The following is a 57,494-nucleotide window of genomic DNA, read 5'->3' as shown; positions in this document are numbered from 1 at the left end:
CGCTGGCAGGGATCCGGGGCGGTGGCCGCCTTGGCAACGGTGCTTGGCCCCTGCCCGGCGGGACGGGCTTACGTACACTACGCGCCATGGCCAAGCTGTACTTCTACTACTCGGCGATGAACGCCGGGAAGACGACCACGCTGCTGCAGTCGGCGCACAACTACCGCGAGCGCGGCATGCGCGTGCTGATCCTGACGCCGCGCCTCGACCACCGTGCCGGTAGCGGCACGGTGGCATCGCGCATCGGCCTGCGGGCGGAAGGGCTGGCGTTCGATCGCGGGCACGACCTGCAGGCACTGGTGGCGGGGGATATCGCCGCGCACGGCGCATTGCACTGCGTGCTGGTGGACGAGGCGCAATTCCTGACGCGTGCGCAGGCGTGGCAGTTGTCGGACGTGGTGGATGCGCTGCGCATCCCTGTGCTCTGCTACGGGCTGCGCACCGACTTCCGCGGCGAGCTGTTCGAGGGCAGCCAGTACCTGCTGGCCTGGGCGGACGAGATGCAGGAGATCAAGACCATCTGCCACACCGGCAAGAAAGCGACGATGACCGTGCGCGTGGACGATGCCGGGCGTGCGGTCAGCGACGGGCCGCAGGTGGAGATCGGCGGCAACGAGCGCTACGTGTCGGTCAGCCGCGCCGAGTTCAAGCGCATCGCGCGCGGCGAGGGGACCATCGAACCCGTGCAGCCGCCACTGCCGATCTGACGCCCGGTGTGCGACCTGGTGCGCCCGGCCACGGTCCTCGCTTTGCGTGCGCGGTCTCCGCGCGCGCCCGGGGTGACACACCTAGGGTCGCGTGGTGGCGCCGGCGACGCAGCCGGCGCGTAGCGCGCGGATCTGTCGGGCAACCGAGCCGCCTTCGGGCATTTCCGCCAGCAGGGTGGCGTCGAGCGCCTGCAGCGTGGCCAGCGCCACCTGTCGTTCATTCCCGTCGCAGCGCGCTTGCGCGGCGTAGGCGCGCGCCAGCCAGATGGTCTTGCGCAGTTCCTGGTCGTCCTCGGGAAGGGCGCCGATGCGGTCGAGCTGGGAGCGGGCGACGATGTCGCCACGCGAGGCGGAGAACGCGGCCAGCGATACCTGCGCGCGGTAGGCGTGCGAGTGGCGTGCGCCGTAGCCCTCCCTGGTGATGGCCACGGCCTCCTGCAGGGCGTTGCGCGCGCCATCGGTGTCGCCGAGCGCTGCATCCACTTCGCCCCGCAGGCGCAAGGTATCGCCCACCAGTCCATGGCGTGGGCCGAAGGCCTCGCGGCGTATGCGCAGTACTTCCTCCAGCATCAGTCGCGCTTCCCGCGCGCGCCCGGCGTCGTGCAACACCATCGCCTGGTTGAACAGCACGGAAGCGAACATCGTCGGCCGGTTCGCATCGCGCCAGCTGGCGACGGCCTGCGACAAGTAGCCCAGGGCGGCATCCAGCTCGCCACGCTCCCAGGCCACGATGCCGAGGCTGTTGTAGTTGCGGGCGACGTCGGGGTTGTTCGTGCCGAGTCGCGCCACCAGCCAGGCCAGCGTGTCCCGGAATTCGGCCTCGGCTTCGGCATAGCGTCCCTGGTCGACATGGATCGCGGCCAGTTGCCGGCGCGCATCGATGGTGGCGTGGTGCTGCGGGCCGTGGACGTCCATCGCCAGTGCCAGCGCCTGCGCGCAGTCGCGCTCCGCGCCACGGATGTCGCTTTGCTCGCGCTGCAGCGCGCACAGGTTGCGAAGCAGCTCGATGCCCAGCGGATGGCGTTCGCCGACGCTGCTGCGCAGCAGTGACAGGGCCGCGCGCGTCTCGTCGAGCGCGCGCACGCTGTCGCCCGTCGCGCTGTGCAGGCCGGCCAGGTCGGCGAGGTTCTCGACGATGCCGACGTCGCTGCGCAGCGGGTCGCGGCGCAGGGCAAGCGAGCGCAGGAACAGCACGCGTGCCGCCTCGATGTCGCCTGCATCGCGTTGGCAACGGCCGAGTTGCGAGTAGAAATCCGACGACAGCACGGGCAGCCGGCGATCGGTGCGCATGGCCAGCGGCAACAGCGGCGCCATCGTCGTGACGCAGTCGGATTGCCCGCCCATCAGTCGCATCGTCCGGCCCATGTCCGCGGCCGCCTGCAGCCGCAGGCTGTCGGGTGCGCCATCGACGGTCTCCATGATCAGGGCCTGTTGCTGCAGCAACTCCAGTGCTTCTTCGTAGTCGCCCAGCCCGAGGCGCAGCCGTGCGATCAAGCCGAACAGCTCCGCGCGCACGAGCGGTTGCTGCGACAACTCGCGCTCGCCGCGCTGCACGCCTGCGGCCAGCAGTTGGCGGACGTCCAGCGGTGCCGTCCCCGGCGCATTGCCTGCGTTCTCGAACAGCGCCACCACGAAGCTCTGCATCGCCTGCGCGCGTGCGTTTTCGCCGATCGCCTGGCGCGCCTGCCAGGCGACGACGCCGATCGCCGCCAGCAGCACCGCGGTGACGATGCCTCCGGTCGCCAGCGCCCAGCGGTGCCGTCGCACGTACTTGCGCAGGCGGTACGCAACGCTTTGCGGACGCGCATGCACGGGCTTGCCGTCGAGGTGGCGCTGGAGGTCCAGTGCCAGGGCCTCCACCGAGGGGTAGCGCTGCTCGGGGGTCTTCGACAGCGCCTTGAGCACGATGTTGTCGAGGTCGCCGGACACGTCGTGCATCCGGCGGCGCAATGCCGGCGGGTTGTCGGCCACTTCCAGTCCGCGCTGCAGCATCTGCGAGGGGCGCAAGGGATCGACGTTGACGATCGCCTCTTCCCACTGCGCATCGCTGGGGTGCTTGAGCTGGTAGGGCTTCTGGTCGGCCAGCAGTTCGTACAGCACCACGCCCAGCGAGTACACGTCGGTCATGGTGGTGACCGGTTCGCCGCGGATCTGTTCCGGCGCGGCATAGTGCAGGGTGAAGGTGCGCAGGCCGGTGCGCGTATTGTCCGGCGACTCGGCCGTGTCGAGCAGCTTGGCGATGCCGAAATCCAGCAGTCTTACTTCGTCCAGTGGCGTGACCAGGATGTTCGACGGCTTCAGGTCGCGATGGACGATGAGGTTGGTGTGGGCGTGGCTCACCGCGTCGCAGACCTGCAGGAACAGGCGCACGCGGGTTTCGGTGTCGGGCTGCCGCGCGCGGCACCAGTCGGTGATCGGCTCGCCTTCGACGAATTCCAGCGCGAGGTACGGCTGCTGGTCGCTGCTGATGCCCGCGTCCAGCAGGCGCGCGATATGCGGATGCTCCAGCCGCGCCAGGATCTGCCGTTCGCGGGTGAAACGCAGGCGCAGGCTGGGGTCGGCGATGCCGGGCCGCAGCAGCTTCAGTGCGACCCGGCGCTGGTAGAGGCCGTCGGCGCGACGCGCCAGCCAGACCTGCCCCATGCCGCCTTCGCCGAGCAGCCGGTCCAGCTCATAGGGACCAATGGTGGTGCCGTGCACGATGCCGGCATTGGGCGGCATCAGCGGCTCGGACAGCATGTCGTCGCCCATCGCCTCCAGCGCCAGCAGCTCCTCCAGGTCCTCGGCCAGCCGCGGGTCTTCCTCCCGCATCGACGCCAGGCTGCGCGCGCGCTCGGCATCGTCCAGCTCGAGCAGGGCGTCGATCAGCGGGGACAATCGTTGCCAGCGTTCCGTGTCCATAAAACTAGAGTGTCGCGCACAGCGCGATGATCACTCCCCCTCTCCCGCCCGCGGGAGAGGGCAGGGGGGGAGGGCACGCAGGTCGCGGCCGCATCAGGCGTCGTCCCGGACCACCGCCACTCCCGCTTCCACAAGCATTCACAGGGGAAGCCTGGATCCAAGGAAGCGTGGCCGGGCAATGCGTGCGACGCGTCATCCGTTGCCGCCCGTTGCCCGCAGGCTCAGGAATCCTTCAACGCCGCCAGCAGGAACATGCGCGCCTTCTGCCAGTCGCGGCGGATGCTGCGCTCGGAGCGGTCCATCAGGGTGGCGATCTCGGCTTCCGACAGGCCGGCGAAATAGCGCAGTTCCACCACATGGGCGAGGCGCTCGTCCACGCCGGCCAGCCGCGTCAGGGCGGTATCGAGCGCCAGCATGTCTTCGTCCAGGCGCAGCCCGCCTTCGAGGTCCTGCGGCAGGTCGGTGACGCGGTGCAGGTCGCCGCCGCGCTTCTGCGCCAGGCGCTGCCGGGCGTAGTCCACCACCACGCTGCGCATCGCCGAGGCGGCATAGGCGAAGAAGTGGGCGCGGTCGTCGAACTTGATCTCGCGGCGGCCGACCAGTTTCAGGTAAGCCTCGTGCACCAGGGCGGTGGCATCCAGCGTGTGGCCCAGCTGTCCGGACAGCTGCCGGCGGGCCATCGAATGCAGTTCCTGGTACAGCGTGGCCAGCACCTGGTCGAGCGCGCCCCGGTCGCCGCCGCGCGCGGCATCCAGCCAGAGTGTGATGTCGGCGGAATCAGCCATCCAGGTCCCCTCGATGCAGCAGCGACTATACCGTGAAGCACGGTTCTTCACGCGCACCCATCCGCCTTACCGCTGGCAGTGGCCGCACCACACGGTGGCCCGCTGGGCCAGCCAGGCTTCCTTCAACGGCCTTGCGCAGCGTGGGCAGGGTTCGCCGCCGCGGCCATAGGCGGCCAGCTCCTGCTCGAAGTAGCCCGGTGCGCCATCGGGCGCCAGGAAGTCGCGCAGGGTGGTGCCGCCGCGCTGGATGGCGTGGGCCAGGATGCGCTTGACCTCGCGGGCCAGCCGCGCATAGCGCTCGCGCGAAACCTTGCCTGCCGCGCGCAGCGGGGAGATGCCGGCGGCGAACAGCGCCTCGGCGGCATAGATGTTGCCCACGCCCACCACGATCCGCTGGTCCATCAGGAACGCCTTGACCGGCGTGCTGCGACCGCGGCTGCGGGAGAACAACTGGTCGCCGTCGAAATCCTCCGACAGCGGTTCCGGGCCAAGGCCGCGCAGCAACGCATGCACCTCGCCCGGTGCTTGCCACAGCAGGCAGCCGAAGCGGCGCGGATCGTTGAAGCGCAGCGCCTGGCCCGGGCCGGGCCCGTTGCCTTCGAGCACGATGTCGACGTGGTCGTGGCCGCGCACTGGCGTGGCGGCGGGCACGACCCGCAGGCTGCCGGACATGCCCAGGTGCAGCAGGGCGCTGCCGGCGGCGGTGTCCAGCAGCAGGTACTTCGCGCGCCGGCGCACGCCGTCGATGCGCTGGCCCGGCAGCAGCCGCGTCACCTCGTCCGGGATCGGCCAGCGCAGGTTTGCGCGGCGCAGGGTGACGGCCATCACGCGGCGGCCCGCCACGTGGGGGGCGATCCCGCGACGGGTGGTCTCGACTTCGGGGAGCTCCGGCATGGTGCCAGCGTGGGGCCGGGCCGTGCCACGTGCAAGATGTTGATTGCACACATGAACAGGAATCGCCATACGCCCGCGAAGGGATGGCATTCGGTCGGACAGGGCCCCATCATGGATGGGTTCACACCGCATTGACATGCCCATGCCCGCTTCCCTGCTCGATTTCCTCTCCGGTGGCCTGCTGCAGTTCGGCTTCTGGTCGCTGGTCCTTTATTTCCTGGTCGCGACCCAGCTGACGATCTTCTCGGTCACGCTGTACCTGCATCGCAGCCAGGCGCACCGTGGCGTCGATTTCCATCCGGTGCTCGCACACTTCTTCCGGTTCTGGACGTGGCTGACCACGTCGATGATCACCAAGGAGTGGGTGGCGATCCACCGCAAGCACCACGCCAAGTGCGAGACCGAGGAAGATCCGCACAGCCCGATGCACAAGGGCATCAAGACCGTGTTCTGGCAGGGCGTGGAGTTGTACCGCGAGGCGCGCGGCATGCGCGGCGACATCGAGCAGTACGGCAAGGGTGCGCCGGACGACTGGATCGAGCGCAAGCTCTACACCCCGCATGCCACGCTGGGTCCGACCCTGCTGCTGTTCATCAGCTTCGCCCTGTTCGGCTTCGCCGGCATCGCGATCTGGGCGATCCAGATGGCGTGGATCCCGTTCTGGGCCGCCGGCGTGGTCAATGGCCTGGGCCACTGGTGGGGCTACCGCAATTTCGAGACCACCGATACCGCCACCAACCTGACGCCGTGGGGCGTCTGGATCGGCGGCGAGGAACTGCACAACAACCACCATGCCTTCCCGTCCTCGGCCAAGTTCGCCCTGCGCAAGTGGGAGTTCGACATCGGCTGGGCCACGATCAAGGGCCTGCAGGCCGTGGGCCTGGCCAAGGTGCTGCGGGTGGCGCCGTCGCTGGACGTGCGTCCGAACATCCACGTGCCTGACGCCGATACGCTGAAGGCATTGCTGGCGCACCGCTTCCATGCCATGACCGACTACCAGCGCAACGTGCTCAAGCCGGCGTTGCGCGAGGAAGCGCGAGCGGCGGGCGCCAAGCTGCGTTCCCTGCTGCCCCGCCAGCATCGGAAGGGACTGGTGGACGATGGCCGCTGGCTCAAGCCCGAGGCGCGTGAGCAGCTGCAGGACTGGGTGGCGCAGCGTCCGCGCATCCAGACCCTGGTCGAGCATCGCCGCCGGCTGGCCGCCGTGCTGGAGGCGCGCACCCACAATGCGTCCGAAACCCTGCAGAACCTGCAGGCCTGGTGTCGTGAAGCCGAAGCGAGCGGAAATCGAGCGCTGCAGGAGTACGCGGCAAGGCTGAAGGGTTACCGGCTGCAGTCGGTCCGCGCGTAAGCCGCGCGGGGGTCGAGGTCGTGCCCGTCGCGCCCCGCCGTGTGGTGCCAGCAGGTGCGGCACCACGCTTCTCGCCCCTGGAACGCAACGGTGCCGATCGACGCGGGCCTGGCCAGCGCATGTGCGCATGCGTTGCCGCCCTCTTGGTCCTGCCCTTCGCCACCTCGGCGCAGGTCGAACAGACCAGCGAGTACCTGGCGAAGATGGACACCGACGGCGATGGTCGTGTATCGCTGCCGGAATACCTCGACTGGATGAGCTACGCCTTCGACCAGATGGATCGCAACGGCGATGGCGTGCTGACGGCCGACGAACTACCGGGCGGCAAGGGCGCGGCGATTACCCGTGAAGTGCATCGCGCGCGGCTGGCCGAACGCTTCCGCAAGCAGGATGCCAACGGCGACGGCTATCTCGATGCCCGGGAGTTGGCGGCGCCGCCACGCTGAGTGGACTTTTCACGAACGCGTCGCCGCGGTACCAACGGGCCCTGCCGCGATCACCCGCTTCGCAACAGTCGAGGCATCGGCGGTGAATGCGACCAGGCGCTGGACGGGGGCAAGCGAAGGTCAGTCGCGGCACGCCGCCTGCAACACGCGATCGTCCGGCTGTAACGGCTGCCAGCGCGCATTGCGCAGGCTGCCGTCGTCTTCGAACTCCACCTGGTCCATGAAGTCCGCACGGCGATGGCCCGCGCAGTCGAACACCGCGGCGAACTGCCGCGTCGGCTCCCAGCGACCGACCAGCAGCACGCGCACCAGTACCTGCCGTGGCATCGCCGGGTTGCGGCGTTCGAAACGATGGTCGATCGCGATCAGGCGATTGCTCAGCGGCACTACGTAGGTCCACGGGCGGTACCAGCTGCGCACCTCGTTGGTCGAGGCCACTTCCACTTCGGGCGGGAAGGCGCCGCGCGCGCGCTCCAGCCACGAATACTCCAGCCAGATCGCCATCGCCAGCATGCCGGCGCCCGCGGCCGCAGGTATCAGCCATCCCGGGAGCCGCTTGCGCAGCGCGACGTTGAGGGCCAGCACCACGCCGCCCAGTCCGAACCCCGCGGCGATGATGGCGATGAACTCGAGCAGCATGAAGGTGTCCCTGGGTTGGAGGAGGGCGTGGACCACCGCCGGGCACGACGGCGGACATCATCGCATCGACATGCGCCAGCGGGAAAAGAAACGGCCCGCCACCGGCATGGCGGAGGCGGGCCGAAGGTGCTGCGGCGACCGTGGTCAGTGATCCACGGCGACACCCGCACCGCGGGGGACGCGGATGCTTTCGACCAGGTGCTGGATGCGTTCCGGCGTCGGCTTGGTGACGCGCATCGTGATGTAGGCGGCGATGAAGTTGAGCAGCGCGCCGACCGCACCGAACGACAGCGGAGAGATGCCGAACAGCCAGTTGTCGGGCGTGTTGGGCAGCATGTTGGTCTCGGGGATGAAGAACCAGCCCAGGTACGTGAAGATGTACAGGCAGGTCGAGACCAGGCCTACCAGCATGCCGACGATGGCACCGGTGGAGTTCATCCGCTTGTAGAAGATGCCCATCATGATCGCCGGGAACAGCGACGAGGCCGCCAACCCGAATGCGAGCGCCACGGTTTGCGCCGCGAATCCTGGTGGATTGAGCCCCAGCCAGGTCGCCACCACGATCGCACCTGCCATCGAGATGCGGGCCGCCAGCAGCTCCCCCTTCTCGCTGATGTTCGGTTTGAAGGTGGATTTGATCAGGTCATGGCTGATCGCCGACGAGATGGCCAGCAACAGGCCTGCCGCGGTGGACAGCGCGGCCGCCAGGCCGCCCGCTGCGATCAGGCCGATCACCCAGCCGGGCAACTGCGCGATCTCCGGATTGGCCAGCACCAGGATGTCCTGGTTGAACGTCACCATCTCGTTGCCCGCCCAGCCGCGCGATTCGGCGACCGCGGCGAACTCCTCGTTGGCGGCGTTGTAGTACTGGATGCGGCCATCGCCGTTGAGGTCCTCGAACTTCAGCAGGCCGGTCTGCTCCCAGTTGTGCATCCAGTCGGGGCGCGCCTCGTAGCTGATCGACGTGGCCTCGGTGCCTTCCGGGTAGATCGTGGTGATGATGTTCAGTCGCGCCATCGCACCCACGGCCGGGGCCACGGTGTACAGCAGCGCGATGAACACCAGCGCCCAGCCCGCGGACTTGCGCGCGTCGGACACCTTGGGCACGGTGAAGAAACGGATGATCACGTGCGGCAGGCCCGCGGTGCCGATCATCAGCGACATGGTGAAGAGCACCATGTTGAGCGTCGAACCGTGGTGGCCGGTGTAGTCCTGGAAGCCGAGTTCCTGCAGCACCTGGTCCAGCTTGGCCAGCAGCGGCAGGCCCGATTCGGTATGGGTGGAGAACAGGCCCAGCTGCGGGATGGCGTTACCCGTGAGCTGCATCGAGATGAACACCGCCGGGATGGTGTAGGCGATGATCAGCACGACGTACTGCGCCAGCTGGGTGTAGGTGATGCCCTTCATGCCGCCGAGCACCGCGTACACGAACACCACGCCCGACGCGATCATCAGGCCGGTGGTCGCGTCCACTTCGAGGAAGCGCGAGAACGCCACGCCGGCGCCGGTCATCTGCCCGATCACGTAGGTGATCGACATGATCAGCAGCGATGCCACCGCCACCAGTCGCGCGGTGCGGCTGTAGAAGCGGTCACCGATGAAGTCCGGCACGGTGAAGCGACCGAACTTTCGCAGGTACGGTGCCAGCAACAACGCCAGCAGCACGTAGCCGCCGGTCCAGCCCATCAGGTAGGTGGAGTTGCCGTAGCCGACGAAGGCGATCAGGCCGGCCATCGAGATGAAGGACGCCGCTGACATCCAGTCGGCCGCGGTGGCGGCGCCGTTGACGATCGGGTTGACGCCGCGTCCGGCGGCGTAGAACTCGGAGGTGGAACCGGCGCGCGCCCAGATCGCGATCCCGATGTACAACAGGAACGAGCCGACGACGAAGATGAGGTTGGTGGTGAACTGGTCCATGGTCGCGGGTCCTTATTGCTCGTCCACGCCGTACTCGCGATCGAGCCGGTTCATGTACCAGGTGTAGAAGAAGATCAGGGCGATGAACACGAGGATCGAACCCTGCTGCGCGAACCAGAACCCGAGATCGGTGCCGCCGACCGGGATCCCGGCCAGCATCGGCCGCAGCAGGATGCCGAAGCCGAACGACACCAGCGCCCAGATCCCCATGCAGATGAAGATGATCCTGAGGTTGGCTTTCCAGTAATTGCTTGCGGATTTCTCTGACATGCGTGTGTCCCCGGTCAGACGGATGGAGTGGCGAAGGGCAGTGCGGGCGCACGGCCGGGTTGGGCAGCGTTGCGGAACCGCGGCGACAGGGCTCTCCTGCCGCCGCCAAGTCGATCAGAAGCTGTAGCGCGCCATGGTGTGGATGCGCATCAGCTCGCCGTCGGCGCCGGACTCGAGCGTGCGTTCGCCCCAGATCGCCTCCACGCCGAAATCGAGCTTCGGTGCCGGCGACCAGATCAGGTTGGCATGCAGCGACTGCACCTTGCGGGTGACGGCCAGGCCGGTAAGTGCGGTGTCGTTGTCCCAGCGCGAGGTCGCGTAGTAGAGGTTGCCGCGCAGCGCAGGCGAGAACACCTGGCGCAGGCCGGCATAGGCCGCCCAGCCGCCCAGCGCGTCGATGTCGCCGGCGGCGTCGGCAATCGCGTCCTGCTGCACCGTGGCCAGTCCGATGTAGCGCCCGATGCCTTCGCCGGCGGTGGCCTGGTAGCGGAAGTCGGTGCTGCTGCCCAGCTTGACCAGGCCGCTGACGGTGGCGCCGAAGCCGGTGTCGGAACTGCGGTTGCCGGGAACCGGCTCATGCTTGAGCTGGCGCACCAGGCCGGCGACGCTGAAGTGGCCCCAGTCACCCCGGTGGGTGTAGCGCGCGGTGACGTCGGGCACGCTGTTGTCGCCGGTGACCACGCGGGCGCCGCCGCCGAAGGGCTGCACCGTGGTCTCCGGGCTTTCGATCGATACGGTCCACGGCCCGCTGGTGTAGCGGACCTGCGGCTGGCGCACGAACACCACCGCGTCCGTGGGGCCGACGAAGTCGACCGAGTCCAGCAGTGCCGCGGTATCCATGAAGTTGGACCAGGTCTGGCCGACCAGCCAGTTGTTGTACGTCAGGTACACGTGGCGCAGCGTGGCACCGTAGGTATTGGTGGCCGCGGTGTTGCCCAGCGCGCCGCCGAAGAAGTCCAGTTCCACGCGCGCGCCCAGCTTGTCGCCGGACTCGAGCGTGGTGCTGGCATCGAACCACAGGCGCGAGAACTTGCCGTGTCCGTCGAGGTAGGTATCGGGGCCATCGCCGCCGACCGGAATCGCGCCGGGCACGTAGAAGTCTCGGCCCGCGGTACCCTTGGCGATGTCGCCATCGGTGGTCTTGGTGGCCATGCCGTCGATGCGGATCATGCCGCCGAGGGTGAAGGCCGTTCCGGGGTTCGCGCCGGGCGTGATGGTGGTGGCCTGGATCGGCTGGCTGCCGGCAGGCAGGGCGGGTGGCTGCGCCACGGCCACTTCGTCCAGACGCGTCTGTGTCTGTTCCAGCGTGACCTGTTGCTGCTGTTGCGATTGCAGCAGGGCTTGCACCTGTGCCTCGAGTTGCGCGATGCGCGCCTCCAGCTCGCGTTCCTTCGCGGTCTGCGCGAAGGCGAGGCCGGGTGCAGCCAGTGCGAGGGACAAGGCCAGCACCAGTGGCCGTCGGCAATTGCGTAGCGTCATCTTTCCCCTCCCAGAGAAATCGGCGGTCATCGGAACACCGTCGAGGCTGCGCGCGATGCGGCGATGCGCCTATTCGTCTTTGGTCGGAGACGGGCCGGTTTTCGACCATCGTCTAAGGCGTGTGATGCGATGCAACATGCCGGGATGTTGCACACTCGAGGCATCGCCGGAAACATTCGGCACGACACTGCGCTTCGGGAGGGCGACATGACAGACGTGTACAAGGTGGATGCCGCGTTCGCGGCCAGGGCAGGCATCGACAAGGCCGAGTACCAGCGCCAGTACCAGGCCTCCGTGGACGATCCGGATGCGTTCTGGGGCGAGGTGGCCAACCGCATCGACTGGTATCGCAAGCCCACGCAGATCCGCGACGTCAGCTACGCGCTGGAGGATTTCCGCATCCGCTGGTACGGCGACGGCGAACTCAATGCCAGCGTGAACTGCCTCGACCGCCACCTCGCCACGCGCGCCGACAAGACCGCGCTGGTCTGGGAGGCGGACGATCCGGCCACGCCGGCGAAGCACGTCAGCTACCGCGAACTGCACCAGCGCGTGTGCAAGCTGGCCAACGCCCTGCGCGCACTGGGCGTGCAGAAGGGCGATCGCGTGACCATCTACCTGCCGATGATCGTCGAGGCGGCGGTGGCGATGCTGGCCTGCGCACGCATCGGCGCGATCCATTCGGTGGTGTTCGGCGGCTTCTCGCCCACCTCCATCGCCGACCGCGTGTCCGACTGCGCCTCGAAGCTCATCATCACCGCCGACGAAGGCGTGCGCGGCGGCAGGAAGGTGCCGCTGAAGGCGAACGTGGACGCGGCGCTGAAGCTGCCGGGCACCACCACCGTGGAGACCGTGCTGGTGGTGCGCCATACCGGCGGCGCGGTGGACATGCAGATGCCGCGCGACCGCTGGTACGACGCCGTGGTCGATGCGCAGCCGGAGACGTGCGAACCCGAGCGCATGAATGCCGAGGACCCGCTGTTCATCCTCTACACCTCGGGCAGCACCGGCAAGCCGAAGGGCGTGTTGCATACCACCGGTGGTTACCTGGTCTACGCCAGCTACACCCACGAAGTGGTGTTCGACCTGAAGGACAGCGACATCTACTGGTGCACGGCCGACGTCGGCTGGGTCACCGGGCATACCTACATCGTGTACGGCCCGCTGGCCAACGGTGCCACCGCGGTGATGTTCGAGGGCGTGCCGAACTATCCCGACGTCTCGCGCTTCTGGGACGTGGTGGACAAGCACAAGGTCACCATCTTCTACACCGCCCCCACCGCGATCCGCGCGCTGATGCGCGAAGGCGACGCCCCGGTGAAGAAGGCCTCGCGTGCCTCGCTGCGCCTGCTGGGTACGGTGGGCGAGCCGATCAATCCCGAGGCCTGGCGCTGGTACCACGACGTGGTCGGCGATTCGCGGTTGCCGATCGTCGATACCTGGTGGCAGACCGAAACGGGCGGCGCATTGATCTCGCCGCTGCCCGGCGCCACCGACCTCAAGCCCGGTTCGGCGACATTGCCGCTGCCGGGCGTGCAGCCGGCGCTGGTCGACGCCAACGGCACGCGGCTGGAAGGCGCGGTCGATGGCAACCTGGTGCTGCTCGATTCCTGGCCGGGGCAGATGCGCACGGTCTACGGCGACCACCAGCGTTTCATCGATACGTACTTCAAGACCTATCCGGGCACCTACTTCACCGGCGATGGCTGTCGTCGCGACGCCGACGGCTACTACTGGATCACCGGCCGCGTCGACGACGTGATCAACGTCTCCGGCCACCGCATCGGCACCGCCGAGGTGGAAAGCGCACTGGTCTCGCACCCCAAGGTGGCCGAGGCGGCGGTGGTGGGGTTCCCGCACGACATCAAGGGCCAGGGCATCTACGCCTATGTCACGCTGATCGCCGGCGAACAGGAAAGCGACGAACTGCTGAAGGAGCTTGTGCAGCACGTGCGCAAGGAGATCGGGCCGATCGCCTCGCCCGATTTCCTGCAGTGGGCTCCGGGCCTGCCGAAGACGCGTTCGGGCAAGATCATGCGCCGCATCCTGCGCAAGATCGCCGAAAACGCGCCCGACCAGCTGGGCGACACCAGCACGCTGGCGGACCCGTCGGTGGTCGATTCGCTGGTCAAGCATCGGCGGATCGGGTGATCATCGCGCTGCATGGCCACCCTGCTCATCGCCGACGACCATCCGCTGTTCCGTGAAGCGCTTCGCGGCGTGGTCGCGCGGGTGGTCCCCGGCGCCACGCTGCACGAGGCCGACAACGCCACCGCGCTGTACGCAATGGTGGACGCGCACGCCGACGCCGACCTGTTGCTGCTCGACCTCAACATGCCCGGCGCGCAAGGCTTCAGCGCGCTGGTGCACCTGCGCGCCCAGCATCCACAGCTGCCGGTGGTGATGGTGTCGGCGCAGGAGGAGCCGTCGGTGATGCGTCGCGCGCTCGACCACGGCGCGATGGGTTTCATCCCGAAGTCGTCCGATGCCGAGACCCTCGCGCGCGCGCTGCGGCAGGTGATGGACGGCGAGCGCTGGGTGCCCGAGGGCGTCTCGACGGCCCCGCCCGCGAGTGCCGACGAGCACGACGTGGCCGCTCGCATCCGTGGACTCACCCCGCAGCAGTTCCGCGTGCTGCAGATGCTCGGGTCCGGCTTGCTCAACAAGCAGATCGGCTACGAGCTCGGCGTGTCCGAAGCGACCATCAAGGCGCACATGAGCGCCATCCTGCGCAAGCTGGGCGCATCCAACCGCACCCAGGCCGTGCTGATGGCAGGCAGGTTGGCGGTCGATCCCGATACCGTGGTGCCACCCGAAGACGACAACGGCGTGGAGACCTCAGCCTGACGGCGGCGTGTGTGGCCGCTGCGCCTGCAGGAACGCGCGCAGCGACGCCGGCTTGACCGGCTTTGTCAGAACGCGATAGCCGCGATCGCGCGCGGCCTGCTTCAAGGTATCGCTGCCGTCGGCGGTCAGCAGCGCGCCGGGCACGCCCGGTGCGGCACTGCGCAGTGCGTCGAGCGTATCGAGGCCATCGAGCCGGTCGTGCAGGTGGTAATCGACCAGCAGCACGTCGGGACGCTGGCGCCTCGTGTGTTGCAGGGCCTCGTCGACCGTGGTCGCGCAGGACACGTCCACTCGCCAGCGGCCGAGCAGGGTCTCCATGCCGGCGAGAATGTCGGGATCGTTGTCCACGCACAGCACGCGCAACCCCGCCAGCGAGTCGTCGAGGCCGGATGCCTGTGTCGTCGTGGGCCGTGCGACGGGCACGCGCGCGGCGTCGCCCCGTGGCACCACGATCGAGAACATGCTGCCGCTGCCCACGCGGCTGCGCGCATCCAGTTTGTGGTCCAGCAGCCGCGAGATGCGCTGGCAGATCGACAGGCCCAGGCCCAGGCCGCGCCCGTCCCAGTCGAAGGGTTGCTCGTAACGGTGGAACTCGTCGTAGATCTGGCGCATGTGGTGTTCGGGGATGCCCGGGCCGGTGTCCCAGACCTGCAGCGCGACCGAACCGCCGCGCCGTCGCGCGGCCAGCACGATGCGACCGCTGGGGGTGTAGCGCAGGGCATTGGCCAGGAAGTTCTGCAGCACCCGGCGCAGCAGGCGGCGGTCGCTGCGCACCACCAGCGACGGCGCATGCACGCGCACGCGGATGTTGCGCGCGGCGGCCATCGGCGCCGACTGCGCCGCCAGCTGTCGCAGCAGTTCGCCGGCATCGAAGTCGGTGATCTCCGGGCGCAGCGCGCCGGCATCCAGCCGCGACACGTCCAGCAGCCCATCCAGCAATTCCTCGGCGGCACGCAGCGACGCATCGACGCGTTCAGCCAGCCTGCGCTGCTCCTCGCCTTCCGGCGACTCGCGCATCGCCGAGGCGAACAGCCGCGCCGCGTTGAGCGGCTGCAGCACGTCGTGGCTGACCGCGGTCAGGAAGCGCGAGCGCGATTCCTGCGCCACTTCCGCTTCGCGCGTGCGCTCGGCGACGCGCTGCTCCAGGGTCTCGTTGACCTCGCGCAGCTCGCCTTCGACGCGCTTGTAGTCGGTGACGTCGCTGTAGCTGGTGACGTAGCCGCCGCCGGGCAGCGGCTGTCCGCGCAGTTCCAGCACGCGGCCGTTGCCGAGCATGCGCTGCGAGACGTGTGGCGAACCGGCGCGCATGTAGGCGATGCGGCGTTCCACCTGCGCGGCGATGTCGGCTTCGCCCAGTTCGCCCAGTTCGCCGCGTTCGGCGTTGTGGCGGATCAGGTCGGCGACGGGGCGGCCGACGTAGAGCATGCCGTCGGGAAAGCCGAACAATTGCTGGTAGCGACGGTTCCACGCGACCAGGCGCATGTCGCCATCGACCACGCTCACGCCCTGGTCGATGTTGTCGAGCGTGGACGACAGGATCTCGCGGTTGAAGCGCAGGTTCTGCCCGGCCTCGTCCAGCATCGCGACCACTTCGGCCACGCTCATGCCGGAGCCTTTCAACACGCTGGTCAGTACCAGTCGCGCCGATGCGGCGCCGACGGCCGACGCCAGGAGGCGCTCGGTGAACTGGATCCATACCCGGTCCGCCGGCGTGGCGGGCAGCAGTTCCCGGCCCTGCGCCGCCGCGTGCTCGCGGAACGCGCGCAGGGTGGCGCGCTCGCCCAGGATGCGCGTCGCCAGCACCACCAGGTCGCCGACCTGCACATTGCCGGCCCAGTCGCCGCCTGCCAGTGGATTGCGCCGCGCGTAGGGGTCGAGGAAGGGTTCGGCGCGCAGATGGTCGTCGAGTGTCGGCCGCCAGCGCGCCGACACCAGCAGGAATGCCCCGATGTTCAGCAGCAGCGACCAGAACGTGCCGTGCGTCAGCGGGTCCCAGCCGCCCAGGCCGAACAGTTGCCGCGGCCGCAGCCAGCCGATGCCGAACGGCCCGTCCACCAGCCAGCGACTGTCGAGCCAGCCGGCATCGGTGATGGTGGGCAGCAGCAGCGTGTACACCCAGACCGCGAACCCGATCAGCAGGCCCGCTTCAGCGCCTTGCCTGCTGGCGCCGCGCCAGTACAGGCCGCCGATCAGCGCCGGGGCGAATTGCGCGACCGCGGCGAACGCCATCAGCCCGTAGGCGGCAAGCGCAGTGTCGCTGCCGCTGGCGCGGTAGTACCCGTAGGCCAGCGCCGCCAGCACGACGATCGCGGCGCGCCGCACCCACAGCACCAGCGAGGCGACGTTGCCGCCATGGCGCTGCGCCCAGCCACGCCGCAGCAATGGCGGCATCACCAGATCGTTGCTGACCATCGTCGCCAGCGCAACGCTGGCCACGATCACCATGCCGGTCGCGGCGGAAAAGCCGCCGATATAGGCGAACAGCGCCAGCATGTCGCGGTTCTCGGCCAGCGGCAGCGCCAGCACGAAGCTGTCGGCGCTCACCGTGCCTTCGCGGCCGAACAGGGCAACGCCCGCGCCGGCGATCGGCAGCACCATCAGCGTCACCACCACCAGGTAGGCGCCGAACATCCAGCGCGCCTTGCGGATGTCGGCCACGTCGCCGCATTCCACCACCGCCACGTGGAACTGGCGCGGCAGGCAGACGATCGCCGCGAACGCCAGCAGCGTCTGCCCCACGAAGCCCACAGGCGGCGCGTGCTGCACCAGTGCGCGCGTGGCATCGACCAGCGGCAGTTCGCGCGCGCCCAGCCAACCCATCGCGAACACGCCCACCGCCACCAGCGCCACCAGTTTCACCAGTGATTCCAGCGCGACCGCCAGCATCATGCCCGGCCGGTGCTCGGTGGCATCCACTTCGCGCGTGCCGAACAGGATCGCGAACAGTGCCATCAGCGCCGCGACGTATAGCGCGGGATCGCCCAGCAACGTCGTTTCGCCCTGCCCGCCGAGCACGCCGAGGCTGATCGCCACCGCCTTGAATTGCAGCGCGAGGTAGGGCACCGCGGCGATGATCGCGATCGCCGCCACCAGCGCGGCCAGGCGCTGCGAGCGGCCGAAGCGCGAGGCGATGAAGTCGGCGATCGAGACCGTGTTCTGCGTCTGCGCGATCAGCGCCAGCCGTTCGAGGATGCGCCAGCCGAACAGCAGCAACAGCAGCGGACCGAGATAGATGGGCAGGTAGCCGAGGCCAGAGCGCACCGCGGTGCCGACTGCGCCGTAGAACGTCCACGACGAGCAGTACACCGCCAACGCCAGGCTGTAGACCACCGGACGCAGCCATGGCCGCTGTGGGTAGAGCGGATAGCGGTCGCCCAGCCACGCCACCGCGAACAGCAGTGCGGCGTAGCCCACCGACACCAGCAGCAGTACCCAACCTGGCAGCATCTCCCCCCGTCCTGCATCATGCGACCCCGCAGTCTACGGCGTGCGCGGCGGCATCGCTTCTCGCCGCAAGAGAGGCGTGGCGACATGGCGGTTGTCGATGCAGCGCGTTTGCGGGATAGTTGACAGCGTTGTCAAAGTCAGCGCGCTGCCATCCGCGATGGCGGCCCGCACGTCCGGTGATGGCATGGGGAGGAGGCATGCAGGTTCCACATCCCGCCGGTGACGGTCCGCGCTCACGCCTGCGCCTGCGCGAGAAGGCCGGCTACGGCATTGGCGATTTCGGCTTCAACCTCTACTGGGCCAACATCTCCGCTTTCCTGCTGCTGTTCTACACCGACGTGATGGGGCTGGCGGCAGCGGCGGTGGGCACGATGATCCTGCTCACACGGCTGCTGGATGCGGTGACCGATCCGCTGATGGCGGCGGTTGCCGACCGCACCCGTACGCGATTCGGCCGTTTCCGACCGTACCTCCTGTGGGGCGCGCTGCCGCTGGCCTGCGCCGGCGTGCTGACCTGGACCGTGCCCGACCTGGGCGAAGGCGGCAAGCTGGTCTGGGCCTATGTCACCTTCAGCCTGATGATGCTGTGCTACACCGTGCTCAGCACGCCTTACTCGGCGCTGTCGGCGGTGATGACCAGCGACGGCCAGCAGCGCACCACCCTGATCAGCTTCCGCTTCATCGCCGCGTTCGCCGGCACCACGGTGGTCAATGCCTTCACCCTCGACCTGGTGCGCTGGTTCGGCGCAGGCGACGAGGCGCTGGGCTGGCAATTGACCCTGGGCCTGTACGGCCTGGTCGCGGCCCTGCTGTTCGCCACGGTGTTCTTCAGCACGCGCGAGCGCATCGCGCCACCGCCGCAGCAGCGCAGCGACGTGCGCCAGGACCTGCGCGACCTGCTGGGCAACAAGCCGTGGATGGTGCTGTTCGTGCTGGCGCTGGTGATCATGGTGACCATCGTGATGCGCAGCGGCGCCACCGTGTACTACCTCAAGTACTACCTGGAGCGGCCGGAGCTGACCGGGCTATTCCTGGGCGCGTATTCGGTGGCGCTGGCGACGGGCGCGGCATTGACCCCGTTGCTCACCCGCTACTTCGACAAGAAGGCGCTGATGGTCGGCTCGATGCTGGCGGTGGGCGGCCTGAGCTGCGCGATGTTCCTGGTGCCGCGCGACGCGATCTGGCTGCTGTTCGCGCTCAACACGCTGGTGGGGCTGGCGCTGGGGCCGAAGTCGCCGCTGGCGTTCTCGATGTACGCCGACTGCGCCGACTACACCGAATGGAAGACCGGCCGTCGCGCCACCGCAATGACCTTCTCCGCCGCCACGTTCTCGCAGAAGCTCGGTGGCGCGCTGGCGGCAGCGGTGATCGCGTGGATGCTTGCGGCGATGGGCTACGTCGCCAACGAGGCGCAGTCCGATGCCTCGCAGCTCGGCATCGCGCTGCTGCTCACCGTGATCCCCGGCTGCGTGGCGTTCGCCGCCGCGCTGGTGATGCGCGCCTACCCCCTGGATGGTGCGGCGATGGCCGAGGTGCAGGACGCACTGGACGCGCGACGGGCCGCCAGCGCATGAGCAACGCCTCGGGCCACGGTTTCGAACGCGAGGGTCGCCGTTTCCGCATCGACGATCCCCGCGCCATGCCGCATGCCTCCAGCTTCCTCTGGAACCGGCGGATGATGGTGCAGGTGACCTGCCGTGGCTTCGCCACCGCGCAGTTCATGCAGCCGGAGCCGGCGAAGTACGCCCGCGCGCCGGTGCTGGAGGCGCGCAGCTTCATGCAGCCGGAACAGCCGACTTATGCGCACCATCCCGGGCGCTTCTGCTACGTCCGCGACGACGAGGACGGTACGCTGTTCTCGCTGCCGTACGAGCCGGTGCGCGCGTTGCCGGAATCCTTCGCGTTCCGTGCCGATGTCGATGCCGTGTCCTGGCGCATCGGCCACCTCGGCCTGGTGTTCGAATGGCGGCTGGGCCTGCCGGCCGACGACATCGCGGAACTGTGGACGCTGCGCGTGCGCAACCGTTGCGGGCGCACGCGACGCCTCAGCCTGTATCCGTATTTCCCGGTCGGCTACCTGTCGTGGATGCACCAGTCCGCCTGCCATCGCGCCGATCTTGGAGGCATCGTCTGCAGCAGCGTCACGCCGTACCAGAAGGTCGAAGACTACTTCGTGCAGCGCGACTTCATGGATCGGACGGTGCTGCTGCACGCCAACGCGCCGGATGCGTGGGACGCGAACCAGGCGGCGTTCGAAGGCGAAGGCGGGCTGCATGCGCCCTCCGCGATCTGCGATGCAGAGTTGCTGGGCGGACGGGTCGCCGACTACGAACTGCCCGCGGCGGTCCTGCAGTACCGGATCGTGCTGGATGCGGGCGCGTCGCACGAGGAACGTTTCGTGTTCGCGCCCGCCCGCGACGATGCGCAGGTGCTGGCGCTGCGCAAGAAATACCTGGACGACGGCGAAGGCTTCGACAAGGCGGCCACCGACTACGGCACCTACCTCTCACATGGACGTGGCTGCATCGACATCCGTACGCCCGACGGCTGGTTCGATGCCTTCGCCAACCAGTGGCTCCCGCGCCAGGTGTACTACCACGGCGATGCCAATCGCCTGACCACCGATCCGCAGACGCGCAACTACCTGCAGGACCACATGGGCATGGCCTACCTGCAGCCGGCCACCGCGCGTGCGGCATTGCTGCGCGCGCTGTCGCAACAGGGCGCGGACGGTGCGATGCCCGATGGCATCCTGTTGGCCGAAGGCGCGCAACTGAAGTACATCAACCAGGTGCCGCATACCGATCACTGCGTCTGGTTGCCGGTGTTCCTGCAGGCCTACCTCGACGAAACCGGCGATGTCGCGCTGCTCGACGTGCCTGTCGTCGATGGCGATGGCCATGCCGCCAGCGTCGCCGAGCGTGTGGATGCCGCGATGCATTGGTTGCTCTCGGCGCGCGACGCGCGTGGCCTGGGCTACATCGCGCAGGGCGACTGGTGCGACCCGATGAACATGGTCGGTTACAAGGGGCGTGGCGTCTCCGGCTGGTTGACCCTGGCGACTGCGCACGCGCTGCGCCTGTGGGCGGGGATCCGCGCGCGCCATGGCGGCGAAGCGGTCGCCGCGCCGTTCGCGGAGGGTGCCCGCGCCTGCAACGCCGCGGTCAACGCGCATCTGTGGGATGGCGACTGGTACGGGCGCGGCATCACCGACGATGGCGTGGCGTTTGGCGTGCACACCGATGCCGAGGGTGCGATCTACCTCAATCCGCAAAGCTGGGCGATGCTCAGTGGTGCCGCCGACGAAGCAAAGCGCGCGCGGATGCTGGCCGCGATCGAGGCGCGGCTGGTCGGTCCGCACGGCGTGGCGATGCTGGACCCGCCCTACACCGCGATGCGCGAGGACGTGGGACGGCTGACGCAGAAGTTCCCCGGTTCCGCCGAGAACGGCTCGATCTACAACCATGCCGCCGCGTTCTACCTGCATGCGCTGTACGCATCCGGCGATGCCGACCGCGCGTGGCGCGTACTGCGCGCGATGCTGCCGGGTCCGGACGCGGACGACCTGCTGCGGCGCGGCCAGCTGCCGGTGTTCGTGCCCAACTACTATCGCGGCGACTGGCGCGGGCATCCGCGCACCGCGGGCCGTTCCAGCCAGCTGTTCAATACCGGTACCGCGGCATGGCTCTATCGCTGCCTGATCGAAGGCCTGTTCGGCCTGCGGGGCGAAGCGGAGGGCCTGCGCATCGCGCCATGCCTGCCATCGCACTGGCACGAGGCGTCGGTGTTGCGACGGTTCAGGGGCGCGAGCATCGAGGTGCACATGCGCCGTATCGCCGGTACGGATGGCATGTCCGTGCGCGTCGACGGTGCCGTGCTGGAGACGCCGCTGCTGCGCGATATCGTGGCCGGCGGCCATTACCGCGTCGACGTGGCGCTGCCCGGATGAGCGCGCCGCGCGTTGCGGTGGTGATGGGCGTGTCGGGCAGCGGCAAGACCACGCTGGCACGGAACCTGTCGGACGCATGGCCTGCCGTGTTCCTCGATGCCGACGACTTCCATGACGACGCCGCAAAGGCGCGCATGGCCAGCGGCCGGCCGCTTACCGACGCCATGCGCGTGCCCTGGGTGGTACGCGTCGCGGACGCGATCGTGGCCCATGCGGGCGTGGGCGATCGCGTGGTGCTGGCCTTCTCGGGCCTGCGCCGGGCGCATCGCGATGTCCTGCGCGGCAGCGGCTTGCCTTTGCGCTTCCTGCACCTGCATGGCGACAGGGCGCTGATCGCGGCGCGCATGCAGGCGCGCCGCGGCCACTACATGCCGGCCGCCCTGCTCGACAGCCAGTTCGATGCGCTGGAACGCACGGACGCGGAGGCCGATGTGGTGATGCTGGCCATCGACATGTCCCCCGGGCAGCAGCTGCAGCAGGCGCTGTCGATCCTGCGTGGCGCTACATGAAGGAGTCGGCCAGCCGCGCCAGGCCTTCCAGGCTGCGCCGCCACGCGGGCCGGCGGCGCCAGGCGTCCAGCGTCGGGAACTCGGCGTCGGCGAGGTAGCTGTCTTCGATGGTGCGCATCCGCGCCAGCGTGTCGCGGTCGTAGCAGAGCAGGCCGACCTCGGCGTTGAGCGCGAACGAGCGGATGTCGAGGTTGATCGATCCGACCAGGGCGATGCCATCGTCGATCCGCATGTGCTTGGCGTGCAGGAAGTGCGGCCGGTAGAGCGCGATGCGCACGCCCGCCGCCAGCAGCTCGTCGTAATAGGAATGCTGCGCCAGCGCGGTCAGTGGCTGGTTGTTGCTGGCCGAAACGATCAGCGTGACCTGGACGCCCGACAGTGCAGCGATGCGCAAAGCGGCCAGGGTGGCCTCGTCGGGCACGAAGTACGGCGTGACCAGCACCAGCTCGCGCCTGGCGAGGTGGATGAGTGCGTTGACCGTGTCGCGTGCATTCTCGAAGGGATAGGCGGGGCCGCTGGGCAGCACCTGCGTCGCGGCCTCATGGTCGCAGGCCGGCAGGGTGGCCACCACCTCCAGCCGCTCGCCGGTCTCGATGAACCAGTCGCTCGCGAACACGGCCTCGAGGTGCGCGACCACCGGCCCCTCCACGCGCGCGACCAGTTCCCGGTTCGGGGATCCCGGCACGAACATGGCATCGGCGAGGTTCTGCGAGCCGATGTAGCCCGCGGTGTTGTCGATCACCGCGACCTTGCGGTGGTTGCGCAGGTCCATGCGCCCGCTGCGACGCCAGCGCAGGCCTCCGGGCAACAGCGCCTGCACGTCCACGCCGCCATCGCGCAGTCGCCCTGCGTAGCGGCGCAGGCCGCGCTTCGCACCCACCGCATCGAGCAGCAGCCGGCATTCCACGCCGCGCCGCGCCGCGCGCAGCAGGGCCTCGGTGACGCGGTCACCCACGGCATCGTCGAACATCAGGTAGTAGAGCAGGTGCACGCGCCGGGCGGCGCCGTCGATGTCGTCGATGAGCCGCTGCAGCGAGCCGTCGTAGTCGTCCAGCAACTCCACGCGGTTGCCGTGGGTGGCCATGAAGTCGCCCAGCCGCTCGACCAGCGGCACGATCTCGGTATCGGCCCCGTCGCCCTTGGGCGTCCAGCGCAGGTGCGCCAGCGGCGCCTGCTCGTCGCGGATCACCTGCGAGGCAAGCCGTTGCCGCGCCACCCGCTCACGCGACAGCCAGGGATGGCCGAACAACAGGTACAGCGGCAGCCCGAGCAGCGGCACGAAGAACACCAGCAGCAGCCAGCTGCGCGCAGCCGCGGACGAGGTGCGCGACGGGATCCACAGCAGCGCGCCGATCCGCACGCTCCAGTCGGCGAGCAGCAGCCAGAAGCCGAAATTCAGATCGGGCAGGGACATGGCCCGATTGTGCCGGACGCGGTGGGGATTGCCAGTGGATCGCCATGGGGCGTCGTCTGCGTATGGATTCCAGACGGCGCGGGAACGCGATGGTTGTCGGGGCGTAGCAGCCACTGCGATGCCGTCATCCCCGCGCAGGTGGTGAGCCACGGACGTTGCTCCCGTGTTGTCGGCAAGAAGGCATGTGGAACGAACCCTCGAAAGCAGTAGCCGCCGCGCTGTGGGGCGGAACCTGGAAAGTAGAAGCCAGCCTTGCGGCGGGTGATTGCGTGACCGGAGATTCGTCCGTTATGAAGCGCGTCCCGCTCGACCGGCGGCGCCGTTCGCTGCGCAGTCGCGGGGATGCCTTCCAACAGCCACGCGCTGCGCGCGCGGGTCATGAAAAGCAAAGGCCCGCCTTTCGGCGGGCCTCTGGATGACCGGACATGCGTCCGTTGCAAAGCACTTCCCGCCTTCGCGGGGATGACTTCCGACAGCCATGCGCCTCGCGCATGGGTCGTCAATCACTTGATCTTGCCTTCCTTGTAGATCACGTGCTTGCGGACGACGGGATCGTACTTCTTGATCTCCATCTTGCCGGGGGTGTTCTTCTTGTTCTTGTCCGTGGTGTAGAAGTGGCCGGTGTTGGCCGACGAAATCAGACGGATCTTGTCGCGCTTGCTGGGCATGGTGTCCTACTCCTCAGACTTTCTCGCCGCGTGCACGCAGTTCGGCGAGCACGGCGTCGATACCGTTCTTGTCGATGGTGCGCAGGGCCTTGGTGGAAACACGCAGCTTCACCCAGCGGTTCTCGGAAGCGACCCAGAAGCGGCGCTCGTGGAGGTTGGGCATGAAGCGGCGGCGGGTCTTGTTCATGGCGTGCGACACGTTGTTGCCGGTCGTCGTACGCTTGCCGGTGACTTGGCATACTCGGGACATTACGCACCTCGAAGTGTGTTGTGCTTCCCTTGGCCAGGGAGGCGGCGGCCCCGGCGGCCGCGTCGTCGACGGGGCCGCCACGCAATGCGGGCGAGGCGCTGCAGGGCGGGCGGAATCGCGTTTCCGTCCCGGTCGCCGGCCCATTGCACATGGGGCGGCCGCAGCTAGCCGCGCATTATGCCGTCGATTCCCTGCCCGGACAAGCACTTGGCCGCACCGGCGGGCGCGGGGCGGACGGCCTCAGGCCGGGTCGCGATCGGTCCAGACCGCCAGTTCGTTGCCGCCGGGCTCGATGAAATGGAAGCGCCGGCCGCCGGGGAAGGCGAAGATCGGACGTACGATGCGGCCGCCGGCGGCCTCCACCCGGCGCTGCGTCTCCTCCAGCCGTTCGCTGAACAGCACCACCAGGGCGCCGCCGCTGGCCGTCGACGAGGCGGAATCGGCCCGGAAGAAGCCGCCGTCCAGCCCCGCGCTGGCCGCATCGAAGGCCAGGTAGTCCGGGCCGTAGGCGGTGAAGGACCAGCCGAATACGGTTTCGAAGAAGGCCTGGCTGGCGGCCGGGTCGCGGGAGCCGAACTCGGCGTAGTCGATGCGGGCGTGGGTGGGCATGGGCGCTCCGGTGGGCGTCATTCGTACAGGGAGGTGCCGTCGGGCTGGCGCTTGAAGCGGCGGTGGATCCACAGGTACTGCGCCGGCGCGGCGCGGGCCATGGCTTCGATGCCGGCCATGACCCGGGCGGTATCGGCAGTGGCATCGGCGGACGGGAAGCCGTCGAGCGCCGGCAGGAAGCGCAGGGTGTAACCGCCATCGTCGCGGCGCAGGTGCTGGAACAGCACCACCGCGGCGCCGGACATCCGCGCCAGCTGGTGGGTGGAGGTGAGGCTGTGCGCGGGCAGGCCGAAGAACGGCACGTACACTGCGTCGCCGCGGCTGGGATCCTGGTCCGGTGCGTACCAGAGCAGGCCGCCCTGCTTGAGGTGGCGCAGGGTGCCTCGCACGTCCTGCTTGGGGAACATCGCCGCCGCGTAGCGGGCGCGCCCGCGCTTGACCGCCCATTCCATCGCCGGCTGCGCGTGCGGGCGATACATGCCGGCCAGCGGCACGTGGTCGCACATCAGCCGGCCGCAGATTTCCAGCGTGCTGAAGTGGCCGGACACCACGATCACGCCGCGGCCATCGGCGCGCGTCGCGGCCATGTATTCGAGGCCTTCGACCACCAGCCCCTTGCGCATCGGCGCGATCGAGCCCCACCAGGCGCGTGCGAACTCGAACAGGCCGATGCCGAGCGCGGCGAAGTGCTCGCGCAGCAGCTTCGCGCGCAAGGTATCGGACAGGTCGGGAAAACACAGCGCGAGATTGCGCGCCGCCACCTCGCGGCGGTCACGCAGGGCGACGCGCAGCAATACGCCAATGGCACGTCCCAGCGCGCGCTGCAGCGGCCACGGCACGCGGGCGGCCAAGGCCATCGCACCGATGCCGATCCACGTCGGCCAGTGGCGTGGCGACAGCGGGGGGCGGTGATTGGCAGGGGGCGTGCGCGACATGCGGCAAGTCTAGCGGGTGGCCGGCGTCGGGCGGGCACCTGTCGGCGAAGTGACGGGGATTCCCGCTATCCTGTGCGGATGCGGGCCGACACCACCGAACGATTGCTGCGCGGCCTGTACTCGGCGGTGCTGTACGTTCTCGCACCGGTGACCGTGTACCACCTGATCTGGCGCGGCTTCCGCCAGCCGGCCTATTTCGAGCGCTGGAGCGAGCGCTACGCACGCTATCCCGGCGCACCGGTGGACGCGCCGGTGTGGGTGCACGCGGTGTCGATGGGTGAAGTCAATGCCGCGGCGCCGCTGGTCGATGCCCTGCTGGCGCAGGATCCTGGTCGTCGCATCCTGGTGACTACCATCACCCCCACCGGCTCGGCGCGCGTGCGTGCGCTGTGGGGCGATCGCGTCGAGCACGTCTACATGGCCTACGACCTGTCGGGCGCGGTGCATCGGTTCCTCGCGCACTTCCGGCCGCGGGTGGCGTTGATCGTCGAAACCGAGCTGTGGCCCAACCTGCTGTTCTGCTGCCGCGATGCAGGCATTCCCGCCTACATCGTCAATGCCCGCCTGTCGGAACGTTCGTTGCGCGGCTACCGAGCCTTGCACGCGCTGCTGTCGCGCGCGCTGCGCACGCTGCGTCGCGTGGCGGCGCAATCGATGGGCGATGCCGAACGCTTCCAGCGACTGGGTGCCCCGTCCGATGCCGTGGTGGTGACCGGCAACCTCAAGTACGACATCGCGATCGACGCCGCGGCGCTGTCCGCCCAGGGCAACGCGTTCCGCGCGCGCATCGGCGAGCGGCCGGTGTGGATCGCGGCCAGCACGCATCCCGAGGAAGAAGCCCCGGTGGTCGCGATCCACCAGCGATTGCGCGCGCGCTGGCCGGAGCTGCTGCTGGTGTGGGCGCCGCGCCATCCCGAACGCTTCAAGCCGGTGGTGCAGCAGTGCGTGGACGGCGGCTGGCGCGTGGCCACGCGCACGCTGACGCAGTGGCCGGATGCCGACGACGCGGTGTTCGTGGTCGATACGCTGGGCGAACTGCAGGCGTTCTATGCCTGCGCCGACGTCGCCTTCGTCGGCGGCAGCCTGCAGGCCATCGGCGGCCACAACTTGCTGGAGCCGGCAGCGGTGGGCACGGCCACCGTGACCGGGCCGCACCTGCACAACTTCACCGACATCGCGCGCCAGCTGCGCGAGGCGGGTGCACTGCGCGTCGGCGACGATGCCGACGCCGTGGCAATGCAGCTCGAAGCGCTGCTGGCCGATCCCGCCGCGCGCCGGCAGATGGCCGAGGCCGGGATGCAACTGGTGGACGCCGGTCGCGGCGCGGTGCAGCGCACGCTGGGCGTCATCGCCGCGGACCTGCCCTGATCCCCGAACGAAGAAGCCGGCGATGGACGCCGGCTTCTCGTGACATCGCGCTGCGCGTCGGGCCGCGCCCTATTGCCGGACGGGCGCCACCACGTCGGTGGTCAGCAGGCGGTTGATGTCCTGCACGGTCGCGCCATCCAACGTGCCCGCGGCCTGCTCCAGGCCGAGGCGGCTGCGCAGGTAGTTGTAGCGGGCATTGGCGTAGTTCTGGCGCGCGACGAACAGGTTCTGCTGGTTGATCAGCACGTCGATGACGGTACGCGTACCGACTTCCAGGCCGACCTGCGAGGCATCGTAGGCGCTCTGCGCGGACACCAGCGCCAGTCGGCGCGCCTCGATCTCGCTCACGCCGGCCACCAGCGACTGGTAGGCGTTGCGCGTGTTGCGGATGATGGCGCGGCGGATCTGCTCGTCGCGGTCCTGCGCCTGGTCGCGGCGGGCGATGGCTTCGCGCACGCCGGACTGGGTGGCGCCACCGGCGAAGATTGGCACCGACAGGGTCAGGCCGATGCTGTGGCCCTCGCCACGTCCGGCCAGGCCGGGCTGGTTGTCCCAGACGGTGTTGTTGTTGTAACCGGCGCCGGCCGTCAGCGTCGGCAGGTGGCCGCCACGCGCAGTCTGCACGCCGTGCTCGGACGCACGCACCGCATGGCCGGAGGCCTGCAGGGTCGGATTGCGTTCCAGCGCCGTGGCCACCCAGGCATCGGCATCGCCGCCGGCGGGAAGTTCGGGGCTGAAGTCCTCGGGCAGGCCCTTGAAGTTGTAGATTGGCTGGCCGGTGATTTCCGCCAGCGCTTCCACCGCGTCCTGCAGGGCATTGCGGACCAGGATCGTGTTGGCGCGCGCACTGTCGTACTGGGCGCGGGCCTCGTGCACGTCGGTGATCGGCGCCAGGCCTACTTCAAGGCGCTTGTCGGCAAAGTCGAACTGCTTCTGGAACGCCTCTTCGGCAGCTTCCGCGGCGGCCAGGGTTTCGGTGGCTTCCAGCACGCGGAAATACGCGTCGGAGGTGCGCACCACCAGCTCGTCGTTCGCCGCTTCCAGATCGTAACCGCCCGCGGCATCGAACTCGCGCGCGCTGCGGTACTGGTTGATCGCGCTCCAGTTGAACACCGTCTGGCTGGCGCGCGCGCCGTAGGTGCGACTGCTTTCGCGCACGCTGGAGCCCGCGTTGTACCCACGGCCGAAATCGACGGTGCCACTGACCTGTGGCAACAGGCTGGCGCGTGCCTGGACTGCGCCCTCGCGGTCGATCAGACGTTGCGATTCGGCCACCGAGAGCACGGGGTCGCTCTGGCGCGCCAGTTCGTAGGTCTGCATCAGGTCTTCGGCGAACACCGGCGCGGAACACAGGGCGGAAGCCAGGGCGAGCGGGAGGAGGCGGCGGATCATGCGGAATCCTTCGGTCAGAACTTGAATGCGGGCGCGGGTTCGGCGCCGGCGAGATAGGGCAATTCGGTTTCGAACAACGATTCGGCACGCGCGCCGTTGACGGCGTCGCCATCCATGCGCACCAGCACCGCTTCCATCGCCGGGGCGCGGCCGCGGACCACGAACAGGCGTCCACCGGGACGCAGCCAGCCGAGGAAACGTGACGGCACCACGTCCACCGCGCCGGACACGCAGATCGCATCGAAGCGACGCCCGGTGTCCCACGCGAAGGCATCGGCGGCCTCGACGCGGACGTTGCGGATGGCCTGCGCGCGCAGGCGTGCCTGCGCGGCCTCGGCCAGGTCGGCATGGCGCTCCAGCGTGACCACGTCGCGGGCCAGGTGGCCCAGGCACGCGGCGAGGTAGCCGCTGCCGGTGCCGATCTCCAGCACTTCCTCGTGTTCGCGCGGCAGCAAGGCCTGCAGGGCGCGCCCCTCCACCACCGGCTTCATCATCCGCTCGCCATGGCCGAGCGGCAGCTCGACGTCGGCATAGGCCAGTGCGCGATGCGACTCGGCCACGTAGGCCTCGCGCGGCAGCTTGGACAGGGCATCGAGCACGTGGGCGTCCAGCACGTCCCAGGGACGCACCTGCTGCTCCACCATCAGTTCCCGTGCCTTCGCGTAATCGAACGTCATCTCGAGTCTGTCCAGTTGCCATCCAGGGAGGCCAATTCTACGGCCTGGACGGCTGTCCACGCGGGCATGATGGCTTCCGGCGCCTGCCCGACTGAGTGCCGGAAGTCACCGGGACGCATGGCCCGCGGCCGCATAGGCGCGCAGGAACATGTCCACGGCCGCCTGCAGGTGTTCATCGATGCGCTGGGGCGATGGAGCGTCGCATTCGCCCAGCACCAGTCGCGCGTGCAGGTCGCCCTTGAGCAGCACGAAGAACTGCGAGGCCGCGCGCGGGACGTCCGGGATATCGAGCTCGCCCGCGGCGATGCGCCGTTCCAGCAGGGTGGAGAACATCGCCTGCACACGCAGCGGGCCGGCCTCCCAGAACAGCTGCGGCAGCGGCGAATCACTCAGCTTGGGCGTGCACAGCACGCGATGCCCGGCCACGGCCTCGGGCGAGCTGCACATGGCGAAGAACGCGCGCGCGATCTCCATCAGTCGTTCGCGTAGCGGGGTGCCGGATGTCGGCTCGAACAGCGCATTGGGCAGCGACTGCTCGCAATAAGTGCGGACCACGGTGCCGAACAGCGTGGATTTGTCGCCGAAATGGCTGTAGACGGTGAGCTTGGACACGCCGGCCTCGGCTGCGATCTGGTCCATGCTGGCGCCATCGAAACCGTGCAGGCGGAACATCTCGCGCGCGGCATCGAGGATCGCGGCGCGCTTGGCGAGGTCCTTCGGACGACCGGGGCCGGCAGTCGCGATGGGGTCTGGCTTGGCGTTGGGCTGGGCTGACATGCCCAATACTATACCAAGCGGTTCTGTATTTCGGGTGAAGAGTCGGCGCGTTGTCCTCGCGCCCCAGGCGGTCCCGCCGGGGGCGGGACGGCACGGTGTCCTTCAGTCGCGCAGGTCGCTCACCCGGCAGTCCTGGTCGATGCGCGACAGCACCGCCAGCGTGGCTTCCGCGGTGCCCATGGCGCGGCCGTCGCTGGCCAGGTCGGCGGTGAAGGCGCCATCCGACAGCGCGGCGTCCACCGCGTCCTCGATGCACGCCGCTTCCTGCGCCATCCCCAGCGAGTGGCGCAGCAGCAGCGCGGCGCTGAGGATGGTGCCGTAGGGATTGGCGACGCCCTTGCCGGCGATGTCGGGGGCGGACCCGTGGATCGGCTCGTACAGTCCCACCGTGCCCTCGCCGAGCGAGGCCGACGGCAGCAGCCCCAGCGAGCCCGCCAGCATCGACGCTTCGTCGGTGAGGATGTCGCCGAACATGTTCTCGGTGACCACTACGTCGTAGGCGCGCGGCCTGGCGATCAGGTGCATCGCCATCGAATCCACCAGCTGGTGTTCCAGCGTGATGTCCGGGAACTCGTCGCGGACGATCCGCGTGGCCACGTCGCGCCACAGTCGTGACGTTTCAAGCACGTTGGCCTTGTCCACCGAGGTGACGTGGCCGCGGCGCGCACGCGCCAGCGTGCAGGCGCGGCGCATCACGCGCTCCACCTCGGCGACACTGTAGTAGCAGCGGTCGCTGGCACCCTCGGCATCGCGGGTCTTGTCGCCGAAGTAGATGCCGCCGGTCAGCTCGCGCACCACCAGCAGGTCCACGCCGGCCAGCAGGTGTGGCTTGATCGGCGAGGCGCCGATGGTGGCGGCGTGCGGGCGCACCGGACGCAGGTTGGCGTACAGGCCCAGCGCACGGCGGATCGCCAGCAGGCCCTGCTCCGGCCGCACCCTGGCATTCGGGTCGGACCACTTCGGTCCGCCGACGGCGCCCAGCAGCACCGCATCGGCGGCCTTGCAGCCGTCCAGCGTGGCCTGCGGCAGCGGCTCGCCATGGCGGTCGATCGCGATGCCGCCGATGTCGAAACTGTCGAAGCGGAAGTCGTGGCCGTGGCGCGCGCCGACGGCACGCAGCACCTCGACCGCCGCCGCGGTGACCTCGGGGCCGATGCCGTCGCCGGGCAGGAGGGCGATGTCAGCGCGCATGGATCTGTTCCTTGTGGTGTGCGGATTCATGGCGCTGGATTTCGTCGCGGCGCGCCAGCAGGTAGCCCAGCTCGTCCACGCCTTCGAGCAGGCAGGTGCGCGAGAAGCTGTCCAGCGGGAAGGCGAAGGATTCGCCAGCGGGCGTGCGCAGCGTGCGCGAGGCGACGTCGATCTCCAGCGTGTCGTCGGGGCGCTGCATCAGTCGCTGCACGATGGCTTCGTCCAGGATGACCGGCAGCAGGCCGTTCTTCAGCGCGTTGTTGCGGAAGATGTCGGCGATCTCGCTGCTGACCACGGCGCGCAGGCCCAGGTCGCGCAGCGCCCATGGCGCGTGTTCGCGCGAGGAACCGCAGCCGAAGTTGCGGCCGGCCAGCAGGATCTCGCGGCCGGCGTTGTCCTCGCGGTTGAACGCGAAAGACGGGTTGGGCGCGCCATCGGCCAGCCAACGCCAGTCGTGGAAGGCGTGCTTGCCCAGGCCCTTGCGCTCGGTGGTCGACAGGAAGCGCGCGGGGATGATCTGGTCGGTATCGATATTGGTCTGCGCCAGCACCACGCTGCGCGAGGCCACGCGGGACAGGGCGGACATCAGGCCACCTCCTTGCGCGCATCGAACAGTTCCCGCGGATCGCCGACGCGGCCGTTGACCGCGGCCCACGCGGCGGTGAGCGGTGACGCCAGCAAGGTGCGCGAGCCGGGGCCCTGCCGCCCCTCGAAGTTGCGGTTGCTGGTGCTGACCGCCAGCTGCCCCGGCGCGACCAGGTCGCCGTTCATCGCGATGCACATCGAGCAACCCGGCTCGCGCCACTCGGCGCCGGCCGCGCGCACCACCTCGTGGATGCCCTCGGCCTCGGCCTCGCGCTTGACCTGTTCGGAGCCGGGCACCACCAGCATGCGCACGCTGGACGCGATCGTGCGACCGCGGAGCACGTCGGCCACTTCACGCATGTCGCGCAGGCGGCCGTTGGTGCACGAGCCGACGAAAACCACGTCCACCTTGGTGTGCTCCAGGCTGTGGCCGGCGTTGAATGCCATGTAGTCCAGCGCCTTCCGCGCGGCGGCATCGTTTGCCGCGGGGATCGGCGCGTCGATGGCGATGGCGGTGCCGGGATGCGTGCCCCAGGTCAGGGTCGGGCGGATGTCGGCGGCATCGATGCGGACTTCCACGTCGAAGCTTGCGCCCTCGTCCGTCGCCAGCGCGGCCCAGCCAGCTTTCGCCGCCTCGAACTCCGCGCCCTTCGGCGCACGCGGCGCCTGCGCCAGCCACGCGAACGTGGTGTCGTCCGGCGCCACCATGCCGGCGCGGGCACCGGCCTCGATCGACATGTTGCACAAGGTCATGCGCTGTTCCATGTCCATCGCGCGGATGGTCGAGCCGCGGTACTCGATGACGTGCCCGGTGCCGCCGTTGACCCCGATCACGCCAATGATGTGCAGGATCACATCCTTCGCACCGACCCCCGGCGCCAGCGCGCCATCGACCGTGATCGACATGGTCTTCGCCTTGCGCTGCAGCAGGCACTGCGTGGCCAGCACGTGGCCGACCTCGCTGGTGCCGATGCCGAAGGCGAGTGCGCCGAACGCGCCATGGGTGGAGGTGTGGCTGTCGCCGCAGACGATGGTCATGCCCGGCTGGGTCAGTCCGAGTTCGGGCGCAATGACGTGCACGATGCCGCGCTGGTCGGACGCCAGGTCGAACAGCTCGATGCCGTGCGCGGCGCAGTTGCGCGCCAGCGTGTCCACCTGCTTCTCCGAGGCCGCGCTGGCGTAGGGCAGCCTGCCGTCGGGACCGGCGGGCAGCGTCGGCGTGGAATGGTCCATCGTCGCCTTGGTCCGGTCCGGGCGTGCCGGCCTGATGCCGCGCGCATCGAGTTCGGCGAAGGCCTGCGGCGAGGTGACCTCGTGGATCAGGTGCAGGTCGATGTACAGCACCGCGGGCGCGTCGTCGGTCTCGGGAACGACGACATGCGCGTCCCAGAGTTTGTCGTAGAGGGTCTTGGGGCGATTGGTGGTCATGGCTTCTCTTTGCTGTTGCTGCCGCTGTTGCTTGTCGCTCCTTCCCCCGTTCACGGGGGAAGGTTGGGATGGGGGTGCGCGGGGCGCCGGCAAGGTCGTCGTTGCCTCGCCCCCACCCCGGCCCTCCCCCGCAAGCAGGGGAGGGAGAAGATCGCAATCACGCAGTCGCGGCGACCTTTGCCGGCTGCCGCGTGCGCAGGATACGGTTGGCGACGTCCAGCCAGGCCAGTGCGCTGGCTTCGATGATGTCGCGGCTGGTGCCGCTGCCGGTGTAGCCGATGCCGTCGTGGTGGACGCTGAGCGTGGCCTCTCCGCGCGCATCGGTGCCGATGCCGACGCTGTGCACCTGGTAGCTCTCCAGCGCCAGCTCCACGTCGGTGGCCGCCGACAGCGCCGCGAACAGGGCATCGACCGGGCCATCGCCCAGCGCACTCTCGCTGAGCTTGCGGCCTTCGGGATCGGACAGCTCCACCTGCGCGCTGGCGCGCTGGCCACGGTCGCTGACGGTCATCGAGGCAAGGCGGTAGCCGCGACCGGCGACACCCCCTGTCATCAGCGTCTCGAGATCGTCGTCGTCGACCACGCGCTGCTGCTCGCACAGCGCCTTGAACTGTTCGAACACCTGGTCCAGCTGTTCGTCCTCCAGCGCGTAGCCCAGCGCGCGCAGGCGATGGCCGACCGCGGCGCGGCCGCTGTGGCGGCCCAGCACCATCTTCGAATTCGGCCAGCCGACGTCGGACGGATTCATGATCTCGTAGGTGCTGCGGTTGCGCAGCATGCCGTGCTGGTGGATGCCGGATTCGTGGGCGAAGGCGTTCTCGCCCACGATCGCCTTGTTGCGCTGCACGGGCATGCCGATCAACCGCTGCAGCAACTGCGAGGTGGGCACCAGCAGGCGCGTGTCCAGCCGCGTATCGAGGCTGTAGAACGCGTTGCGCACCTTCAGCGCCATCGCCAGTTCCTCGACCGCGGCGTTGCCGGCGCGTTCGCCGATGCCGTTGACGGTGCATTCCACCTGGCGTGCGCCGCCTTCGATCGCAGCCAGCGAATTGGCGACCGCCAGGCCCAGGTCGTCGTGGCAGTGCGCGCTGAAGACCACGTCCTTCGCGCCGGGCACGTTCGCGATCAGGCGCTGGAACAGGCCGCGGATCTCGTCTGGCGTGGTGTAGCCCAGGGTGTCGGGCACGTTGATGGTGGTGGCGCCGTTGGCGATCGCCACCGCGATCACCTCGGCCAGGAAGTCCTCCTCGGTGCGGGTGCCATCCTCGGTCGAGAATTCCACGTCATCGATGTACGAGCGCGCCATCGCCACGTGCTTCGCGGTGGAAGCCAGTACCTCGTCCTTGCTCATCCGCAATTTGTGCTCGCGGTGCAGGGGGCTGGTGGAGAGGAACACGTGCAGGCGGGGCCTGGCGGCGCCTTCCAGCGCGCGCGCGGAGGCCTCGATGTCGGACGGCAGGCAGCGCGAGAGCACGGCCAGGGTGGTGGTGCGCAGTTCGCGCGCGATCTGCGCTGTGGCTTCGCGGTCGGACTGCGAGCTGGCCGGGAACCCGGTTTCGATGATGTCGACGCCCAGTTCGGCGAGCGCACGCGCCATCACCACTTTCTGCTGCGGGGTCATGCTGCAGCCGGGCGATTGCTCGCCGTCGCGCAGGGTGGTGTCGAAGATGCGGATGTGGTCGATGCCGGTGCTCATGCGAGGGCTTCCTCGTGCGATTCGTGTCGTGACTTGCGGGTCGGGCGTGGCGTGTCCGGCGGCGCATCCGCCGGTGGGGTCGGAAGGAGGCCGGCGGGAAGCGGAGAGGGCCTCGCCGCCGGCAAGGGAAGTCGTTCGCGTGTACGCCGCCGCGGTTTGCGCGGCGGCCGCGGACGCACTTCGGACAGCAGGGCGGCCAGCACGCCGGCATCGAGGTTGCCGCCGGAGACCACCGCGCACTTGCGCTTGCCGGCGATGCGCTTGCCGGCGGCCAATGCCAGTGCGCCAGCGCCTTCGGCGATGACGTGTTCTTCCAGCGCCAGCCGCACCAGGGTTTCGCGCAGTTCGGCTTCGCGCACGATGACCACGTCGTCCAGCAAGCTTTCCAGTATGCGCCGGGTCAGGTCGCCCGGTTCCTTGACGCGCACGCCGTCGGCCAGCGTTGCCGCGGGTGCACGCAGCGAGCGGTCGCCCTTGAGCGCACGCGCCATCGCATCCACGCCCTCGACCTGCGCGCCGACGATGCGTACGCCCTGCGACCTCAGCGCCAGCGCCACGCCGGACGCCAGGCCGCCCCCGCCGATCGGCACGATCACCACGTCCGGGTTCATCGACGCGGCGATTTCCAGCCCCACCGTGCCCTGGCCGGCGATCACGTCCGGATCGTCGAACGCCGACAGCAGGCGGAAGCCGTTCTGCGCGGCCAGCTCGGCGGCGAAGGCCTTGGCCTCGTCATAGGTGTCGCCATGCAGGCGCACGGTCGCGCCCCAGTGCGCCACGCCGGCGACTTTCGTGTCCGGCGCGTTCTTCGGCATCACCGTGATCGCAGGGATTCCCAGCCGGTAGGCCGCCCAGGCCATGCCCTGCGCGTGGTTGCCGGCCGAGGCGGTGATGACGTAGCGGTCGTCGCCCCGCTCGCGCGCCGCCAGCAGTGCATTCAATGCGCCGCGGACCTTGTACGAACCGGTGCGCTGCAGGTTTTCCAGCTTGAGCCAGCAGCCGAAGCGCTCGGCATAGTGCGTGGGCGTCACGTCGAGGTACTTGCGCAGCCGCGCCTGCGCCGCCAGCACGTCGCTGGCGGACACCGGGATGGCGCTGGCTACGGCAGGGTCCATCAGACCGCCGTCAACCAGTGACGGTACGACGCTTCCTGTCCGCGCACGACGCGCGCGTACAGCACCTGCAACTCGCGCGTCACCGGGTTGTCGGCATAGCTGCGGTCCTCGATCCGGGACACCGGCGCCACTTCGGCCGCGGTGCCGCAGGCGAATACCTCGTCGGCCTCCAGCAGTTCGGCCAGGGTGACCGTGCGCGATTGCGCGCCGGTGAGCTGCAGCAGGGTGTCGCGGGTAATGCCGGGCATGGCATCGCGATGCTCGACCGCGGTGACGGTGCCGTCCTTGACCATGAATACGTTGGCGCCCGTGCACTCCACGACATTGCCGTCGCGGTCGGTGAACAGGGCCTCGTCGAAACCGCGCGACTTGGCCTCGCGCTTGGCGAGGATGGAATTGACGTAGGCGCCGCACAGCTTCAGCGGTGGCAGCGAATCGGCGGGGTTGCGCCGCCACTTGCCCACGCCCAGCCGCGCACGGGTGCCGTTGAGGTGCACCTGGGTGGCGGTGGTGGCGACCATCAGGTGCGGGGTGTGGCCCTCGACGTCCAGGCCGAAACCACCTTCGCCGAACCACGCCAGCGGACGGATGTAGGCATCGCGATGGTGGTTGGCGCGCAGCGTGGCCATCACCGCTTCGGTGGTCTGTTCCACGTCGAACGGCAGGCCGAACATCTCCGCGCCCTTGCGCATGCGCTCGAGGTGTTCGGGCAGGCGGAACACGGCGGCGCCGTCGTCCGTGGCGTAGGCGCGCACGCCTTCGAACACGCCGCTGCCGTAGTGCATGGCATGCGTGGTCAGGCCGGCCTGCGGCGCGTCGCCGTCGATCAATGCGCCATCGAACCAGACCTGTGGCTTCGGTGCGTGTGCGGCGTCCGAGATGGGGGTGACGGTGGCGGTCATGCGGGGTCCGGTGGTCGTAGGGCGGGCCCTGGCCCGCCAACATGGGGCTGCGGAAACCAGGAGTGGCGGGGCATTGCTTGCCAATGCAGGGGCGTGAATCGGTGATGGCGGGCCAGGGCCCGCCCTACGGACATGGCTGCACCTGCACGGCCAGGCAGTCGTAGAGTTTCGCGAGCTGCTGCTGCAGCGAGTCGTCGGAGCGATCGCCCTCGACGGTCATCCGCAGGTGCCAGCGGTCGCCGTCGGGCTGGGCTTCGCCATCGACCGACAGCGGGGTGAAGCCGCGGCGTTCGGCGGTGCCGAGCACGCGCGACAGCGCGCCTTCCGCGCGCCTGAGCGTGAGGTCAAGCTGGTAGCGCATTGGTGGTTTCCTCGGAGTCCGACGTGGGGGAGGGGGGCGTCGCGCCGACGGGTTCGCCGACGTCCAGCGAGCCGGCGTCGTCGGGATCGAGCATCTGTGCGTTGTTGTGGTTCGGGGGCACCAGCGGCCAGACGTTCGCGGCGGTGTCGATGGCCACGTGCAGCAGCGCCGGGCCGTCCGTGGCCAGCAGCGCGGCCAGCGCATCCTCGACGTCGACGGCCTGGTCCACGTGCAGCGCCTGGATGCCGAACGCGCGCGCGACCTCGGCGAAGTCCGGGTTGTCGGACAGGTCAATCTCGGAATAGCGTTTCTCGAAGAACAGTTCCTGCCACTGCCGCACCATGCCCAGCGCGGAGTTGTCCAGCAGCACGATCTTGACCGGCAGTCGGTAGCGGCGCAGCGTCGCCAGCTCCTGGATGTTCATCATGAACGAGCCATCGCCGCTGACGCAGACCACGCGCGCGTCCAGGTCTTCCAGTTGCGCACCGATGGCGGCCGGCAGACCGAAGCCCATTGCGCCGAGCGCGCCGCTGGTCAGGTGCTGCCGCGGCTGGTGGAAGCGCCAGTGCTGCGCGACCCACATCTGGTGCTGGCCGACGTCACAGGACACGATGGCATCCGGCGCCAGCTCACTCATGCGCTTGAGCAGGGCCGGTGCGTAGACCTTGTCGCCCGGCGCGTCGTAGCGTGCCGCGTGCTTGCGCGTGCGCTGCGCGCATATGTCGCGCCATGCGCTGCGGGCAGCGCCATTGCGTCCGGCGTTCTGCGCCGCCAGCGGTGCGGCCAGGCGGCCCAGGCTGGTCGACAGGTTGCCCGGCACCGCGGCCTCGACCGCGCGCAGCTTGCCGATCTCGCAGGCGTCGGCATCGATGTGCACCACACGTGCGTTGGGCGCGAACTCGGCCAGCTTGCCGGTGGCGCGGTCGTCGAAACGCGCGCCCACCACGATCAGCAGGTCGCATTCCTGCACCGCCATGTTGGCGGCGCGGCTGCCATGCATGCCCAGCATGCCGAGGTTGCACGGATGCATCGGCGGCAATGCGCCCAAGGCCTTCAGCGTCAGCACGGTGGGAAACTGCGCCAGGTCGATGAACTCGCGGAACGCATCCACCGCATCGCCCAGCACCACGCCGCCGCCGGCATAGACCACCGGCTTCTGCGCCTGCGAGATCACCGCCGCGGCTTCATGCAGCGAATGGTCCGGTGCGCACGGCACCGCATCGATCGGCAACGACACGTGCACGGGCAGGTGGGTGGCATCGCCCAGTTGCACATCCTTGGGCAGGTCGACCAGCACCGGGCCGGGACGGCCCTCGCGCGCGATGCGGAAGGCTTCGGCCAGCATCCAGCGCAGGTCGTCGACGTTGCGCGGCAGGAAGCTGTGCTTGACGATCGGCATGGTCATGCCGAACACGTCCAGTTCCTGGAACGCGTCGGTGCCCATCAGCGGCGTGGCGACCTGGCCGGTGATCACCACCATCGGCACCGAGTCGAGCATCGCATCGGCGATGCCGGTCACCAGGTTCGACGCGCCGGGGCCGGAGGTCGCGACGCACACGCCGACGCGACCGCTGGCGCGCGCATAGCCGTTCGCGGCGAAGGCGGCGCCCTGCTCGTGGCGGACCAGTACGTGTTTCAGCGACGCGCCATGCAGCGCGTCGTAGAACGGCATGATCGCGCCACCGGGATAGCCGAAGATCGTGTCGACCCCCTCGGCCTCCAGTGCCTGCACCAGCCAGCGCGCGCCGTTCATCACGCAGCCTCTTTCCGCGCAGCCGGCTGCGTCTCGGTCTGGCCCTGCAACCACACCATCTTCTCGCGCAGCTGCCGGCCGACCTGTTCGATCGGGTGGTCCTTGTCGGCCTGCTGGAACTTCCTGTAGTTGGGCAGGCCGGCGTCGTACTCGGCCTGCCAGTTGCGGGTGAAGGTGCCGTCCTGGATGTCCTTCAGCACGTCCTTCATGCGCGCCTTGACGCTGGCGTCGATCACGCGCGGGCCGCTGACGAAATCGCCGTACTGCGCGGTTTCCGAGACGAATTCCAGCATCCGGGTGATGCCGCCTTCGTAGAACAGGTCGACGATCAGCTTCAGCTCGTGCAGCACTTCGTAGTAGGCGATTTCCGGCTGGTAGCCGGCTTCCACCAGGGTTTCGAAGCCGGCCTGCACCAGCGACGACGCGCCGCCGCACAGCACCGCCTGCTCGCCGAACAGGTCGGTCTCGGTCTCTTCCTTGAAGGTGGTCTTGATGACGTTCGCGCGCGCGCCGCCCAGGCCCGCGGCGTACGCCAGCGCGTACTGCTCGGCCCTGCCGCTCCTGTCCTGGTGCACGGCATAGATGCAGGGCACGCCGCGGCCGATTTCGTACTCACGGCGCACCAGCGCGCCCGGGCCCTTGGGCGCGACCAGGACCACGTCCAGGTCGTCGCGCGGCTGGATCATGTCGAAATGCACGTTCAGCCCGTGCGCGAACAGCAGCACCGCGCCTTGCTTGAGGTTGGGCGCCAGCACGTCGGCATAGAGCTGCTTCTGCACCATGTCGGGCGTGAGCACCGCGACCAGGTCGGCCTCCTTGACCGCCTCGGCCGGGGCCTTGACGGTGAAGCCGTCGGCCTTGGCCTTGACCTCGGTGGGGCCGCCCGGGCGCAGGCCGATGGTCACGTCGAAGCCGGAATCGCGCAGGTTGAGGGCGTGCGCGCGGCCCTGGCTGCCGTAGCCGACGACGGCGATGGCGGGACGGGGAAGGCTCTGCTCGGTCATGTCGGGGGTCTCTGCAATGGAAGGGGATGGAGCGGTTCGGATGCGTCCGGCCAACAAAAAACCCCGCACCTTGCGGTGCGGGGTTTGCGATGTCGGCCTTGTTTCTGTCTTACGCGCCGGATCGTCCCGCACCAGTAGGCGAGGTAATAAGGACGAGTACGAGGATCGACGCCGCGCTGGCGTGCGCGTCGCGGGGATCGTTCGTGGCGGGCGTGTGGCGTTGCAGCATTGGGCGAAACTAAACCCTGTGATTCAATCGTGTCAAGCGATCATCGAAATTAATTCCTTCGACTTTGGTTGCGCCAGAAATCGTTGCAACTGAAACATCGGAAACTGCCCAGAATCCCCGGCGTTTTCGATCATTCCCGCTCATTCCAGACAGCCCCCGCATGCCCGAGTATCGCTCCCGAACGTCCACCCATGGCCGCAACATGGCCGGTGCCCGCGCGCTGTGGCGCGCCACCGGCATGCAGGATGGCGACTTCCACAAGCCCATCATCGCCATTGCCAACTCCTTCACCCAGTTCGTGCCGGGGCACGTGCACCTGAAGGACCTGGGGCAACTGGTGGCGCGCGAGATCGAACGCGTGGGCGGCGTGGCCAAGGAGTTCGACACCATCGCCGTGGACGACGGCATCGCGATGGGCCACGACGGCATGCTGTATTCGCTGCCCAGCCGCGAGATCATCGCCGATTCGGTGGAGTACATGGTCAATGCGCACTGCGCCGACGCGCTGGTGTGCATCTCCAACTGCGACAAGATCACGCCGGGCATGCTGATGGCGGCGCTGCGGCTCGACATCCCCGTGGTGTTCGTGTCGGGCGGGCCGATGGAGGCGGGCAAGACTGCGCTGGCCGAGCACAAGCTCGACCTCGTCGATGCCATGGTGATCGCGGCCGACCCCGATGCCTCCGACGAGCAGGTCGCCGCGATCGAACGCAGCGCCTGCCCCACCTGCGGCTCCTGCAGCGGCATGTTCACGGCCAACTCGATGAATTGCCTGACCGAGGCGCTGGGGCTGTCGCTGCCCGGCAACGGCACCGTGCTGGCGACCCATGCCGATCGCGAACAGCTGTTCCTGCGCGCCGGCCGCACCGTCGTCGAGCTGTGCCATCGCTGGTACGGCGCGGAGGACCCGACCGCCCTGCCGCGTGGCATCGCCACCTTCGAGGCGTTCGAGAACGCGATGACGCTGGACATCGCCATGGGCGGCTCCACCAACACCATCCTGCACCTGCTGGCCGCGGCGCAGGAAGCGGAGGTGCCGTTCACCCTGCGCGACATCGACCGGCTGTCGCGGAGGGTGCCGCAGCTGTGCAAGGTGGCGCCGAACACGCAGAAGTACCACATCGAGGACGTGCACCGTGCCGGCGGCATCATGGCCATCCTCGGCGAACTGGCGCGCGGTGGCTTGTTGCATACCGACGTGCCCACTGTGCACGCGAAGACCCTGGGCGAGGCGATTGCGCGCTGGGATATCGCAACGGTCGATGACGATGCTGTGGAGGCGTTCTACAAGGCCGGGCCGGCCGGCATTCCCACCCAGGTCGCCTTCAGCCAGGCCACGCGCTGGCCATCGCTGGACGCGGATCGTGCCGACGGCTGCATCCGCAGCGTCGAACATGCGTACTCGCAGGAGGGCGGCCTCGCCGTGCTGACCGGCAATATCGCGCCGGACGGCTGCGTGGTGAAGACCGCCGGCGTGGACGAATCGATCCACGTGTTCGAAGGCAACGCGCGCGTGTTCGAAAGCCAGGATGCGGCGGTGGCCGGCATCCTCGGCGACGACGTCAAGCCGGGCGACGTGGTGGTGATCCGCTACGAAGGGCCGAAGGGCGGGCCGGGCATGCAGGAGATGCTGTATCCCACGTCGTACCTGAAATCGAAAGGGCTGGGGAAGCAGTGCGCACTGCTCACCGACGGCCGTTTCTCCGGGGGCACCTCGGGCCTGTCGATCGGCCACGCGTCGCCGGAAGCGGCGGCGGGTGGCGCGATTGGCCTGGTGCACGATGGCGATCGCATCCGCATCGACATCCCCGCGCGGTCGATCGCGCTGCTGGTTTCCGATGAAGAACTCGCGTCGCGCCGCGCGGCACGGGACGCGGCCGGGTGGAGGCCTGCGCAGTCGCGCCCGCGCAAGGTGACCACGGCGTTGAAGGCGTATGCACTGCTGGCCACCAGTGCCGACAAGGGTGCGGTGCGCGACAAGGCGTTGCTGGATGCGATCTGACGCCAGCGCGACGTGGCTGCTGGTCGCCGCGCTGGCGCTGGGATGCCTCGCACCGGTCCGCCCCGCCAGCGCCGGCGAACTGCGTCCCTTGATCGTGGCGACCTATGCGTATCCCGGGCGCGATCGCGCGGCGGCGATCCAGCCGCTGGCCGATTACCTCGCGCGGCTCGGCGGGCGATCTGCGGAAGTACGGCTGTTCGATTCGCCATCGGCGCTGGTCGAAGCCATGCGCAGTGGGGAGGCGGACATCGCCGTCCCCAACCTGCATGGCTTCCTGCAGGCGCGGCAGTGGCCGGAGCAGCTCGCGCCGCTGCCTGTTCCCGAGGTGCCATCCGTGCAGGCGGATCGCTATCGCGCCGTGATCGTGGCGCGCGATGGCATCGATTCCCTCGATGCCCTGCGTCGCGAGGCGCCCCGCCTTGCGCTGGTGATGGTGGGGCGCGATTCGGCGTCCGGCGGTTTCGTGCCCGCGCGAGGATTGCGGGACATGGGATTGGACCCGGCGACGGGATTCGCGTCGCTCGCCTACGCCGGATCGCATGCCGCGGCGCTGCAGGTGGTCGAAGCCGGCGAGGCCGATGTCGCGGCGCTGGCCTCCGACGTGCACGACCGCTCGCGCCCCGAAGGCCTGGGCGTGCTGTGGCGATCCGGGCCGATTCCGCCCGGTCCCTTGCTGTGCCGTGTTGCCCATGACGTGCCGTGCGCCCGCATCGCCGACTGGCTGCTGCAGTCGCACGCGCAGGACGCCGCGGTGATGGCGGGACTGCGCGACGGCTGGCCGGAGTTTGGCGATGCCGATCGGTTTCGCCAGGCGGACGTGGCCGGGCTCGACCTGCTGCGTGCCGCGATCGATGGATCGACGGCAGGTCAGCCGGAGACCAGGACCTCGCGGAGCGCGCCGTAATCGTCCGCCAGCGGGAATGACTGCGCGGGCGACGCCAGCGATGCCGCGAGCGCAGGCGGCGGTTCCACGGCATGGCCGACCAGCGGTTCGACGATGGTCTCGAACTTCGCCGGATGCGCGGTCGCCACGACGGCCCAGGGGCGGGCGTCGCCGCGCACGCGCAGGTCTTCGAGCAGCTTCAGTCCCGTCGCGGTGTGCGGACAGGCGACGATGCCGTGGCGTGTGGGCGCGGTGCGGATCGTTTCGCGGATGGTGGCGTCATCGACCGACTGCGCGATGAAGCCGGCTCGGAGCGCGGCATCGCTGTCATGCCAGTGGCGCAGGCGTTCGAAGTTGCTGGGTGCGCCGACATCCATCGCATTGGCCAGCGTGGCGCGCGTCGGTTGCGCGTCGTAATCCGCACCGGTGAAATAGCGCGGCAGGGTATCGTTGGCGTTGCACGCAAGACGGATCTCCCCCACGGGCGCGCCCATCGCACGCGCCACGAATGCGGCGCAGGCATTGCCGAGGTTGCCGGTGGGCACGATGACGTTCAGTGGCTCGCCATGCGCGGCATGGAACCGCGAGGCGGCATGCGCGTAGTACGCCGCCTGCGGCAGCAAGCGGCCCAGGCTGATGCTGTTGGCGGAGCCGAGCGACACTTCGATGCGCAGCGCTTCATCCGACAACGCCTGCTTGGCGAGCCGCTGGCAGTCGTCGAAGCTGCCCTCGACATGGAAGGCACGCACGTTGTCGCCCCAGCAGCCGAGGCCATGCGCCTGGCGTGGCGACACCTTGCCGTCGGGGTAGAGGATCACCACCTTGAAGCCGTCGCGACGATGGAAGGCCGAGGCCACGGCGGCGCCGGTATCGCCCGAGGTGGCGACGAGGATGGTGGTGGGTGGCGCGCCCGGCACGCGCAGCGCATCGAGCGAACCGGCGAGGAAGCGCGCCGCGTAATCCTTGAAGGCCGCGGTGGGTCCGTGGAAAAGCTCGAGCAGGTGGTCGCCCCTGCCGTGCAGCCCGCGCAACGGCGCATCGAACGAGAACGCGGTGGCGCAGATCGCCTCGAGCCTCCCTCGGATCGACGAGCCGTCGAAGTACGGTGACAGTGTGTGCAGCGCGGTCTCGGCCAGGGATGCCGCTGGCGCCCGGAAATCAACGCACGGGAACGCTTCCGGGACATACAGGCCGCCATCGGGCGCGAGGCCGGCGACCAGTGCGGCATCGATGTCGGTGGGAGCGGCGTTACCCCGGGTGCTGGCGAATCGCATGGTTGTGCTGGACTCCTGTCGTGAATCTGGACCCGTCTCCCGCAAGCGGCAGAAGGTGCCCCGAAGGGGCGGATGAGGGTGCTTTTGCCTGGACGGCTTCGCCGTGCGTTCTCCCCGTGGAGGCGGGTCACGTCGCTTCGGTGGACAACTCCGCGCGCGGGGCATTCACCGGCGTGACGTACGCGCGCGCCTCGAATCCGGCATCGACGAAGCCCGCGCGCATCGCTGGCGCGGCCGTCTCGGCCGCCGCCCTGGATGCGAACCACGCGAACACGCTTGGGCCACCGCCGGAAATGCTGGCGCCCAGTGCGTCGTGGCCGAGCGCGGCCTGCTTCACCTGCGCGAAGCCGGGAATGAGTGGCGCGCGACGGGGCTCGACCAGCACGTCGTGCAGGCCGGCGCGGATCAGGTCGGCATCGCCATGCTGCAGGCCCAGCAGGAACTGCGCGAGGTGCGCGGTGTGCTCGACCACGGTGTGCAGGGGATAGGGTTCGGCCAGCGCTGCACGCGAGCGCCGCGTTTCCAGCACCTGGTCGGGATGCACCACCACCGCGTGCAGCCAGTCGGGCGCTGCCAGGGCGAGCATGCGTTCGGACGTAGCCATCGCCACGCCGCCGAGCAGCATCGGCGCGACGTTGTCGCCGTGGCGGCTGCCGCTGGACACCGATTCGCCGTCCAGCGCGAAGTCGTACAGCGCCTCGCGCGCGAGTGGCGTGTCGAGCAATGCATTCGCCGCGACCAGCGCCGCGACACAGGAAGCCGCCGAGCCGCCCAGCCCGGAGCCGAGCGGAATGCCCTTTTCCAGTGCCACCGCGAACCCGAACGGCAGGTCGAGCGCTTCGCGCAGCGACATCAACGCACGTCCCGCCGTATTCGATGGCGCATCGAGTGGCAGCCTGTCCACGCCGGCCACGTCGCCGCGGATCGCATCGATGCGCACCACGGGTTCTTCGATGCGGGTGACGCGTGCGACATCGCGCGGGCCGTCGATGGCATGGCCCAGCAGGTCGAAGCCGACCCCGATGTTGCCGACGCTGGCGGGCGCGAAGGCGCGGACGCTGCGACTCATGCGTAGCGGCCCTCCGACGAACCCAGCGCATTGGCAATCGCGAGCACGTCGCCGAACACGCCGGCCGCCGTCACGTCCGGGCCGGCACCCGGGCCCTGCACGACCAGCGGATTGCTGGCATAGCGATCGGTGGTGAACTGCACCAGGTTGTCGGTCAGGCGGGTGTGCCGGCATGCGTGCTCGGCCGGCAGCGCGACCACGCCGACGGTCGCCTTGCCGTCGCGGGTGAGCCGGGCCAGGTGGCGCAGGCCAAGCCCCTTCGATTGCGCCTCGCGCAGGCGCGCATCCATCGGCGCGTCGAGTTCGTCGAGGCGCGCGAGGAATTCCTCCACGCCCACGTCCTGCAGCGCCTCCGGCACCAGGCTTTCCACGTCCACGTCCTCCAGCGACAGTTGCAACCCGGCCTCGCGCGCCAGGATCACCAGCTTGCGGGCCACGTCCAGCCCCGACAGGTCGTCGCGCGGGTCGGGCTCGGTGTAGCCCAGGCCTCGCGCTTCGCGCACCAGTTCGGAGAACGGACGGCTGCCATCGTAACTGTTGAACAACCAGGCCAGCGTGCCCGAGAGCATGCCGTCCACCGCGTGCAGGGTATCGCCGGTGTCGATCAGGTTGCGCAGGGTCAGGATCACCGGCAGGCCTGCGCCGACAGTGGCCTCGTAGCCGAACTTCGCGCCGCTGTGGCGCTGGGCCTCGCGCAGCGCGCTGTAGCGCGTCCACGCGCCGCTGCCGGCATGCTTGTTGGGCGTGACCACGTGGATGCCGGCCGCGATCCATCCGGGGTACTTCTGCGCGGTCGCGTCACTGGCGCTGCAGTCGATGATCAGTGCATGCGGGATGTGCCCGGCGCGGACGTGCGCGGCGAAGGCGTCGAGGTCGAGGGGTTCCCCGCCTTCCGGGTGCAATCGCGCGATGGCATCGCCCGGTTCGATCGCGAAATGGTCCAGCGCCATGCGTTTGCTGTTGGCGATGGCGCGCAGGCGCAGGTCGACCTGCGAGCGCGACCGCAGTCCCGGCAGTACCGCGGCCAGTTGCGCCAGCAGGGTACGGCCGACGTTTCCGGGGCCGATCATGCCCACCGACACCGTCTGCGGCGACAGCCAGAACGCCGAATGCGCGGCGCGCAGCGCCCGCGTGGCATCGGTCTCGGCAATGGCGACGGAGATGTTGCGTTCGCTGGCGCCCTGCGCGATCGCGCGGATGTTCACCCGTGCCTGTGCCAGCGCACCGAACAGGCGCGCGGCCACGCCGGGGAAGCCGACCATGCCGTCGCCCACCGCCGCCAGCACGGCGATGTCCGGCGTCACCTCGACCGCCTGCGTGCGGCCATCGGCGAACGCGTCGGCGAAGGCCTGCTCGACCGCCGCGCGCGCCGGTTCGACCTGGCTGGCGCGGACCACGCAGCAGATCGAATGCTCGGACGAGCCCTGCGAGATCATCGTTACCGACACGCCGGCACCATGCAGCGCCGCGAACAGTTTCTCCGCCGTGCCAGGCACGCCGACCATGCCGTTGCCCACCAGTTCCAGCACCGCCATGTCGCGGACGATGGTCAGCCCCTTGACCGGCGACAGTTCCGCATCGCCCTCGGGGTTCTCCGGCAGGATCCAGGTGCCCGGCACCGACGGATCGAGCGTGTTGCGGATGCGCAGCGGGATGCCGCGCGCCTGCACCGGTGCCATCGTCTGCGGGTGCAGCACCTTGGCGCCGAAGTAGGCCAGCTCCCAGGCCTCGGCGTAGGACATCGTGGGCAGCACGGTGGCGTCGGGCACCAGCCGCGGATCGGCGGACAGCACGCCATCCACGTCGGTCCAGATGGTCAGCTCATCGGCATCGAACAGATGGGCGAGGATGGCCGCGGAGTAGTCGCTGCCGTTGCGGCCCAGCGTGGTGTCGTTGCCGTCACGCCCGCGCGCGATGAAGCCGGTGGCCACGATGCGCTGCGGGGGGTGCGTGGCGCGCCAGGCCGCCAGCTTCGTGCGCGATGCCTCCCATTCCACGCCCACGCCCATCTCGCCCGGATGCACCACCAGCACGTCGCGTGCGTCGAGGCGTGCCCAGCCATCGCCCAGTGCGGCCTGCACCAGCCGCGACGAGGCGATTTCGCCCAGCCCGTGCACGCGCGCGATGCGCGCGTCACCGGCATCGCCGGCCGTCAGTGCTTCCAGGTCCTCGCGCAGCGCATCGAAATCCGCGACCAGCGCATCGTGCAGAGCGGCGTTGTCGGCAGCGATGGCGGCGGCCGCGTCGAGATGCCGAGCGCGCAGCGCCTGCCACGCCGCGCGCCAGTCGCCCTTGGCAACGGCCTCGTCGGCCATCGCCACCAGCGCGTTGGTGGTGCCGTGCATCGCCGACACCACGACCAACGTGGACGCGGCGCCATCGGCCACCAGTGGCGGCAGCGACAGGATCCGAGTGGCGTCGGCGAGGCTGCTGCCGCCGAATTTGTGGACGTGGCGGACAAGGTGTTCGGAAGCGGGTGGCGCGGACGGCATGGGGTGGGAGCTCCGGTTGGGCTCCGCGTCCGGTCCGAGGGGAAGCCAGCGCTCCCACCCGGGTCGGGTGCGGAGCGGCGTGGTCATGGATCAGTCGTGCACGCGCGTCCGCACCCCGGGGCCGGTGGTACCGGTACCAGTGGTAATCGCGATCGCGAGGGGGGTGATGGTGGCGTGCATGGGGCGACAGCAATACCGGACGATGATGCGGCGCGTCAACCGTTGCAATGGTGACTGTCCATCACCGACGGCAGCCTGCACGCCGACCGTGTGGTCTAATTCGCGGTGAAGCGGGGGTACCACCGGCCGGTGGTTGAGACAGTCCCTTCGAACCTGATCCGGTTGATACCGGCGTAGGGAAGCTTCGCAGGACGCGCCGTTCGCAACGCCAGCCCGGTTGGCCCGCACCGACGTCCATGCGCCTTCGCTTCGTTCGTGGCCCGCGAATCCCTCGCGGGCCGGGTGCCCATCCCGACGGCTTGTCCGCGCACGGGATGCAACGAGGACGATGCCGATGAACGCCATTCCCAAGCCCGCCGCCGACCTGCTGCAGCAGGCCGACCAGCTGTCCGCGTCCGTGACCCGGCCGATCCCCGGCTCGCGCAAGATCTTCGTCGAGGGATCGTCGCCGGACATCCGCGTGCCGATGCGCGAGATCGCGCTGACCCAGACGCCGACGATCTTCGGCGGCGAGGAGAACGCGCCGGTCACCGTGTACGACTGTTCCGGCCCGTACACCGACCCTGACGCGCGCATCGACCTGTCCGCCGGCCTTCCGCCGCTGCGTGCGCGCTGGATCGAGGCACGCGGCGACACCGAGCAATTGCCTGCCCTGAGTTCCGAGTTCGGCCGCTCGCGCGAGACCAACGGCAAGCTCGATGCGGTGCGCTTCCCCGGGCGCACCTTGCCGCGCCGCGCGAAGGCCGGCGCCAACGTCAGCCAGATGCACTATGCGCGCCGCGGCATCGTCACCCCGGAAATGGAGTTCGTGGCGATCCGCGAGAACCAGCGGCTCGACGCGGTGCGTGACGCCGGCCTGCTGGCGCAGCACCGCGGCGAGTCGTTCGGCGCGAGCATCCAGAAGGTCATCACGCCCGAGTTCGTGCGCGACGAGATCGCGCGCGGTCGCGCCATCCTGCCCAACAACATCAACCACCCGGAAAGCGAGCCGATGATCATCGGCCGCAATTTCCTCACCAAGATCAACGCCAACATCGGCAACAGCGCGGTGAGCTCCGGCATCGCCGAGGAGGTGGAGAAGCTGGTCTGGGCGATCCGCTGGGGCGGCGACACGGTGATGGACCTGTCCACCGGCAAGCACATCCACGAGACGCGCGAATGGATCATCCGCAACTCGCCGGTGCCGATCGGTACGGTCCCGATCTACCAGGCGCTGGAGAAGGTGGACGGCCGCGCCGAGGAACTGACCTGGGAGATCTTCCGCGACACCCTGGTCGAACAGGCCGAGCAGGGCGTGGACTACTTCACCATCCACGCCGGCGTGCTGCTGCGCCACGTGCCGCTGACCGCGAAGCGCGTGACCGGCATCGTCTCGCGCGGCGGTTCGATCATGGCCAAGTGGTGCCTCGCGCACCACAGGGAGAACTTCCTCTACACGCACTTCGAGGACATCTGCGAGATCATGAAGGCCTACGACGTGGCCTTCTCGCTGGGCGACGGCCTGCGCCCCGGATGCATTGCCGATGCCAACGACGCGGCGCAGTTCGGCGAGCTCGAAGCGCTTGGCGAACTGACGAAGATCGCGTGGAAGCACGACGTGCAGTGCATGATCGAAGGCCCCGGCCACGTGCCGATGCAGCTGATCAAGGAGAACATGGACAAGCAGCTCGCCGAATGCGGCGAAGCGCCGTTCTACACGCTGGGCCCGTTGACCACCGACATCGCGCCGGGCTACGACCACATCACCAGTGCGATCGGCGCAGCGATGATCGGCTGGTACGGCACCGCCATGCTCTGCTACGTCACCCCGAAGGAACACCTGGGCCTTCCCAACCGCGAGGACGTGCGCGACGGCATCATGGCCTACAAGATCGCCGCCCATGCCGCGGACCTGGCCAAGGGCCACCCCGGTGCGCAGGTGCGCGACAACGCATTGAGCAAGGCGCGCTTCGAGTTCCGCTGGGAAGACCAGTTCCACCTCGGGCTCGATCCGGAGAAGGCGAAGGAGTTCCATGACGAGACCCTGCCCAAGGATGCGCACAAGCTGGCGCACTTCTGTTCGATGTGCGGTCCGCACTTCTGCAGCATGAAGATCACCCAGGACGTGCGCGACTACGCCGCCGAGCACGGCGTTGACGAAGCCCAGGCGCTGCAGGCGGGCATGGCGGAGAAGTCCGCCGAGTTCCGCGAACTGGGGGCGGAGGTGTACCGGCCGGGCTGAACGGATCGGCGCCCTGCCTGAACCGTTCATCCCGCCGTTGCGTCCGTTTGACGCCTTGCGGCGTATGTTCAGTCGAGGGATCAGCGCCGCGCGCGACGATCCGGAATCCACAGGGAGACCCGAACATGTATACCCCGTCCCGCATCGTCGCCTGGTTCGCCGCTGCGTGCGCCGCCGTGCTGCTTGCCGGCTGCGCCACCGGTCCGCGCATCACCACCGAGGCCGACCCCGAAGCCGATTTCGCGCGGTACCGCACCTTCGCCTTCTATTCGCCGTTGGCCATCGAACGCGATGGCTACACCAGCGCCATGAGCGAACGCATGAAGGCCGCTGCCCGCACGCAGATGGAGTCGCGCGGCTATGTCTACAGCGAGTCCAGCCCGGATCTCTGGGTGAACATCAACGCCTACACCCAGCGCCGCACCGAAGTCAGCAGCATGCCGACGGTGGACTACGCCTACTACTACAGCTATCGCGCCAACCGCTACTTCGCGGTGCCGTACTGGCGTGATCGCACCGACGTGTATCGCTACACCGAGGGCACGATGAACGTCGACCTGGTGGACGCGGCGCGCAACCGGCTGGTATGGGAAGGCATTGCCGTAGGTCGGGTGACCAACACGCGTGATGTGGCTGCGCGCGATGCACGCATCGATTCGACCATGGCCGACATCTTCGCGCAGTACCCTTACCGCGCCGGCATGGTGCCGCCCGCGCGCTGAGCAAGGGCGCGTCGGCGGGAATGAAAAAGGCAGGCCGATGGCCTGCCTTTTTCTTGGGCTGCGGCGTAGGCCGCGCTCAGAACTTCGGCTTCTTTTCCTGGGCGACGTGGCGCTCCATGGCGTAGACGAGGATCTTCTTCGCTTCCTCGGCGCCGCCCCAGCCTTCCAGCTTCACCCACTTGCCCTTCTCGAGGTCCTTGTAGTGCTCGAAGAAGTGGCCGATGCGGTCGAGCCAGTGCTGGCTGACCTGGTCCACGTTCTCGACGTGCGCATAGCCCTGGAACACCTTGGTGACCGGCACGGCGAGGATCTTCTCGTCGCTGCCGGCCTCGTCGGTCATCTTCAGCACGCCGACCGGGCGGCAGCGGATCACCGAGCCGGGCACCAGCGGCAGCGGCAGCACCACCAGCACGTCGGCCGGGTCGCCGTCGCCGCACAAGGTGTGGGGCACATAGCCGTAGTTGCACGGGTAGCGCATCGGCGTGGACAGCACGCGGTCGACGAAGATCGCGCCGCTATCCTTGTCCACCTCGTACTTGACCGGCTCGGCATCCTTCGGGATTTCGATGATGACGTTGATCTCGTCCGGGGGGTTCTTGCCGGTGCTGACGTGGTCCAGGCCCATGGATGCGGTTCCGTGCGAGGCGGTCGTGCCGCCGGTGGAAAGGGAATCGCGCATTCTAGCCGGTTCGATGCTGCGTCGCAGCAGCATTGCCCGGGCGTCCCGCGGCGGTGCGGGAGGGCGAAAACGAAAGGCCGCCCGGGGGCGGCCTTCCTGGGAACGGCATGCCGAGGTGCCGTCTAGAGCAGGGGCACCAGCAACAGCGCGACGATGTTGATGATCTTGATCAGGGGGTTGATGGCCGGGCCCGCGGTGTCCTTGTAGGGATCGCCGACGGTGTCGCCGGTCACCGCGGCCTTGTGCGCCTCGGAACCCTTGCCGCCGAAATTGCCGTCCTCGATGTACTTCTTGGCGTTGTCCCAGGCACCGCCGCCGGTGGTCATCGAGATGGCCACGAACAGGCCCGTCACGATCGTGCCGATCAGCAATCCGCCCAGTGCCTTGATGCCTGCGCCGGGCCCCATCAGCCAGTTCATGCCGAACGCCACTACCACCGGCACCAGCACCGGCAGCAGCGACGGCACGATCATTTCCTTGATCGCCGACTTGGTCAGCATGTCCACCGCGCGGCTGTAGTCGGGCTTGCCGGTGCCCTCCATGATCCCCGGGATCTCGCGGAACTGGCGGCGCACTTCCTCCACCACGCTGCCGGCCGCGCGGCCGACCGCTTCCATCGCCATCGCGCCGAACAGATACGGGATCAGGCCGCCGATGAACAGGCCGATGATCACCGCCGGGTCGGACAGCTCGAAGCTGAAGACCATGCCGGGGTTGTTGGCTTCCAGGTTGTGGGTGAAGTCGGCGAACAGCACCAGTGCGGCGAGGGCCGCCGAACCGATCGCATAGCCCTTGGTCACCGCCTTGGTGGTGTTGCCCACCGCGTCCAGCGGGTCGGTGATGTTGCGCACTTCCGGCGGCAGTTCCGCCATCTCTGCGATGCCGCCGGCGTTGTCGGTGATCGGGCCGTAGGCATCCAGCGCCACGATCATCCCCGCCATCGACAGCATGGCCGTGGCGGCAATGGCGATGCCGTACAGGCCACCGAGCGTGTAGCAGGCCCAGATCGCCGCGCACACCGCGATCACCGGCATCGCGGTGGATTTCATCGAGACGCCGAGGCCGGCGATGATGTTGGTGCCGTGCCCGGTGGTGCTGGCCTGCGCCACGTGCTTCACCGGCGCGTACTGGGTGCCGGTGTAGTACTCGGTGATCCAGACGATGGCGCCGGTCAGCGCCAGGCCGATCAGCGCACACCAGTAGATGTTCATCGCACCGTGGATGTTGTCGCCCATCAGCTGCTGGGTGATCGGGTAGTAGGCGATGGCGGCCAGCACACCCGACACGATCACACCCTTGTACAGCGCGCCCATGATCGAACCGCCCGTCTTCACCTTGACGAAGAACGCGCCGATGATCGAGGCGATGATCGACGCGCCACCCAGCACCAGCGGATACAGCACGCCGTTGCTGCCCACTTCGGTCACCATCAGGTAGCCCAGCAGCATCGTGGCGATCACCGTGACCGCGTAGGTCTCGAACAGGTCGGCGGCCATGCCGGCGCAGTCGCCGACGTTGTCGCCCACGTTGTCGGCGATCACCGCCGGGTTGCGCGGGTCGTCCTCGGGGATGCCGGCTTCCACCTTGCCCACCAGGTCGGCGCCCACGTCGGCGCCCTTGGTGAAGATGCCGCCGCCCAGGCGCGCGAAGATCGAGATCAGCGACGAACCGAAGGCCACGCCCACCAGGGCATGCAGCACCTGCGACGTCGGCAGCATGAAATGCAGGTTCAGCACGGCCCAGTACCCGGCCACGCCCAGCAGGCCCAGGCCCACCACCAGCATGCCGGTGATCGCGCCGCCCTTGAAGGCGACATCCATCGCCGGGCCGATGCCGTTGCGTGCCGCCTCCGCCGTGCGCACGTTGGCGCGGACCGAGACGTTCATGCCGATGTAGCCGGCCAGCCCCGACAACACCGCGCCCAGCAGGAACCCGACCGCCGTGTACCAATCGAGGAAGACGCCCACCAGCACGCACAGGATGGCGCCGACGATCGAGATGGTCAGGTATTGCCGGTTGAGGTATGCACGTGCGCCTTCCTGGATCGCGCCTGCGATCTCCTGCATCCGTGCGTTGCCGGCGGGCTGCCGGTTGATCCATCGCGCTGCGATGATGCCGTAGACAATCGCCACCGCCGCACACACCAGCGACAGCGTCAAACCGTGTTGCTCGAGCATGAAATTCCTCCCCGGAAATGAATGCCAAGACCACCGATACGACCGGCGGACTATGGCATACCGTCGGCCGCCTGGGGAGCACGGTCTGCCCTGGCTTTTCGGATGACGCAGCGCACAACCCCTGTCGAGAAGGATTCAAACGCGAAGTTGGGGCGGGGTACCGGCGGAAGTGCATGCCCGGACGTAAGCGGTCAGCGCTGCATCACAGGCGTGTTCTATAGCTGGCGTTCGTACTGCGCTCGTTGCGCCGCCTGCTCCTGCGGCCCCTGATCGTGGCTCTCGACCCGCTGCAGGCTTTGCGCGATCGGTGGCGGCCGATCCGTGCCCAGCGCGACCGTCGCGCTGTCCCCGGGGCGTCCGATGAAGATCGCACGCTCGGCGTCGATGTCGATGGCCTTGAGATACCCCGGCTTGATGCCGTTCACGTGCAGGCTTGCGGATGCAGGTAGCGTTCGTTGTCGTGCTGTATCCGGTGTTTGCGCTGCGCGTGGACTGGCGGCATCGGCTGGATTTGTCATGGCCGGCTGCAGCTGGATTTGTCATGGCCGGCTGCAGGTTGTCGGCCAGATGCAGGCCCGGAGCATTGCCTTGCTCGCGCTGCAACGCGGCAAAGCGGCTCTGCGCGGCCAGCGCCTGCAACGTGTCCTTGTCGGCGATGCCGTTGATCTCGCGCCCGCTCCACAGCTGGAACTGTTCGACGGCGTCTTTCGTACGCTGGCCATAATGGCTATCCACCTTGAGAGGCTGGCCGTCGCGGTCGGTGGCACCCAGGGCGCGCAGTTGCTCCTGCAGGGTTGCGACATTCCGGCCGCGATCACCCGGCTGCAGGTCGGCAGTGGGTAGAAGTGGTAGCGTCTTTGCCGCTGCGGCGCTGCTGGGAGCAGCGGGCTCGTGTTGCTGGGCCGAAGGCGTGCGCGTCGCCTGTGGCGGCATCGGGGTCGCGGGTGCCGCCGCCGTCGCTGCTTCCATGCCACGTGCCCGCACCAGGAGGTCCGGCAGTGCGTTGCCCGATTGCGCGGCAGCGGGTTGCGCACGGTTGGGAGCCCCATTGCCGAAGCGCTGATCGATATCCTCGATCATGCGTTGGATGCGGCGTATCGGATCGCGGGCGTCAAGCGCGATTTCGGTTGCGGCCAGTACCCCGGCCGGAGTTTGTTGGCCGGGAAGGTCGCCGGGAAGACTGGTTTGCCGCTGGAACGCGGCAATGGCTTCGTTGGTGCGGCTGCCGGGGTCGCCACGCAAACCGTCGACCACGAGCGGCTCGCCACGGGCGTCGGTGATGCCGAGGGAGTTGAGGTTCTGTTGGATGCGCCCGATGGTGTTGTCCCGCGCCACGTCAACAGTTTCTAGGGCATACCTTTCATATCTCTGCATGTGTCTACCCATGACATCGTATGACTGTGCGACTGATTGGCTGCCATCGCCATACAAACTAGGGTTTCCCGCTATCACCTTACGAGACAAGACCGAGTCAACCCTCTGGCTGGGATTGCTCTTCAGCGCATTGAGAAACGTTGTGGCATCCCTATCCCCGAGGTTATGGAAGGCGTACACATTTGCATCGACGTCTGGCCCGCCTAGTCTCTTCCCCTTCTCGATATTCTCTTTAGTGAACTCGGCAAGCATGCCAGCTTGAAGCGTGCGATTGGATCGTATTTCTGGTGCATTCGTCTGCTCTCTTGTCATCTGAGAAGCATTCTCGACCCCATACTTTTCACCATGCCTCCGGACAACTTCATGCCATGTTCCATCTATGAACTGACCAAACCCGTGCGCCGACGATATCGCCATGGTTCCATCAAGCTGACGAATCCTGTTCAACGACGGATTTCTTGCGCTAACAGGCTTGGCGTCGGGGTTGAAACTCGAATCAAAGCCGGCAATTTTCGCTATCACGCCAGGGTCTACATCTGCCCTCACAGCAGCGTCGACTAGAATCTGCCTATTCTCGGTCCATCTGGCATCCCTGCTGCTCATTGTTTGGTGTCATTCAGCGAGTAAGTTCCTTCAGCGAGATCGAACTGGATGAGAAGCCTCTCCGTATGACCATTCTTCGATTTGACGACAATCACAGGAAACATCAGTGTTTCTGGGTTTGACTCATCCAACTGGATGTCGTAACGGGTGGTCTGGTCGTCTTCCTCTACCATCGGAATTCGGCTTACGTCTTCGAACCGACCGTTGCGTGGAGCAACTATGTTGTGAACAACTGAGGTGCTCCCCTGCCATGTTCCACCACTGGCAAACATCCATCCATAGTGGTTTTCTCCAAGTCTGACGAACTGGGCGTTCTTGCACCCGCAATCGCCAATGCTGCCGAACTCCATCTCGTTACTAGCAGATTCAAGCGACCATTGGCCATCCGACTCGATCTTTACCTCGAACGCCCCCATCAACCCTGCGGAACTGTGGCTATACCAGTATTCATCGTTGCCAGGAATGTTGGCCTCACTGTACGCCATAAAATACAATCTTCGATTGCCATCCACATCGACTACGTGAGGCTCACTCGGTTTCATGCAGTAGTTAGTGATATCGGAGTCTGCTGCGATCGTGTGTTTCCAGCATTGCAATTCAGGCTTAAAACTACTGCCATACTGGCGTTCCATAACCTGTCGAACGATCTCGTCAAATGAGGGTAGATCAGCCTCCTTGGCAGTGGCGGCGGATGCTGATTGATCAGCAATGACTTCGGCACCCCTTGCATCATGTGTTCGATCGCTTGCAAGATCACACCCGGACAATGTGCCGGCAACACTAATCACGGCTGCCGCTGCAGCGGCATGGGAAATTTTCATTTTTTCGTCCTCCACGCTTTCCGGCTCATGCGGCGGCCTGTCTTGTTGGATGTTCGGCTTACGCCTCGGCTCGCCCGGCAGTCCATCCAGCGGAAGCGGGCCAAGTTCCCGCTGTGTTCGTTCGTTGATGGCCCGCATGTCGCGCAACAGTTGGAGATCATGAAGGCGATCCTGCGCTTGTCTCCGCCAGTTGCTGTTGTCGTTGTGATCTTCGTTCATTCGCCACACTCCGTGCGCAGCATGGGTGTCAGGTAGCCCGCAAGGCCCGCGCTACGCCTTCATTCGAAGATATGCGTAGTTCAACCTTGCCTGCGCCTTCCAGCTCCAGTGGTTCGATCCCCACCTTCGGCATGAGCCGCCTGGTGAAGTAGCCATCCTTGTAGTACCGGATCTTGCGGCACAGCACCGGATGGGCCAGTCCCTCGTACAGGATCACCTGCTTCTCCGGCCCCATCGCCTTGAGCTCCTGCGGCAGCATCAGTGCGCGCTTCTCCAGCACCTC

General features: G+C 68.3%; 45 protein-coding genes, 1 pseudogene and 1 riboswitch. Of the genes and pseudogenes, 13 read left to right on the top strand and 33 right to left on the bottom strand.

Annotated elements, in window-relative coordinates; translation table 11 throughout:
• The first annotated feature begins 86 nt into the window (after window positions 1-86).
• A complete protein-coding gene (locus tag E2F46_RS12625) occupies window positions 87-707 on the top strand; it encodes a thymidine kinase (RefSeq protein WP_133322600.1) in 621 nt (206 codons plus the stop codon).
• Window positions 708-788: 81 nt separating this feature from the next.
• Here E2F46_RS12625 and E2F46_RS12620 read toward each other — a convergent pair whose 3' ends face one another.
• The 3 genes from E2F46_RS12620 to mutM all read right to left on the bottom strand — a co-directional run bounded on the left by E2F46_RS12620 (window position 789) and on the right by mutM (window position 5,287).
• Entirely contained in the window at window positions 789-3,608 is a 2,820-nt protein-coding gene (locus tag E2F46_RS12620; RefSeq protein WP_133322599.1) for a protein kinase domain-containing protein, read from the bottom strand.
• A gap of 221 nt (window positions 3,609-3,829) precedes the next feature.
• Entirely contained in the window at window positions 3,830-4,393 is a 564-nt protein-coding gene (locus tag E2F46_RS12615; RefSeq protein ID WP_133322597.1) for an ECF-type sigma factor, read from the bottom strand.
• 66 nt (window positions 4,394-4,459) lie between these two features.
• Window positions 4,460-5,287: a bifunctional DNA-formamidopyrimidine glycosylase/DNA-(apurinic or apyrimidinic site) lyase gene (mutM, locus tag E2F46_RS12610; protein WP_133322595.1), complete on the bottom strand. Its 828-nt coding sequence runs from the start codon at window positions 5,285-5,287 to the stop codon at window positions 4,460-4,462.
• Window positions 5,288-5,423: 136 nt separating this feature from the next.
• Here mutM and E2F46_RS12605 point away from each other — a divergent pair, with 136 nt between their 5' ends.
• Entirely contained in the window at window positions 5,424-6,638 is a 1,215-nt protein-coding gene (locus E2F46_RS12605) for a DesA family fatty acid desaturase (RefSeq protein ID WP_425599834.1), read from the top strand.
• Window positions 6,639-6,757: 119 nt separating this feature from the next.
• Complete coding sequence (locus E2F46_RS12600) at window positions 6,758-7,084, top strand: EF-hand domain-containing protein (RefSeq protein WP_133322591.1); 327 nt, start codon at window positions 6,758-6,760, stop codon at window positions 7,082-7,084.
• A gap of 120 nt (window positions 7,085-7,204) precedes the next feature.
• Here E2F46_RS12600 and E2F46_RS12595 read toward each other — a convergent pair whose 3' ends face one another.
• The 4 genes from E2F46_RS12595 to E2F46_RS12580 form a co-directional block, all read right to left on the bottom strand.
• The gene (locus E2F46_RS12595) at window positions 7,205-7,723 is read right to left on the bottom strand and encodes a hypothetical protein (RefSeq protein ID WP_133322589.1); all 519 of its coding nucleotides are present in this window, start codon (window positions 7,721-7,723) and stop codon (window positions 7,205-7,207) included.
• Window positions 7,724-7,867: 144 nt separating this feature from the next.
• Window positions 7,868-9,640 carry a sodium:solute symporter family protein gene (locus E2F46_RS12590; RefSeq protein ID WP_133322587.1) on the bottom strand — a complete coding sequence of 591 codons (1,773 nt, stop codon included), beginning with the start codon at window positions 9,638-9,640 and terminating at the stop codon, window positions 7,868-7,870.
• 12 nt (window positions 9,641-9,652) lie between these two features.
• On the bottom strand, window positions 9,653-9,910 hold the full coding sequence (locus E2F46_RS12585; RefSeq protein ID WP_133322585.1) for a DUF4212 domain-containing protein: 258 nt from the start codon (window positions 9,908-9,910) through the stop codon (window positions 9,653-9,655).
• Window positions 9,911-10,024: 114 nt separating this feature from the next.
• Entirely contained in the window at window positions 10,025-11,389 is a 1,365-nt protein-coding gene (locus tag E2F46_RS12580) for a DcaP family trimeric outer membrane transporter (RefSeq protein ID WP_133322583.1), read from the bottom strand.
• Window positions 11,390-11,596: 207 nt separating this feature from the next.
• Between E2F46_RS12580 and acs the strand changes: the two genes are divergently transcribed.
• Window positions 11,597-13,540: an acetate--CoA ligase gene (gene acs, locus E2F46_RS12575; RefSeq protein ID WP_133322581.1), complete on the top strand. Its 1,944-nt coding sequence runs from the start codon at window positions 11,597-11,599 to the stop codon at window positions 13,538-13,540.
• Window positions 13,541-13,552: 12 nt separating this feature from the next.
• Entirely contained in the window at window positions 13,553-14,236 is a 684-nt protein-coding gene (locus E2F46_RS12570; protein ID WP_133322579.1) for a response regulator transcription factor, read from the top strand.
• Here E2F46_RS12570 and E2F46_RS12565 read toward each other — a convergent pair.
• Complete coding sequence (locus E2F46_RS12565) at window positions 14,228-17,683, bottom strand: hybrid sensor histidine kinase/response regulator (protein ID WP_133322577.1); 3,456 nt, start codon at window positions 17,681-17,683, stop codon at window positions 14,228-14,230. The genes E2F46_RS12570 and E2F46_RS12565 overlap by 9 nt on opposite strands.
• A gap of 197 nt (window positions 17,684-17,880) precedes the next feature.
• Here E2F46_RS12565 and E2F46_RS12560 point away from each other — a divergent pair, with 197 nt between their 5' ends.
• From E2F46_RS12560 to E2F46_RS12550, 3 genes are read left to right on the top strand one after another with little or no spacing between them, the layout of a single operon-like run.
• Window positions 17,881-19,257: an MFS transporter gene (locus tag E2F46_RS12560; protein WP_133322575.1), complete on the top strand. Its 1,377-nt coding sequence runs from the start codon at window positions 17,881-17,883 to the stop codon at window positions 19,255-19,257.
• A complete protein-coding gene (locus E2F46_RS12555) occupies window positions 19,254-21,632 on the top strand; it encodes a GH36-type glycosyl hydrolase domain-containing protein (RefSeq protein WP_133322572.1) in 2,379 nt (792 codons plus the stop codon). The genes E2F46_RS12560 and E2F46_RS12555 overlap by 4 nt, the downstream gene beginning before the upstream one ends.
• Entirely contained in the window at window positions 21,629-22,141 is a 513-nt protein-coding gene (locus tag E2F46_RS12550; RefSeq protein WP_133322570.1) for a gluconokinase, read from the top strand. Before E2F46_RS12555 ends, E2F46_RS12550 begins: the two co-directional genes overlap by 4 nt.
• Here E2F46_RS12550 and cls read toward each other — a convergent pair.
• From cls to lpxL, 5 genes are all read right to left on the bottom strand, one after another.
• Window positions 22,134-23,555 carry a cardiolipin synthase gene (gene cls, locus E2F46_RS12545; protein ID WP_133322568.1) on the bottom strand — a complete coding sequence of 474 codons (1,422 nt, stop codon included), beginning with the start codon at window positions 23,553-23,555 and terminating at the stop codon, window positions 22,134-22,136. The genes E2F46_RS12550 and cls overlap by 8 nt on opposite strands.
• Window positions 23,556-24,058: 503 nt before the next feature.
• A complete protein-coding gene (gene rpmG, locus E2F46_RS12540) occupies window positions 24,059-24,223 on the bottom strand; it encodes a 50S ribosomal protein L33 (RefSeq protein ID WP_133322566.1) in 165 nt (54 codons plus the stop codon).
• Between the two features lie 13 nt (window positions 24,224-24,236).
• Window positions 24,237-24,473, bottom strand: a complete 237-nt coding sequence (gene rpmB, locus E2F46_RS12535; protein WP_133322564.1) for a 50S ribosomal protein L28 — start codon at window positions 24,471-24,473, stop codon at window positions 24,237-24,239.
• Window positions 24,474-24,713: 240 nt separating this feature from the next.
• On the bottom strand, window positions 24,714-25,082 hold the full coding sequence (locus E2F46_RS12530; protein ID WP_133322562.1) for a VOC family protein: 369 nt from the start codon (window positions 25,080-25,082) through the stop codon (window positions 24,714-24,716).
• Between the two features lie 17 nt (window positions 25,083-25,099).
• Window positions 25,100-26,017 (bottom strand): LpxL/LpxP family Kdo(2)-lipid IV(A) lauroyl/palmitoleoyl acyltransferase, encoded by a 918-nt coding sequence (lpxL, locus tag E2F46_RS12525; RefSeq protein ID WP_133322560.1) that lies wholly within the window; start codon window positions 26,015-26,017, stop codon window positions 25,100-25,102.
• Between the two features lie 78 nt (window positions 26,018-26,095).
• On the opposite strand from lpxL, the gene waaA reads away from it, so the two are divergent.
• Window positions 26,096-27,385: a lipid IV(A) 3-deoxy-D-manno-octulosonic acid transferase gene (gene waaA / locus E2F46_RS12520; protein WP_133322558.1), complete on the top strand. Its 1,290-nt coding sequence runs from the start codon at window positions 26,096-26,098 to the stop codon at window positions 27,383-27,385.
• Between the two features lie 69 nt (window positions 27,386-27,454).
• On the opposite strand, the gene E2F46_RS12515 is transcribed toward waaA, so the two are convergent.
• The 12 genes from E2F46_RS12515 to ilvC form a co-directional block, all read right to left on the bottom strand.
• Entirely contained in the window at window positions 27,455-28,777 is a 1,323-nt protein-coding gene (locus E2F46_RS12515; protein WP_133322556.1) for a TolC family outer membrane protein, read from the bottom strand.
• A gap of 14 nt (window positions 28,778-28,791) precedes the next feature.
• Window positions 28,792-29,454, bottom strand: a complete 663-nt coding sequence (locus tag E2F46_RS12510) for a protein-L-isoaspartate O-methyltransferase family protein (RefSeq protein WP_133322554.1) — start codon at window positions 29,452-29,454, stop codon at window positions 28,792-28,794.
• Between the two features lie 105 nt (window positions 29,455-29,559).
• Window positions 29,560-30,231: a TetR/AcrR family transcriptional regulator gene (locus tag E2F46_RS12505; protein ID WP_133322552.1), complete on the bottom strand. Its 672-nt coding sequence runs from the start codon at window positions 30,229-30,231 to the stop codon at window positions 29,560-29,562.
• Between the two features lie 102 nt (window positions 30,232-30,333).
• On the bottom strand, window positions 30,334-31,422 hold the full coding sequence (gene leuB / locus E2F46_RS12500) for a 3-isopropylmalate dehydrogenase (protein ID WP_133322550.1): 1,089 nt from the start codon (window positions 31,420-31,422) through the stop codon (window positions 30,334-30,336).
• Entirely contained in the window at window positions 31,412-32,008 is a 597-nt protein-coding gene (gene leuD, locus E2F46_RS12495; RefSeq protein WP_133322547.1) for a 3-isopropylmalate dehydratase small subunit, read from the bottom strand. The genes leuB and leuD overlap by 11 nt, the downstream gene beginning before the upstream one ends.
• Window positions 32,008-33,435, bottom strand: a complete 1,428-nt coding sequence (leuC, locus tag E2F46_RS12490; protein WP_133322545.1) for a 3-isopropylmalate dehydratase large subunit — start codon at window positions 33,433-33,435, stop codon at window positions 32,008-32,010. The genes leuD and leuC overlap by 1 nt, the downstream gene beginning before the upstream one ends.
• 157 nt (window positions 33,436-33,592) lie before the next feature.
• Window positions 33,593-35,131: a 2-isopropylmalate synthase gene (locus E2F46_RS12485; RefSeq protein ID WP_133322543.1), complete on the bottom strand. Its 1,539-nt coding sequence runs from the start codon at window positions 35,129-35,131 to the stop codon at window positions 33,593-33,595.
• Window positions 35,128-36,222 (bottom strand): threonine dehydratase, encoded by a 1,095-nt coding sequence (locus tag E2F46_RS12480; protein ID WP_207949582.1) that lies wholly within the window; start codon window positions 36,220-36,222, stop codon window positions 35,128-35,130. The genes E2F46_RS12485 and E2F46_RS12480 overlap by 4 nt, the downstream gene beginning before the upstream one ends.
• Window positions 36,223-36,245: 23 nt before the next feature.
• Window positions 36,246-37,148, bottom strand: coding sequence for an aminotransferase class IV (locus E2F46_RS12475; protein WP_133322539.1), 903 nt, complete (start codon window positions 37,146-37,148; stop codon window positions 36,246-36,248).
• A 124-nt stretch (window positions 37,149-37,272) separates the two neighbouring features.
• Complete coding sequence (locus E2F46_RS12470; RefSeq protein ID WP_133322537.1) at window positions 37,273-37,509, bottom strand: ACT domain-containing protein; 237 nt, start codon at window positions 37,507-37,509, stop codon at window positions 37,273-37,275.
• Entirely contained in the window at window positions 37,493-39,262 is a 1,770-nt protein-coding gene (gene ilvG / locus E2F46_RS12465; RefSeq protein ID WP_133322535.1) for an acetolactate synthase 2 catalytic subunit, read from the bottom strand. Before ilvG ends, E2F46_RS12470 begins: the two co-directional genes overlap by 17 nt.
• Window positions 39,262-40,266, bottom strand: coding sequence for a ketol-acid reductoisomerase (ilvC, locus tag E2F46_RS12460; RefSeq protein WP_133322533.1), 1,005 nt, complete (start codon window positions 40,264-40,266; stop codon window positions 39,262-39,264). Before ilvC ends, ilvG begins: the two co-directional genes overlap by 1 nt.
• 389 nt (window positions 40,267-40,655) lie before the next feature.
• Here ilvC and ilvD point away from each other — a divergent pair, with 389 nt between their 5' ends.
• Together ilvD and E2F46_RS12450 are read left to right on the top strand one after the other, a co-directional pair.
• A complete protein-coding gene (gene ilvD / locus E2F46_RS12455; RefSeq protein WP_133322530.1) occupies window positions 40,656-42,497 on the top strand; it encodes a dihydroxy-acid dehydratase in 1,842 nt (613 codons plus the stop codon).
• A complete protein-coding gene (locus E2F46_RS12450; RefSeq protein ID WP_165967464.1) occupies window positions 42,487-43,401 on the top strand; it encodes a phosphate/phosphite/phosphonate ABC transporter substrate-binding protein in 915 nt (304 codons plus the stop codon). The genes ilvD and E2F46_RS12450 overlap by 11 nt, the downstream gene beginning before the upstream one ends.
• On the opposite strand, the gene thrC is transcribed toward E2F46_RS12450, so the two are convergent.
• The 3 genes from thrC to thrA form a co-directional block, all read right to left on the bottom strand.
• Window positions 43,365-44,654 carry a threonine synthase gene (thrC, locus tag E2F46_RS12445; protein ID WP_133322526.1) on the bottom strand — a complete coding sequence of 430 codons (1,290 nt, stop codon included), beginning with the start codon at window positions 44,652-44,654 and terminating at the stop codon, window positions 43,365-43,367. The genes E2F46_RS12450 and thrC overlap by 37 nt on opposite strands.
• A 127-nt stretch (window positions 44,655-44,781) precedes the next feature.
• A complete protein-coding gene (locus E2F46_RS12440; RefSeq protein ID WP_133322524.1) occupies window positions 44,782-45,723 on the bottom strand; it encodes a homoserine kinase in 942 nt (313 codons plus the stop codon).
• Window positions 45,720-48,215 (bottom strand): bifunctional aspartate kinase/homoserine dehydrogenase I, encoded by a 2,496-nt coding sequence (thrA, locus tag E2F46_RS12435; RefSeq protein WP_133322522.1) that lies wholly within the window; start codon window positions 48,213-48,215, stop codon window positions 45,720-45,722. The genes E2F46_RS12440 and thrA overlap by 4 nt, the downstream gene beginning before the upstream one ends.
• Before the next feature lie 282 nt (window positions 48,216-48,497).
• A riboswitch (TPP riboswitch) is annotated at window positions 48,498-48,593 on the top strand.
• 136 nt (window positions 48,594-48,729) lie between these two features.
• Between thrA and thiC the strand changes: the two genes are divergently transcribed.
• Entirely contained in the window at window positions 48,730-50,616 is a 1,887-nt protein-coding gene (gene thiC, locus E2F46_RS12430; protein ID WP_133322520.1) for a phosphomethylpyrimidine synthase ThiC, read from the top strand.
• A gap of 125 nt (window positions 50,617-50,741) precedes the next feature.
• Complete coding sequence (locus E2F46_RS12425; protein ID WP_133322518.1) at window positions 50,742-51,338, top strand: DUF4136 domain-containing protein; 597 nt, start codon at window positions 50,742-50,744, stop codon at window positions 51,336-51,338.
• Between the two features lie 76 nt (window positions 51,339-51,414).
• Here the strand turns inward: E2F46_RS12425 and ppa are convergent, their stop codons facing one another.
• The 5 genes and pseudogenes from ppa to E2F46_RS12400 all read right to left on the bottom strand — a co-directional run.
• Window positions 51,415-51,963, bottom strand: coding sequence for an inorganic diphosphatase (gene ppa, locus E2F46_RS12420; protein ID WP_133322516.1), 549 nt, complete (start codon window positions 51,961-51,963; stop codon window positions 51,415-51,417).
• 176 nt (window positions 51,964-52,139) lie between these two features.
• A complete protein-coding gene (locus E2F46_RS12415) occupies window positions 52,140-54,194 on the bottom strand; it encodes a sodium-translocating pyrophosphatase (RefSeq protein WP_133322514.1) in 2,055 nt (684 codons plus the stop codon).
• A gap of 135 nt (window positions 54,195-54,329) precedes the next feature.
• Entirely contained in the window at window positions 54,330-56,090 is a 1,761-nt protein-coding gene (locus tag E2F46_RS12410) for a peptidoglycan-binding domain-containing protein (RefSeq protein WP_165967463.1), read from the bottom strand.
• Between the two features lie 77 nt (window positions 56,091-56,167).
• Complete coding sequence (locus E2F46_RS12405) at window positions 56,168-57,211, bottom strand: hypothetical protein (protein WP_133322510.1); 1,044 nt, start codon at window positions 57,209-57,211, stop codon at window positions 56,168-56,170.
• A gap of 100 nt (window positions 57,212-57,311) precedes the next feature.
• A pseudogene (locus E2F46_RS12400) lies at window positions 57,312-57,494 on the bottom strand (type IV secretory system conjugative DNA transfer family protein); the annotation flags it as partial.

Source organism: Luteimonas aestuarii (genome assembly GCF_004357985.1).
Lineage (GTDB): Bacteria > Pseudomonadota > Gammaproteobacteria > Xanthomonadales > Xanthomonadaceae > Luteimonas > Luteimonas aestuarii.
The sequence above is the reverse complement of the archived record's forward strand: the minus strand, read 5'-3'. Positions and strand labels throughout refer to the sequence as shown.

What these genes read in the sequence shown, in the direction of transcription:
- E2F46_RS12530 (WP_133322562.1), bottom strand. Translation starts at nt 25,082, where the DNA reads ATGCCCACCCACGCCCGCATCGACTACGCCGAGTTCGGCTCCCGCGAC.
- thrA (WP_133322522.1), bottom strand. Translation starts at nt 48,215, where the DNA reads ATGCCGTCCGCGCCACCCGCTTCCGAACACCTTGTCCGCCACGTCCAC.
- E2F46_RS12555 (WP_133322572.1), top strand. Translation starts at nt 19,254, where the DNA reads ATGAGCAACGCCTCGGGCCACGGTTTCGAACGCGAGGGTCGCCGTTTC.
- E2F46_RS12550 (WP_133322570.1), top strand. Translation starts at nt 21,629, where the DNA reads ATGAGCGCGCCGCGCGTTGCGGTGGTGATGGGCGTGTCGGGCAGCGGC.
- E2F46_RS12510 (WP_133322554.1), bottom strand. Translation starts at nt 29,454, where the DNA reads ATGACGTTCGATTACGCGAAGGCACGGGAACTGATGGTGGAGCAGCAG.
- E2F46_RS12565 (WP_133322577.1), bottom strand. Translation starts at nt 17,683, where the DNA reads ATGCTGCCAGGTTGGGTACTGCTGCTGGTGTCGGTGGGCTACGCCGCA.
- E2F46_RS12505 (WP_133322552.1), bottom strand. Translation starts at nt 30,231, where the DNA reads ATGTCAGCCCAGCCCAACGCCAAGCCAGACCCCATCGCGACTGCCGGC.
- E2F46_RS12620 (WP_133322599.1), bottom strand. Translation starts at nt 3,608, where the DNA reads ATGGACACGGAACGCTGGCAACGATTGTCCCCGCTGATCGACGCCCTG.
- E2F46_RS12600 (WP_133322591.1), top strand. Translation starts at nt 6,758, where the DNA reads ATGTGCGCATGCGTTGCCGCCCTCTTGGTCCTGCCCTTCGCCACCTCG.
- E2F46_RS12425 (WP_133322518.1), top strand. Translation starts at nt 50,742, where the DNA reads ATGTATACCCCGTCCCGCATCGTCGCCTGGTTCGCCGCTGCGTGCGCC.
- ilvD (WP_133322530.1), top strand. Translation starts at nt 40,656, where the DNA reads ATGCCCGAGTATCGCTCCCGAACGTCCACCCATGGCCGCAACATGGCC.
- lpxL (WP_133322560.1), bottom strand. Translation starts at nt 26,017, where the DNA reads ATGTCGCGCACGCCCCCTGCCAATCACCGCCCCCCGCTGTCGCCACGC.
- E2F46_RS12470 (WP_133322537.1), bottom strand. Translation starts at nt 37,509, where the DNA reads ATGCGCTACCAGCTTGACCTCACGCTCAGGCGCGCGGAAGGCGCGCTG.
- E2F46_RS12590 (WP_133322587.1), bottom strand. Translation starts at nt 9,640, where the DNA reads ATGGACCAGTTCACCACCAACCTCATCTTCGTCGTCGGCTCGTTCCTG.
- E2F46_RS12585 (WP_133322585.1), bottom strand. Translation starts at nt 9,910, where the DNA reads ATGTCAGAGAAATCCGCAAGCAATTACTGGAAAGCCAACCTCAGGATC.
- thrC (WP_133322526.1), bottom strand. Translation starts at nt 44,654, where the DNA reads ATGCGATTCGCCAGCACCCGGGGTAACGCCGCTCCCACCGACATCGAT.
- leuC (WP_133322545.1), bottom strand. Translation starts at nt 33,435, where the DNA reads ATGACCACCAATCGCCCCAAGACCCTCTACGACAAACTCTGGGACGCG.
- E2F46_RS12560 (WP_133322575.1), top strand. Translation starts at nt 17,881, where the DNA reads ATGCAGGTTCCACATCCCGCCGGTGACGGTCCGCGCTCACGCCTGCGC.
- ilvC (WP_133322533.1), bottom strand. Translation starts at nt 40,266, where the DNA reads ATGACCGAGCAGAGCCTTCCCCGTCCCGCCATCGCCGTCGTCGGCTAC.
- E2F46_RS12405 (WP_133322510.1), bottom strand. Translation starts at nt 57,211, where the DNA reads ATGAACGAAGATCACAACGACAACAGCAACTGGCGGAGACAAGCGCAG.
- E2F46_RS12475 (WP_133322539.1), bottom strand. Translation starts at nt 37,148, where the DNA reads ATGACCGCCACCGTCACCCCCATCTCGGACGCCGCACACGCACCGAAG.
- E2F46_RS12570 (WP_133322579.1), top strand. Translation starts at nt 13,553, where the DNA reads ATGGCCACCCTGCTCATCGCCGACGACCATCCGCTGTTCCGTGAAGCG.
- E2F46_RS12625 (WP_133322600.1), top strand. Translation starts at nt 87, where the DNA reads ATGGCCAAGCTGTACTTCTACTACTCGGCGATGAACGCCGGGAAGACG.
- E2F46_RS12440 (WP_133322524.1), bottom strand. Translation starts at nt 45,723, where the DNA reads ATGAGTCGCAGCGTCCGCGCCTTCGCGCCCGCCAGCGTCGGCAACATC.
- E2F46_RS12450 (WP_165967464.1), top strand. Translation starts at nt 42,487, where the DNA reads ATGCGATCTGACGCCAGCGCGACGTGGCTGCTGGTCGCCGCGCTGGCG.
- waaA (WP_133322558.1), top strand. Translation starts at nt 26,096, where the DNA reads ATGCGGGCCGACACCACCGAACGATTGCTGCGCGGCCTGTACTCGGCG.
- E2F46_RS12580 (WP_133322583.1), bottom strand. Translation starts at nt 11,389, where the DNA reads ATGACGCTACGCAATTGCCGACGGCCACTGGTGCTGGCCTTGTCCCTC.
- ilvG (WP_133322535.1), bottom strand. Translation starts at nt 39,262, where the DNA reads ATGAACGGCGCGCGCTGGCTGGTGCAGGCACTGGAGGCCGAGGGGGTC.
- E2F46_RS12415 (WP_133322514.1), bottom strand. Translation starts at nt 54,194, where the DNA reads ATGCTCGAGCAACACGGTTTGACGCTGTCGCTGGTGTGTGCGGCGGTG.
- E2F46_RS12485 (WP_133322543.1), bottom strand. Translation starts at nt 35,131, where the DNA reads ATGAGCACCGGCATCGACCACATCCGCATCTTCGACACCACCCTGCGC.
- thiC (WP_133322520.1), top strand. Translation starts at nt 48,730, where the DNA reads ATGAACGCCATTCCCAAGCCCGCCGCCGACCTGCTGCAGCAGGCCGAC.
- E2F46_RS12515 (WP_133322556.1), bottom strand. Translation starts at nt 28,777, where the DNA reads ATGATCCGCCGCCTCCTCCCGCTCGCCCTGGCTTCCGCCCTGTGTTCC.
- E2F46_RS12595 (WP_133322589.1), bottom strand. Translation starts at nt 7,723, where the DNA reads ATGCTGCTCGAGTTCATCGCCATCATCGCCGCGGGGTTCGGACTGGGC.
- E2F46_RS12605 (WP_425599834.1), top strand. Translation starts at nt 5,424, where the DNA reads ATGCCCATGCCCGCTTCCCTGCTCGATTTCCTCTCCGGTGGCCTGCTG.
- ppa (WP_133322516.1), bottom strand. Translation starts at nt 51,963, where the DNA reads ATGGGCCTGGACCACGTCAGCACCGGCAAGAACCCCCCGGACGAGATC.
- rpmG (WP_133322566.1), bottom strand. Translation starts at nt 24,223, where the DNA reads ATGCCCAGCAAGCGCGACAAGATCCGTCTGATTTCGTCGGCCAACACC.
- cls (WP_133322568.1), bottom strand. Translation starts at nt 23,555, where the DNA reads ATGTCCCTGCCCGATCTGAATTTCGGCTTCTGGCTGCTGCTCGCCGAC.
- leuB (WP_133322550.1), bottom strand. Translation starts at nt 31,422, where the DNA reads ATGCGCGCTGACATCGCCCTCCTGCCCGGCGACGGCATCGGCCCCGAG.
- E2F46_RS12615 (WP_133322597.1), bottom strand. Translation starts at nt 4,393, where the DNA reads ATGGCTGATTCCGCCGACATCACACTCTGGCTGGATGCCGCGCGCGGC.
- rpmB (WP_133322564.1), bottom strand. Translation starts at nt 24,473, where the DNA reads ATGTCCCGAGTATGCCAAGTCACCGGCAAGCGTACGACGACCGGCAAC.
- acs (WP_133322581.1), top strand. Translation starts at nt 11,597, where the DNA reads ATGACAGACGTGTACAAGGTGGATGCCGCGTTCGCGGCCAGGGCAGGC.
- leuD (WP_133322547.1), bottom strand. Translation starts at nt 32,008, where the DNA reads ATGTCCGCCCTGTCCCGCGTGGCCTCGCGCAGCGTGGTGCTGGCGCAG.
- mutM (WP_133322595.1), bottom strand. Translation starts at nt 5,287, where the DNA reads ATGCCGGAGCTCCCCGAAGTCGAGACCACCCGTCGCGGGATCGCCCCC.